General features: G+C 44.2%; 43 protein-coding genes and 1 tRNA gene (2 of these 44 running past the window's edge). 28 read left to right on the forward strand and 16 right to left on the reverse strand.

Annotated features, from left to right (window positions below):
* Together RJ41_RS02310 and pyk are read left to right on the forward strand one after the other, a co-directional pair.
* Positions 1–294 carry the end of a MurR/RpiR family transcriptional regulator gene (locus tag RJ41_RS02310; protein WP_015067467.1) on the forward strand. Its footprint begins 558 nt before the window's first position, so the window shows 294 of its 852 coding nt (coding positions 559–852); its start codon lies beyond the left edge, outside the window; its stop codon occupies positions 292–294.
* A gap of 238 nt (positions 295–532) precedes the next feature.
* A complete protein-coding gene (pyk, locus tag RJ41_RS02315; protein ID WP_039216566.1) occupies positions 533–1969 on the forward strand; it encodes a pyruvate kinase in 1437 nt (478 codons plus the stop codon).
* A 131-nt stretch (positions 1970–2100) separates the two neighbouring features.
* Here pyk and RJ41_RS02320 read toward each other — a convergent pair whose 3' ends face one another.
* Together RJ41_RS02320 and RJ41_RS02325 are read right to left on the reverse strand one after the other, a co-directional pair.
* Entirely contained in the window at positions 2101–2478 is a 378-nt protein-coding gene (locus tag RJ41_RS02320; protein ID WP_039216567.1) for a hypothetical protein, read from the reverse strand.
* Between the two features lie 611 nt (positions 2479–3089).
* Positions 3090–3698 (reverse strand): BON domain-containing protein, encoded by a 609-nt coding sequence (locus RJ41_RS02325; RefSeq protein ID WP_039216568.1) that lies wholly within the window; start codon positions 3696–3698, stop codon positions 3090–3092.
* A gap of 396 nt (positions 3699–4094) precedes the next feature.
* Between RJ41_RS02325 and RJ41_RS02330 the strand changes: the two genes are divergently transcribed.
* Positions 4095–5078 carry an endonuclease/exonuclease/phosphatase family protein gene (locus RJ41_RS02330; protein WP_039216569.1) on the forward strand — a complete coding sequence of 328 codons (984 nt, stop codon included), beginning with the start codon at positions 4095–4097 and terminating at the stop codon, positions 5076–5078.
* Between the two features lie 17 nt (positions 5079–5095).
* Here RJ41_RS02330 and RJ41_RS02335 read toward each other — a convergent pair whose 3' ends face one another.
* Positions 5096–5644 carry a hypothetical protein gene (locus tag RJ41_RS02335; RefSeq protein WP_039216570.1) on the reverse strand — a complete coding sequence of 183 codons (549 nt, stop codon included), beginning with the start codon at positions 5642–5644 and terminating at the stop codon, positions 5096–5098.
* A gap of 556 nt (positions 5645–6200) precedes the next feature.
* Between RJ41_RS02335 and RJ41_RS02340 the strand changes: the two genes are divergently transcribed.
* Positions 6201–7184 carry a glycosyltransferase family 2 protein gene (locus tag RJ41_RS02340; protein WP_039216571.1) on the forward strand — a complete coding sequence of 328 codons (984 nt, stop codon included), beginning with the start codon at positions 6201–6203 and terminating at the stop codon, positions 7182–7184.
* Between the two features lie 117 nt (positions 7185–7301).
* On the opposite strand, the gene RJ41_RS02345 is transcribed toward RJ41_RS02340, so the two are convergent.
* The 3 genes from RJ41_RS02345 to RJ41_RS02355 form a co-directional block, all read right to left on the reverse strand.
* Complete coding sequence (locus RJ41_RS02345; RefSeq protein ID WP_039216572.1) at positions 7302–9050, reverse strand: hypothetical protein; 1749 nt, start codon at positions 9048–9050, stop codon at positions 7302–7304.
* Between the two features lie 65 nt (positions 9051–9115).
* Positions 9116–10954: an alkaline phosphatase PhoX gene (locus RJ41_RS02350; protein WP_039216573.1), complete on the reverse strand. Its 1839-nt coding sequence runs from the start codon at positions 10952–10954 to the stop codon at positions 9116–9118.
* A gap of 451 nt (positions 10955–11405) precedes the next feature.
* On the reverse strand, positions 11406–12635 hold the full coding sequence (locus RJ41_RS02355) for a DUF4861 family protein (protein ID WP_039216574.1): 1230 nt from the start codon (positions 12633–12635) through the stop codon (positions 11406–11408).
* 178 nt (positions 12636–12813) lie between these two features.
* On the opposite strand from RJ41_RS02355, the gene kduD reads away from it, so the two are divergent.
* The 11 genes from kduD (at position 12814) to RJ41_RS02410 (ending at position 24712) form a co-directional block, all read left to right on the forward strand.
* Complete coding sequence (gene kduD, locus RJ41_RS02360) at positions 12814–13572, forward strand: 2-dehydro-3-deoxy-D-gluconate 5-dehydrogenase KduD (RefSeq protein ID WP_014998734.1); 759 nt, start codon at positions 12814–12816, stop codon at positions 13570–13572.
* Positions 13573–13630: 58 nt separating this feature from the next.
* Positions 13631–14476 (forward strand): 5-dehydro-4-deoxy-D-glucuronate isomerase, encoded by an 846-nt coding sequence (gene kduI / locus RJ41_RS02365; protein WP_039216656.1) that lies wholly within the window; start codon positions 13631–13633, stop codon positions 14474–14476.
* A gap of 30 nt (positions 14477–14506) precedes the next feature.
* Positions 14507–15490 carry a TRAP transporter substrate-binding protein gene (locus RJ41_RS02370; RefSeq protein WP_039216576.1) on the forward strand — a complete coding sequence of 328 codons (984 nt, stop codon included), beginning with the start codon at positions 14507–14509 and terminating at the stop codon, positions 15488–15490.
* A gap of 2 nt (positions 15491–15492) precedes the next feature.
* The gene (locus tag RJ41_RS02375; RefSeq protein WP_014998737.1) at positions 15493–15978 is read left to right on the forward strand and encodes a TRAP transporter small permease; all 486 of its coding nucleotides are present in this window, start codon (positions 15493–15495) and stop codon (positions 15976–15978) included.
* Positions 15978–17273: a TRAP transporter large permease gene (locus RJ41_RS02380; protein ID WP_039216578.1), complete on the forward strand. Its 1296-nt coding sequence runs from the start codon at positions 15978–15980 to the stop codon at positions 17271–17273. Before RJ41_RS02375 ends, RJ41_RS02380 begins: the two co-directional genes overlap by 1 nt.
* A gap of 146 nt (positions 17274–17419) precedes the next feature.
* A complete protein-coding gene (locus tag RJ41_RS02385) occupies positions 17420–18436 on the forward strand; it encodes a LacI family DNA-binding transcriptional regulator (RefSeq protein ID WP_039216579.1) in 1017 nt (338 codons plus the stop codon).
* A gap of 208 nt (positions 18437–18644) precedes the next feature.
* Entirely contained in the window at positions 18645–20135 is a 1491-nt protein-coding gene (locus RJ41_RS02390; RefSeq protein WP_039216580.1) for a UxaA family hydrolase, read from the forward strand.
* A gap of 11 nt (positions 20136–20146) precedes the next feature.
* Positions 20147–21562, forward strand: a complete 1416-nt coding sequence (uxaC, locus tag RJ41_RS02395; RefSeq protein ID WP_039216581.1) for a glucuronate isomerase — start codon at positions 20147–20149, stop codon at positions 21560–21562.
* A 2-nt stretch (positions 21563–21564) separates the two neighbouring features.
* Complete coding sequence (locus tag RJ41_RS02400) at positions 21565–23106, forward strand: mannitol dehydrogenase family protein (protein WP_039216583.1); 1542 nt, start codon at positions 21565–21567, stop codon at positions 23104–23106.
* Positions 23106–23744, forward strand: coding sequence for a bifunctional 4-hydroxy-2-oxoglutarate aldolase/2-dehydro-3-deoxy-phosphogluconate aldolase (gene eda / locus RJ41_RS02405; protein WP_039216584.1), 639 nt, complete (start codon positions 23106–23108; stop codon positions 23742–23744). Before RJ41_RS02400 ends, eda begins: the two co-directional genes overlap by 1 nt.
* A complete protein-coding gene (locus RJ41_RS02410; RefSeq protein ID WP_039216585.1) occupies positions 23741–24712 on the forward strand; it encodes a sugar kinase in 972 nt (323 codons plus the stop codon). Before eda ends, RJ41_RS02410 begins: the two co-directional genes overlap by 4 nt.
* Positions 24713–24857: 145 nt before the next feature.
* Here RJ41_RS02410 and RJ41_RS02415 read toward each other — a convergent pair whose 3' ends face one another.
* Complete coding sequence (locus RJ41_RS02415; protein ID WP_039216590.1) at positions 24858–25793, reverse strand: rhamnogalacturonan acetylesterase; 936 nt, start codon at positions 25791–25793, stop codon at positions 24858–24860.
* Positions 25794–25995: 202 nt separating this feature from the next.
* Positions 25996–28695, reverse strand: a complete 2700-nt coding sequence (locus RJ41_RS02420; protein WP_039216591.1) for a TonB-dependent receptor — start codon at positions 28693–28695, stop codon at positions 25996–25998.
* A gap of 680 nt (positions 28696–29375) precedes the next feature.
* Between RJ41_RS02420 and RJ41_RS02425 the strand changes: the two genes are divergently transcribed.
* From RJ41_RS02425 to RJ41_RS02440, 4 genes are all read left to right on the forward strand, one after another.
* Positions 29376–30581, forward strand: coding sequence for a glycoside hydrolase family 88/105 protein (locus RJ41_RS02425; protein ID WP_014976840.1), 1206 nt, complete (start codon positions 29376–29378; stop codon positions 30579–30581).
* A gap of 33 nt (positions 30582–30614) precedes the next feature.
* The gene (locus RJ41_RS02430) at positions 30615–32081 is read left to right on the forward strand and encodes a glycoside hydrolase family 28 protein (RefSeq protein WP_039216593.1); all 1467 of its coding nucleotides are present in this window, start codon (positions 30615–30617) and stop codon (positions 32079–32081) included.
* 13 nt (positions 32082–32094) lie between these two features.
* A complete protein-coding gene (locus RJ41_RS02435; RefSeq protein WP_039216594.1) occupies positions 32095–33297 on the forward strand; it encodes a pectinesterase family protein in 1203 nt (400 codons plus the stop codon).
* A gap of 89 nt (positions 33298–33386) precedes the next feature.
* Entirely contained in the window at positions 33387–35510 is a 2124-nt protein-coding gene (locus tag RJ41_RS02440; protein WP_039216595.1) for a response regulator, read from the forward strand.
* A 64-nt stretch (positions 35511–35574) separates the two neighbouring features.
* On the opposite strand, the gene RJ41_RS02445 is transcribed toward RJ41_RS02440, so the two are convergent.
* The 5 genes from RJ41_RS02445 to RJ41_RS19295 all read right to left on the reverse strand — a co-directional run bounded on the left by RJ41_RS02445 (position 35575) and on the right by RJ41_RS19295 (position 44048).
* A complete protein-coding gene (locus RJ41_RS02445) occupies positions 35575–36462 on the reverse strand; it encodes a WYL domain-containing protein (RefSeq protein WP_039216596.1) in 888 nt (295 codons plus the stop codon).
* Between the two features lie 116 nt (positions 36463–36578).
* Entirely contained in the window at positions 36579–37196 is a 618-nt protein-coding gene (locus tag RJ41_RS02450; protein ID WP_039216597.1) for a PEP-CTERM sorting domain-containing protein, read from the reverse strand.
* Between the two features lie 16 nt (positions 37197–37212).
* Positions 37213–41217, reverse strand: a complete 4005-nt coding sequence (locus RJ41_RS02455) for an ExeM/NucH family extracellular endonuclease (RefSeq protein WP_039216599.1) — start codon at positions 41215–41217, stop codon at positions 37213–37215.
* Positions 41218–41636: 419 nt separating this feature from the next.
* Positions 41637–43556 carry a methyl-accepting chemotaxis protein gene (locus tag RJ41_RS02460; RefSeq protein WP_039216600.1) on the reverse strand — a complete coding sequence of 640 codons (1920 nt, stop codon included), beginning with the start codon at positions 43554–43556 and terminating at the stop codon, positions 41637–41639.
* Between the two features lie 240 nt (positions 43557–43796).
* Positions 43797–44048, reverse strand: coding sequence for a hypothetical protein (locus RJ41_RS19295; RefSeq protein ID WP_039216602.1), 252 nt, complete (start codon positions 44046–44048; stop codon positions 43797–43799).
* A gap of 172 nt (positions 44049–44220) precedes the next feature.
* Here RJ41_RS19295 and RJ41_RS02470 point away from each other — a divergent pair, with 172 nt between their 5' ends.
* Complete coding sequence (locus RJ41_RS02470) at positions 44221–44625, forward strand: type 2 periplasmic-binding domain-containing protein (RefSeq protein ID WP_039216605.1); 405 nt, start codon at positions 44221–44223, stop codon at positions 44623–44625.
* Positions 44626–44698: 73 nt separating this feature from the next.
* On the opposite strand, the gene RJ41_RS02475 is transcribed toward RJ41_RS02470, so the two are convergent.
* Positions 44699–45607 (reverse strand): LysR family transcriptional regulator, encoded by a 909-nt coding sequence (locus RJ41_RS02475; RefSeq protein ID WP_039216606.1) that lies wholly within the window; start codon positions 45605–45607, stop codon positions 44699–44701.
* A 109-nt stretch (positions 45608–45716) separates the two neighbouring features.
* Here RJ41_RS02475 and RJ41_RS02480 point away from each other — a divergent pair, with 109 nt between their 5' ends.
* The 4 genes from RJ41_RS02480 to RJ41_RS02495 all read left to right on the forward strand — a co-directional run bounded on the left by RJ41_RS02480 (position 45717) and on the right by RJ41_RS02495 (position 51001).
* Entirely contained in the window at positions 45717–46583 is an 867-nt protein-coding gene (locus RJ41_RS02480) for a type 1 glutamine amidotransferase domain-containing protein (RefSeq protein ID WP_039216608.1), read from the forward strand.
* A gap of 14 nt (positions 46584–46597) precedes the next feature.
* Positions 46598–47752 carry an iron-containing alcohol dehydrogenase gene (locus tag RJ41_RS02485; RefSeq protein WP_039216609.1) on the forward strand — a complete coding sequence of 385 codons (1155 nt, stop codon included), beginning with the start codon at positions 46598–46600 and terminating at the stop codon, positions 47750–47752.
* A 99-nt stretch (positions 47753–47851) separates the two neighbouring features.
* Positions 47852–48958 (forward strand): NADH:flavin oxidoreductase/NADH oxidase, encoded by a 1107-nt coding sequence (locus RJ41_RS02490; RefSeq protein WP_039216613.1) that lies wholly within the window; start codon positions 47852–47854, stop codon positions 48956–48958.
* 246 nt (positions 48959–49204) lie between these two features.
* Positions 49205–51001 carry a putative bifunctional diguanylate cyclase/phosphodiesterase gene (locus RJ41_RS02495; protein WP_240485711.1) on the forward strand — a complete coding sequence of 599 codons (1797 nt, stop codon included), beginning with the start codon at positions 49205–49207 and terminating at the stop codon, positions 50999–51001.
* A 106-nt stretch (positions 51002–51107) separates the two neighbouring features.
* Here the strand turns inward: RJ41_RS02495 and RJ41_RS02500 are convergent, their stop codons facing one another.
* Positions 51108–51779, reverse strand: coding sequence for a nitroreductase (locus RJ41_RS02500; RefSeq protein WP_039216617.1), 672 nt, complete (start codon positions 51777–51779; stop codon positions 51108–51110).
* 234 nt (positions 51780–52013) lie between these two features.
* Here RJ41_RS02500 and RJ41_RS02505 point away from each other — a divergent pair, with 234 nt between their 5' ends.
* From RJ41_RS02505 to RJ41_RS02520, 4 genes are all read left to right on the forward strand, one after another.
* Positions 52014–53516: a catalase gene (locus RJ41_RS02505; RefSeq protein ID WP_039216659.1), complete on the forward strand. Its 1503-nt coding sequence runs from the start codon at positions 52014–52016 to the stop codon at positions 53514–53516.
* 242 nt (positions 53517–53758) lie between these two features.
* Positions 53759–55288: a DUF3369 domain-containing protein gene (locus RJ41_RS02510; protein WP_039216619.1), complete on the forward strand. Its 1530-nt coding sequence runs from the start codon at positions 53759–53761 to the stop codon at positions 55286–55288.
* Entirely contained in the window at positions 55285–56637 is a 1353-nt protein-coding gene (locus RJ41_RS02515) for a sensor histidine kinase (protein WP_039216620.1), read from the forward strand. Before RJ41_RS02510 ends, RJ41_RS02515 begins: the two co-directional genes overlap by 4 nt.
* A gap of 140 nt (positions 56638–56777) precedes the next feature.
* Positions 56778–57632, forward strand: a complete 855-nt coding sequence (locus RJ41_RS02520; RefSeq protein WP_039216622.1) for an alpha/beta fold hydrolase — start codon at positions 56778–56780, stop codon at positions 57630–57632.
* Positions 57633–57662: 30 nt separating this feature from the next.
* Here the strand turns inward: RJ41_RS02520 and RJ41_RS02525 are convergent.
* Positions 57663–57671, reverse strand: a tRNA-Pro gene (locus tag RJ41_RS02525) (it continues 68 nt past the right edge of the window).

Raw genomic sequence — 57671 nt, forward strand, 5'->3', positions numbered from 1 at the left:
CGTACAAAGAGTCTTGTTGAGATAGCGCAGATCGCCCGAATGAACGATGCCACAGTTGTTGGTATTACGTCGGCGGACAGCCCACTGGCTCAAGAGTGCAGCTACGTATTGTCGTTGGAAGTACCAGAAGATACTGATATGTATATGCCTATGGCGTCTCGCATTGCGCAGCTTACCCTCATTGACGTGCTTGCTACTGGATTCACGTTGCGCCGTGGTAATAAGTTCAGAGAAAACCTTAAGCGTGTTAAAGACACACTCCGGGGTTCACGATACGAAAAGCGCGGCGATTAAATCGCCATTACATTGATCATAGTCGCATTTATTGCCGTAGCAATGAACGGCTAATGAAGCCAGAATAACGCCTAACTGGTCGAGCCAGTTGGGCGTTTTTGTTTATTTCATTCACATTATTGTCAAATTCAACTATTATTCTGTAATAAAATTACGTAAAGCGATTACAGGTATTATCCCATTGTGGAATACCTAACACTTTTTGTCTTTTCTAACATAGAAACAGCGACGGAATCACATGACCAGAAGAACGAAAATTCTTGCCACCCTAGGACCTGCAACCGACTCTCTTGAAAAAATCCAGGCGCTCATAGCGGCAGGCGCGAATACAGTGCGTATGAACTTTTCTCATGGGCAGGCTGAAGATCATATTGAGCGTGCCAAGCGCGTTCGTCAGGCTGCAAAGAACTTAGGTAAATACGTAGCTATCTTAGGCGATCTTCAAGGTCCTAAAATTCGTGTCGCTCGTTTTTCAGAAGGTGCTGTTCACCTGGACGTAGGCGCTAAGTTTATCCTAGACGCAGAGCTTGGCCGCGATGAAGGCAATGTTAACCAAGTAGGTATTGATTACAAAGCGCTTCCTGATGATGTATCTGCAGGCGACATCCTTCTTCTTGATGACGGCCGTATTCAGCTTCGCGTAACGGGCGTTGAAGGTCGCAAGGTGCTTACTGAGGTCACCGTAGGTGGTAAACTTTCAAACAATAAAGGCATAAACCGTCAAGGCGGTGGGCTTTCCGCTGACGCGCTTACCGATAAAGATAAAGAAGACATCAAAACCGCGGCAAAGATTGGTGTTGATTACCTTGCGGTCTCATTTCCTCGAAGCGGTGCAGACCTGAATTATGCACGAGAACTTGCTGAAGCAGCAGGTTGCTACGCAAAAATTTGTGCGAAGGTTGAACGTGCTGAAACGGTAGCTTCTGATGAAGCCATGGACGACATCATTACAGCATCAGACGCCGTTATGGTAGCCCGTGGTGATTTAGGTGTTGAAATTGGAGACGCAGAACTTGTTGGCGTTCAGAAAAAGCTTATCGCCCGCTCTCGTCAACTGAATAAAGTGGTTATTACTGCGACTCAAATGATGGAGTCGATGATTGATAGCCCCATGCCAACGCGTGCAGAAGTAATGGACGTTGCGAACGCCGTACTTGATGGAACTGACGCGGTTATGCTTTCTGCTGAAACTGCCGCGGGTAACTTCCCTATCGAAACGGTTGCTGCTATGGCCCGAGTGTGTGAAGGTGCAGAAACCCATCCAAGCGTTAAAATCTCTAAGCACCGCATGGACCAGCAGTTTTCATCTACTAGCGAATCAATTGCCCTCTCTGCTGTATACGCTGCAAACCACTTGCCAAGCGTTAAAGCGATTGTAGGTTTAACTGAAAGCGGAACTACGCCAACATTGATGTCACGCATCACTACAGCTCTGCCAATTATTGCGATGTCTCGTCACGAATCAACGCTAAATACAATGGCACTTTGCCGTGGCGTTAAGCCGGTTTTCTTCGACTCATCTAACAGTGAACCTGGCAAATTGAAGTACGATGTCATTGCATCACTTAAAGAAAAAGGCTTAGTGAAAAGCGGAGACAGTATCATTCTGACTTATGGCGATGAAATGGAAAAAGTAGGCGCAACTAATACCCTTAAAATCGTAGAAGTCGAATAGCAACGAAAACAACATTAAAGCGAAGCTTAAAGCTTCGTTTTTTTTTGCCTGAAATTTGTGTGGATATGAAAGTCAAAAATGCCCCTTACGTTCTCAAAATGTAAAGGGCGTTTTCAATAATGATGTTTGGGCTAAATTGCCTGTGCGGTATAGCTCTCTGTCTCTTGAGCGATATCGTTCGCATATTGAGAAAGATGGTGGCTAAGGATGTTCTCAGCGCGCTCAACAAACTCGTCACGTTTAAATTTCCAGCCTCTTAAATCAGCTTGTTTTGCCTGCTTAACATAAAAATCTAAGCGTGTTTTTCTAAGCAGATGCGCCTTTTTGGATAGATCAAACTCTACAAGTGATAATGTCTGTTCAACTTTGACGATATCTGCGTGAACTGTGCGTTCAGCGTCATCAGCTGTTGCTTGGCTAATTGAAAGCTTACCCTGCCCGAACAAACCAATTAATGCTATTACAACTGAAACAACTATAGCTGAATAAACCCACTTTAAAACGTTCATGCCTCACTCCTTGACCAATTGTGAACTGCTCTTATTCTGAAGAACAACTTATTTGGTAAATGATCTTGGCGCTGAAAAGTTAGTGTATGCCAGTCAGCGCGCTAATTTTAATTACTATGTATAATTTGAATTTGCAGCTTCTATACCACAATATATTTCTTTGTATTTCAGTAAGATATAAAACAAGACTGCTACTACGAAATGTATTGAAAGAATTTTCTACACACTTTAAGAGAAATTTTCCGTGTCTTTGCTTTAGGCGTAATCAAAGCCCTTCCGTACAAAAGTTAGCGAAACGGCCTCAAGTAAACAGCAGATAAAGAATAAAGTGTTTAGTGCCTCTTCGGTGTTACCAAAAAGTTCATTTATTGCGCTAAATATTGCCGTGTGCATAGTCATCAGTATAAGTAGCATTGCTAAGCGATTGTCTATGAAGAAGTTTAAATGTCTAAAATAAAAATAATGCCTTTTGCCTTCTCGTTATTTGACGTTTCCGTTACACCATGGACTACGCCGGCACTATGTCGATGTAATGACCGGCCTACCTTGCTTATGTTAGGCAAGAAAAAAGGGGCGAATGCCCCTTTTCATTAAGTCGAGTAAAGAAACCATTAGTTCATTGCGGTTTCAGTAACTACGCGAAGGTTGCTTTCAACATCCTTGACATCAGAAGCATTCTTAGCAATTTCTACAGCTAGGTCGCGCTCAGCATCAGAATCAACGTCGCCAGTCAGTGTTACTACACCGTTTTCTACGTCAACATCGATGTCGAAACCTGAAATATCGGTATCCATAAGAAGACGGGTTTTGATTACTGTGGCGATTTTGGCGTCAGTTAATTCGCTTGTACCTTCGTCAACAGTATCTTCCATGTCATCTGACATGTCGCCTTCCATATCTTTGTCAGAGACAACCGTAAGCTTATTGTCTACAGACGTTACACCGTCAATATTCGCTACTAGCTCTTCCGCTAGCTTTTTATCAACAGAGTTCTCAACCTTACCAGTAAGAACGACATTACCGTTTTTAACGTCAGTATTAATGTCGAATGAATCAAGGTTACCATTGAACAACAGCGTTGCTTCTGCTTTGCCATCAATCCATGCGTCTTTGGCACCTTTCTCCCATTTATTACTTGTGCTGTCTGTGCCCATGTCACCTGCATATGCAGCTGTAGTCAAAGTTGTAGCAACAATCATAGAAATAAGTGAACGTTTCATAACATTTCTCCTTTGTCGAAACTCGTAGATAGTCATGCCATTTCCTTGCCAACAAAATAAAATATTGTTTTATATGATAAATATTCAGTTCCAGGGCTAGTTAAGTATGTTTTGTTTTGCAAACTTTGCCTTTGTTTGAGAACTTTTTACTTAACTCTGTTAATGCCCAAAACTCGTCAACGTCACTTAAGAAAGCACCTCTTAATTGTACTAGGAAATAACTCTTCGCCGTTGCCCGCCACCTTGTTGCAGTGATGCCTAGGTTAAACTTATTTCACAAAGCAGCCGTAGTTATAACGATTCGTATCGCTTCACTAGCTGCCATTAATTTAATCTTGCAGACAGAAGCAACAGGTGGAGTATTTTTCGTTAATTAAACTCAAGGACCAACTAGACATGGATACTGCACTTACTGCTGTTTCAGTCTTATTTATAGCCGTAAGCTGGGCCCCTTTGCTTCCTTCTTCTCATTGGTTAGTAAGAGTGTGGGAATTTCCGCGACTACAAATAGCAGCTATCATTTCTTTGCTAATTGCTGGGCATATTTTTGAATCAACCTATTACGCACAGATAGATAGCCTAGCAGTAATTATTGTCGCTGGATTAACAGTTAGCCTTATTTATCAGGTTATCTGGATCATTCCTTATACCCCTCTGTATAAAAGAGAAGTTAGGCACGTCGAGGTTGAGAGTGCGAGCCAAAAGCTAAGTGTTTTATCAAGCAATGTGTATATGCCTAATGACGATTTTCGCAAGCTCATTGAACACGTACGTAATAAGCAACCTGATTTTCTCGTAACGTTGGAATCTAATGAGAAGTGGCAGAAAGGCATCAGTGAAATTGAATCTGAATACCCGTATCGTAAATTTTGCCCACTCGAAAACCTCTACGGTATGCATCTTTATAGTAAGCTTCCCTTTGAAGAGGTCTCATTGCGATTTCTAATAGAAGAAGATGTGCCGTCTATGAAAGTTAAAATCAATCACCACGGACAAGATGTCACGCTATATTTTCTTCATCCAAAACCACCAAGCCCAACAGAAAACACGTATGCAAAGCCCAGAGACGTAGAACTTAATGTTGTGGGGGAAGAAATAGCTGAAACAGAGGGCCCTATTGTCGTCGCTGGCGATCTTAACGATGTAGCTTGGTCACCTACTACCAGAAAGTTCAAGAAAATAAGCGGACTTTTAGACCCACGAGAGGGGCGCGGTTTTTTCAATACATTTCACGCGAAATATCCTTTAGTGAAATGGCCGTTAGACCACGTATTTCACTCGGAACACTTTGCATTGGTCAATATAGAGAAGCTTGAAAGCATAGGCTCAGACCACTACCCGCTTTATACTGAACTAGCGCTAATCACGGACAAAGATTAATATTCAAGACTTTAACTTTAATGAAAGCTACGGTGTTTGACACACCACATGAGGCTATCACACGCCTCCTCACGCTTTTTAAAGTGGGCCAGCCCTATTAGCTTGTTATCCCGAGGCCAAACCGCTTGGTTAAGCACCTCATGATCTTCTGCCGATAGTTGTTCGCTATCTAACACAATCTCAACCGCTTTTTTATTGGGTTTTATTAATGTGGGGTTAGCTTCTTTGACCAGAGCAGAGTTCACACAAATATACTCTCTCTTAACAGGATCTCTCACCACGCCGATGTAGTTGTTGTCACAAATTATAGCTGGCCAGCCTTCCGTTATTCTGCTCTGTCCAAACATTACGAGTGTAAAAGCAACAAGAACGAAAAGCGTTAAACCGATAAATTGAGCGCTCAAATCTGGTGCTACACTTACAATAACGCCGACAACAGCAGCGAAAAATATCCAGCCGCCGAATACTCTGCGCATAGCATTTGGTGAGATACCAGATATAACATCAACCACCTTTAATGATTGTTTGTCATAGTGTCGAATGAATACAGACGATTGTGATTCCACAGCCTTTGTCCACCAGAAAAAATACGAAATACAGAAATTAATACGTTACAAGTAAGGCTGAAGATTTACCTACTCTCTGAGTGAGTAAAAACCAATAATATGAGATTAGTTCTACTCGAAAGAAAACGTGTTAAGCAATATTTGTAGGAATATTTAAACTATTGAATTGTAATGTTTAACCTACTAACCAACCATATCAAAATATGTGGGAACGGCAAAGCAATTACGCGCTAGATGCACAGTAAAACAAGACTTATGAAAAGAAGCGTCATGTTAAACTGCAAATAAGAACAAACCACCAAAAATTAATATAAAAAACTGCTGTTGGCCTCTATACATTCGTTTGTAAATTTTTCTCTCCCTTTGCACCTCTTGCTTGCCTTGGCGCTCAACCATTGCTAAAAATTTTCAAAAACATAACTTGATAACAATTCTTTTATTTAACAATCAATAATTTACAAAAAAAGGAACACTCTTTGCCTGTACGAAAGTATAACGTTCAACATTTCATGTCGTCGTTATTACAGGTTCAACAAATTAGAAAGGGAGGAAGAGTATGCGTTCACCGATAAGTGCAGTAACTATTGTTAAGAGCAGAACTGAGAAGCTGACCAATTTGATAACTCAGTTAGAGCAATGCTCTCCAACGCCAGATGAGCTAGTCATTGTTTGGATGGCACCTCCTTCTGATTTGTCACTCGTACGCAGTGACAAATTCGACATTGTTCACAAGTTTGTGACTCAAGATGCGCTTCCGATAGCGAAAGCGCGCAACAAGGGTATGTCAGCGGCCAAGCACGCGAATTTAGTTTACCTAAACGTAGACGCAGTTATTGCCCCATCGCTTTTTAGAGATGGCTTGCTTGCGCTTCGTGACAACACCGTAGTGATCACATCAGTGGTGTTTTTACCCAATGAGCGCTGTTGCAAACCCTACCGACAAATTTCAAAAGATGAAAAAGAAATCGGTTATTTAGCAAGTAATGACGACACGTTACCCGAAGACGACAATAACGAAATACCTTCAAGAGATCAGGAAATTAATCATGGAAAGTTTAGTGACGATAGTATTTGTTCTACAGTGTTTTTTATTCGTAAGGCAGACTTTCATAAAACCGGCGGCTTCGATGAAGGCTACGCGGGTTTCGGACTAAACGACGAAGATTTTTTCACTAACTGTAGAGCATTAGGGTTTTCGTTAGAGCAATTGCCCACGCGCACATTTGCACCACACCGCCCTAATTATCAATGCCCGATAAATCACCTTTTAGACTTTGTTCATAATGCACAGCGTTTTCACTCGAAATGGGGATTTTACCCATGTGTCAATGTATTGAACGCGTATGCAGACCAAGGTTTTATTAATGCTGACTTCAAGCAAAACGGCATTAAGATCAAGCACCTCCCCCAGCAGGTAGAGGAAGACACACCAGGAGCTCCGGCCGAGAAGCCAATGGTAACGAACGCTCAGAACAATATCGCGTTCACATCTTTTCATTCCCCAGAGAAAGAATCTGGTCTTCTGAGCACTTCAGCTTAAGCGATATTGCATTATGGCGGGAAAGCACTCGGATTAGATGCTCGCGAGCAATAGAAAGCTCGCGAGCGCAGTAATTGTTAGATGTCAAAGTTTACGCCTGAAGGCATCTACTACTGGTTACTGTTGACGCGCTTCTGCAATGGCGCTTGGCTTTTCTTGTTGCCAGTTAAGTCGCATATCCCACTTGAAACGATGTTCAGGCTTAAGCGGTGGCTGCTCGGCATCAATAGTGCTTAACACATTAGTCGCCTTAGTCAGCGTTGCGTCGCGACCGAACAAATAGCTTTGCTCATTCACTATGGTCAAATACGCTTTGTTCAACGCATACGCGCGCTCTGGTGAAGGAGTAATGATGTCGTACACTGACTTGGCACGCTGCACTTCTTCCACCTTGACCATGCCTTTTTCATCAAACCATTTGGCCAGCATTTCTCCGTTTTGACGGAACTCATCGCCACCGCCCACGCGCTCCATATAAGTAAGGAACTCGCCTTTTTCCTCGTTGATATTTGGCACATCTTCAATTTCACGCAGGTCTATATAGCCCCACCCCATTTGTCCGGGAACTTTCCGTGCAAATGAAAATGTTTGGTCAAAGGTTGACCCTACTGTTTTGTGACAGCCGTTACAAAACGCAAGCTCTTGATCGTGCTGTGCACGAAGTTCGCCCTGCTCATTTTCAATGAAGCCATTAATTGTCCAGCCAAAGCCGTTGTCTATTCCTTTTTCACCTAAGTAGCGGGTTTGAGGCAGCTTTTCAAAATGCTTATCTTTTGCTTCCGCATAATAGGCAGACGCTAAACTTTCTCTGCTTCTGAACATATGCTTTTTCATGTAGCGCACTTCCTTCATACGCGGCGCGTTATAAATATTCCCGTTTTCATCCACGCCAATGTAGCGCACGGTATGTAAGAATTCTGTACCTTCGGGGTAAAGCATGTGCGCTAGCGGAACATCGCTTGCGTCGCCAACATAATGCGACAAACGAGCGATTTCAGTCACTGAATTGGAAAGTTTTCCGTCTTGGTTTACGTCAAGGTTCAACGCTAATTCGTTGACCGGCGCCGCAGTTAACTTATCCAGATCTTTAAGTGCCATTTCAACCAAGCTTAGGTTCAATGTATAGATAGCCTTGTTATACTTGCCTTTTAGCCTTTGAAAGCTTTCAGGAAGCCTTATCATAGCATCGCCAGTTGACCCGTTAGTCGGCCAAAAAGTACTTGGGAAGGGCTTGTAATTGTACGAGACCCATCCACTGCCATCTTTAGCAAAACCGTCGCCATCAAATGCCTTGTCAGCAGCGCTCAAGTTTTCAATACGCATGTAGTCTGGCATGGCGTCATTGTTAAGCGAAGCGGTATAGTTGTCTTGCGCTATATATTTTTTAATCGTGGCATCATCAATGCCCGCAATTAGTGATGTACGGTCAATAAACAGGTTTTTCCAGCTGTTTGTTAACCCTACGTCAGAAAATTCGTAGTTGCCCTGTAACGTGCCATCGCCCATTTGATTAGGACGCTTTTCCATTGAATCGTAACTTTGGTGGCATGCATAACATGGGTTGTTAACACCTTCTGTTTTGGTGTAACACTGGGGAGGAATAACCGATTCAGGGTTATACACTTCATCGTGTTCAATATATGCCAGAGCGGGAATAGCATCGCCTTCTTGATAAGGATAAGCGTGTGTGCTGTCGGCCTTTTCGTGAGTAGAAGGAGGCAGTTGCGTGTCAACTGTAAAGCTTGTTGAGTTTTGCTCATAGTTTGACTGATTGTTCACGTCAGTACCCGTGTTATCAGTGCATCCTGCACTGATAAGTAGTGAAAGTAGAATGCCTACACCTGAAGTTATTTTTAACATTTTCATAATCGTCACAACAGAAAAATCCGGGCACATAAGTGCCCGGAGTATTTTTAAATTAAAAAGAAAACTTACTTATCTGCTGGCTCATACATCCAAAGCGTATTGTTTTCTTGGAAACCGTCTTCTCCGATAAGAATACGGCCGTCGTTCATCACCACTACGTTATCTGGTTGAGAAAGCTGTTCAACGTCACAACGCTCGGCGCCAGTTAGGCTTGAACGGTATGTGCCGCCCATCACCACAGGTTCAATACGAGAGATGTTATAGCCTTCTTCAAGCTTGGCACGATAAACGCCACCACAGTCTTTAACGCGGGCTGAAAGCTGCATATCGCCTTCACCGTCAATCATTGTGTTGTCGATATCAGCGATGCCGATGTAAAGGTATGCATTCTGTACCACTTCACCTTCGATAGTATCTGCACCTTCAACCGCTTCCTTTGCGCGTTTCTGGTTGATTGAGATACCTTCCAGTTTTCTCCACTCTGCGGTAGCCCCTTTGAGACGGGCCGCCGCACGACTCTCTAAGAACGCTACGCGGTTATCCATTGGCTGTCCTGCTGTTACGCTAGAGCCCCCTTCCTCTACCGTTGGATAGGTCGCATCGCCATCAGCCCACGCTTGAACGTCGGCCATAGTAATGTAAGAGCTTTGTCCATCTACGTAGTCGTCGGTACCAATACCATTGTATTCATCAATCCACGCGCGAATAGTCAGGTTATCACCGCTAGCTAATTCCACCCATTCAACCGCAAAACCAGTAGTCGCAGGGTCGTTCTGACCTGCATCCTGAGTGAGCTTAGCGCCGTAAAGTGTACCTGCCGACAAGTCTTCAGCTGTGTCTGCGACAAACTTAAACAGTACGCCTCCCGTATCATCTTGAGAAAGGTAAACCGTTTTGCCGTCAGGCATGACCGTTGAGTTTTCGTGCTCATAACGGCCCATGGCAAAATGCTTAACAATAACCGGCTCATCAGCCAACGGCTCTGTTACTTCCGCAATATAGCCATAGTTGTACGGGTTTGGCGCATCTGGTGCCGTCATTTGCCACATACGACCTAAGCGCGCATCTGTAGAAACGGCCTCTGGGTTATTCCAGCTTGGTGATGTTGTCGTATCCACCGCCGAATCAACCACCCACTCTTCTGAAGTAAGCGGTGTACCCCAAGGTGACATTGAACCAAAGCAGTTTGCCGCCGTTCCCCATACTGGCGAGAAATCCAGCATCATAGCTTCAGTTACTTCCCACATACCAAACTCGTCTTTCTCCACTTTCATGCGGCTCATACCGCCAGGAAGTTCTTCCCAGTTCGAGAAAAGGTAACCTTCGCCTTCGGCGGTTGAGATGAAGCCGTTAAAGTCAGGCATGTCATTTTCAAGAACCAACTCTTCGCCATCCAACGTGTAGATGTGACCTAAGCCTTCTGGTAGGTCAGTACCGAAAGTGTCGCCCGTTTGTCCAAGTACTTGATATTGACCAATGGCAGAAACCACCAGCTCTTTTTCTTCATCTGAGCTTGGTACAGGTGAATTTGGTAATGTTACTGGCAGATTGTTGAAGTTAGCACCTGCAAGCACGCCCACTGTACCGGTGTTAATAGGCATTGCATTTACACTGGTTGTCGCCGCATTAGTGCCAGACGGGTGCTGAACGTTAAAAAATAAATCGCCTTCGTCTGTTAAGAATATACCGGTCACTTCTGCACCAAGTGGAACCGTAGCAATACGTGTTAGCGTACCTGCACTATCACCTTGAGGACCTTGGTCGCCCACCGGGCCTTGCTCACCTACAGGGCCTTGTACACCGTCTTCGCCATCGTCACCTTCCAGTGAACAGGCAGTCATCCCTAGTGTTACAGCCAGTGCTATCGCTGAATACTTAATTCCACGAATTGTTTCGCTTTTCATTATAGTTCCTTGCTTATACTTGTTTTCGATGTTGAGTGGAGGTAAGCAGAAGACTCACCTCAGTAAACGGTCTTAGCGGGCGAAAGTCTGGAGGACATTTGTGACATTCCGGTGACAGTGAATTGACACCCAAATGAAGCTTTATTGACACAAGGGTCTGAAAAAACGAATAAAACAAATGCGAAGATTTACGAAGGCGCTGTAATCATTGGGATTATTGAATGTTCAATCAAGAAAACCTAAACCACTCAGTCAGTTTATGAATTATTTATTTCACAATACTGGTCAGAGCTTTGTGCCCGTGAACAAAACAGGACATAACTGCTTAAAAGTTGGATGGGGTAAAATTGTAAGAGAGGGTAGTTGGAGAAGGCAATTAGAGGAAGACATAATATAAGCTAACGGGCTACGCATTTCGCTACGGCCCGCTAGCCCGGTCGCTAAGTAATACTTAGTTTAAGACGGTAAGAGGGTGATTATACGTCTTTAATTTATTAACCAGATAATCTTCGAACTGCTTTGCAGTTTGTACATCGCTGCTGCGCTTAGGCCAAACCGCGAGAATTTTATAGTCTAAAGTGGTTAAAGGTTTGAACAATACAAGGTGGTCATGTTCACCCTCGAATACCTTTTCGACCTGATCTAACCGATAAACAACGGCCAACCCTAAGTTGTCATTATCTGCCAAGATACTTTGCGTTCCCCAAGTCGCTACAACGCCCCACTCACCACGCTCGGCTTTAATCACCTGCATTCCATCATGCGCCACTAGACCTGCGACAATATTATCCGATGGCTCTGATACAGAAACGCTGATGTGGGTTGTGGGGTCAAACGCATCAATTCGATAGTGCGTGGTAACGTCGATGCTGTCCGCTTTCGCATCAGACGATGACCACCCTTCGTAGCCAACCTCGAACTCAGCCCGCAACTGAGAGTTCGATACCAATTGGTATTGCGTATTCTCTACATGCTGAAAATGCATAACTGTCTGCGTTGAGGAGTCTTGGGTTTCTTGTTCTGTTAATCGACCTAGCGCACCCACGCCCAACGATTTACCAACTTTAAGCGCGTCTCCACCCCACGAAGATAAATTATGATAGCTATCGTAGCCGTCTTGCCCCACCTCAGGTAATACTACACTGTCGTTCGCTTTAACAAAGACATCAATAGCGTTACGCCAATCAAGATAAAGGCGATAGCCCATTTGATCAGACTCCCAGCCTGGTCCTTCGTAACGCAAAAAGTAAGAATGATCGGTCAATTGCGGAGGCGATGTGAATGAGGTAACTTCTTCAAAAGAAAAACCCTCAGCGCTATATACTGCGTCTTGCCACTCTCCTCCTGTTCTTACGGAAAGTTCAGCGTGCGCCCGATCGTGGAGGTTAACATTCGTAGCTTGCTCAGGTGGCATAAGTTCTAATGACGCACTACTTCCTGGCGCAATGGATGCTGCACCTAGTAACACCGCTTGCCCTTCGCTATTCTCAATCCATTCTGACGGATATTGCTTTAACTTCCACCCCGAATATTGCGGGGGCAGAGATACTTCAAAAATTTGATCGCCGCTACCACCGTCTGCCGAATTTTTCACCTTAACAGACAAAGCCGAATTTATATCCCCTTGTGAGCAACTTGCCAGAAATGGCACTAAAACCAGGCCTATCTTACTAAATTTCATCACTTTTATGCTCTCCATCGGTTGGTAAAGTGTTTAACTAATTTACGATATTTATAAACAATATATTGACAAATGCCACCGGTGGCAATTATTTTAAATTTTGTTAACGAGATTTTTCAATTTAGTATGTCGATAAAATTCGGCACGCCAATGAACCATTTAGTGAAAGGTAAATTACATGGTCAACTTTAGCCTTGAAGGTAAAACTGCATTAGTGACCGGAGCAAGTCGGGGTATAGGACAAGCGCTTGCTTTAGCGCTCGCTACTTCTGGTGCCTTTGTTATCTGTGCCAGTTCTAGACCAGGTGGCTGTGATGAGACGCTACGTAAAATTCAAAGTGAAGGTGGACAAGCTATGGCGTTGGACGCCGACCTCGCCGAGCCTCACGCTGTACTTAAACTTGCCGAAGATGCATTAAGCATTAAAGGTCACATCGACATATTGCTGAATAACGGCGGAACTATTTTTCGAGCGCCAGCTACCGACTTCCCTTTCGAGGAGTGGCGGAATGTGCTTGCTGTCAACATCGATTCAGCTTTCCTACTTAGCCAAACTATTGGTAAGACAATGGTAGAACGTGGTCAAGGTAAGATCATCAACATTGCATCAATGTTGAGTTACACAGGTGGCATTACTGTTCCTGCTTACACTGCAAGTAAACATGCCATTGCGGGTCTTACCAAAGCGCTTGCAAACGAATGGGGCCAATACAATGTGCAGGTGAACGCGATTGCGCCCGGTTACATCAAAACTGATAACACCCAAGCACTACAAGATGATGAAAAGCGCAGTGCTGAAATTTGTGCCCGCATTCCAGCTAATCGCTGGGGGGAAAGTGATGATTTAGCAGGTGCGGCGGTATTTCTTGCGAGCGCAGCCAGCAATTACGTTAACGGCCATATCCTTGCCGTCGACGGCGGCTTTCTGGCACGTTAATTAACGAACGGGGGATACAGCCATGAGCGACAAAAAAAGCATGAGCGATAGAAAAGACATGAGCAAGAAAATAGACACCCGATATGCTATCGGTCGTAAAGAGGCCAATGCTTACAACACGCAAGAATTGCGTGACGCGTTTTTAGTCGACACCCTAATGACACAAGGTGAAGTCGTATGGATATACACCCACTACGAACGCTTTATGCTTGGAAGTGCCGTACCGACAACGTCAGCGCTAACGCTAGAAACCATTGAAGATCAGCTAAAGATGCCATTTTTTACCGCTCGCCGTGAGGTAGGTGTGATTAATATCGGCGGACCTGGCACCATTACAGTTTCAGGCACTCGTTACCATTTAGATAACGAAGAAGCCTTATACATCGGCCAAGGCAATGAAGAAGTCATTTTTGAGTCGGACAATGCGTCCAATCCTGCCAAATATTACTTAAACTCGGCGCCGGCTCACCACGCCTATCCCTGCAAAAAAATAGGCAGCACAGATGCAAACATCCTTCACTTAGGCAGTCAGGAAACCTCCAACAAGCGTGATATCAAACAGTTACTTATCAATACTGTTGTCGATACATGTCAGCTTCAAATGGGATTAACGCGTCTACATACGGGTTCCGTCTGGAACACCATGCCAGCTCATCAGCATGACCGACGCAATGAAGTGTACTTTTACTTTGATATGGACAGCGAAAGCCGCGTATGTCACTTCATGGGCGAACCGCATGAAACTCGTCACATTTTCGTAGCGAATGAAGAAGCCGTAGTATCGCCACCTTGGTCAATTCACTGTGGTGTGGGTACTGGAAGCTATGCATTTATCTGGGGAATGGCAGGTGAAAACCTTGATTACGATGATATGGACAAGTTTCCACCTTCACAGTTGCGCTAAGCAGCCCTGCTTTCAATAGGTGTAATGATTATGTTGCGGTATATAAAACTCACACTGTCTGCCACAGCGCTGTTGCTAACATCGGCGTGTTCTCAAAATGAATTGCAAGGTGAAGTCACCGTGTTGCGCTTGGGGCATACCTTAGACACTCAGCACTCTGTACACAAGGCAATGGAATATCTAGGAGAGCGTCTAGATTACTATTCTGACGGCACAATGAGTGTGGTGATTTATCCAAGTAGCCAGCTGGGAACTGAGCGAGAAATGGTAGAACTGTTGCAGATTGGTTCACTCGCTATGACTAAAGTATCGGCAAGCCCTCTGGAAGGGTTTGCACCGGAAATGAAGATATTTAGTATTCCCTATATTTTTCGCGATAACGAACACTTCTGGCGAGTATTAAACAGCGATCTGGGCAATGATTTGCTTTCTGGTGTTGAGGATTTCCGTCTTAAAGGCCTGGGCTATTACGATGCAGGTAGCCGCAGCTTTTACACTAACGATAAACCAATAAAAACGCCGAGCGATCTAAACGGGCTAAAAATTCGCGTGTTAAATAGTCCTACTGCGGTTGCAACAGTTCGTGCACTTGGAGGCGCAGCGACTCCCGTTGCCTGGGGAGAGCTTTACACAGCGCTTCAGCAAGGCGTGGTAGACGGCGCTGAGAATAACCCGCCAAGCTACTACCTTTCACGTCACTATGAAATTGCCCGCTACTATAGCCTTGATGAGCATACCAGTGTGCCAGATGTCATGCTCGCATCCCTCCCAGTTTGGGAAAGCTTGAATGAGCAGCAGAAAATCTGGTTAACCAAAGCTATGGAAGACTCCGTTGAATACCAACGTGAACTTTGGAAAACATCCACACAAGCCTCGTTAGAAAAGGTAAAAGCCGAAGGCGTGACAGTTATTACGCCTGATAAAGCGCCTTTCGTTGAAGCGGTTAAGCCTTTTCATAAGAGCTTCGAAGGTACGCCGATTGGCGACTTAATAACGCAAATAAAAGCGATGTAACAATGACAATAATACGCCTCATCGACAAAGCCTTAGCCGGCACCCTTATTGCAGCCATGGTGAGTATTTTACTTACAGTAATTTGGCAAGTGGTCTCGCGTTATGTACTTAAAGACCCAGCATCAATCACTGAAGAATTATCTAGATTCATACTAATTTGGATTGGCATATTAGGTGCTGCCTATGCGTATCGACAAAATGCGCATTTAGGCTTCAACTTAATTGTTGAGCGCCAGTCGCGTAAAGTAAAAAGATTATTACTCACCTGCGTTGAGATTATCGTCATCATTTTCTGTGTATTAGTGATGGTGTACGGTGGTTCCGAGCTTGTGTCTCTCACCCTAGAATTAGAACAAATCTCGGCGGCTCTGGGTGTAAAAATGGGCCTTATTTATAGCGTGCTGCCCCTGTCTGGTGGCCTTATCATTGCCTATGCACTGGTAAACATTACTACGCTGTGGCGAAACAACAATAAGGAGTCAGCGTAATGGAACTGACCGGTATTATCTTAGTCGTTGCCTTTTTCGTATTACTCCTATTAAACGTTCCTATTTCAATTAGCATAGGGGTAGCAACGTTACTCGCTATGGTAATGAGCATGGACATTGCACCCGCTACCATTACTATTGCCCAGCGTATGGCAGGTGGACTCAATAGTTTTGCGCTACTGGCCATCCCGTTTTTTGTTTTATCTGGCCTTATCATGGGACGCGGCGGGATAGCCAAGCGATTAATTGAATGTGCAATGGCGCTTATTGGTGCGCTTCCCGGTGGTTTAGCCTTGGTGAACGTCGTTTCCTGCATGCTTTTTGGTGCAATTTCAGGGTCTGCGGTAGCGACTACGTCTGCTATTGGCAGCTTCATGTTGCCCGAAATGAAAAAAGCTGGCTACGAGCCGAATTTTAGCGCAGCGGTCACTGCCGCTGCATCAACTACGGGAATGTTAATTCCACCAAGTAATATCTTAATTGTATACGCAATCGCTAGCGGTGGCGTATCCATCGCCGCCCTCTTTATGGCTGGCTATATTCCAGGCATTATGGTGGGTCTAGCGCTCATGCTGGTGTGCTTTATCTACGCAAAAATGAAGGGATACCCCCTATCGCCGCGACTTCCTATTAAAGTAGTTGTCGAAAAAACTATCGCAGCACTCCCTTCCCTATTCCTCATATTCTTAGTGATTGGCGGCATTGTGGGCGGCGTTTTTACCGCTACCGAAGCTGGTGCCATTGCGGTGGTTTACTCATTGCTGTTAGCTGTGGTGTTTTATAAAGAAGTGGATGCGAAAGCCCTACCTGATATTTTCTTGAAGGCGGCAGAAACGACGGCAATTGTAATGCTGCTTATCGCGGCCTCAACAGCGATGTCTTGGCTATTGTCGTTTGAGAACATTCCGCAAACCTTAAGTAACGCAATGTTGTCGATAAGCGATAACCCATTACTTATTCTTCTCTTAATCAACCTATTGCTTATCGTAGTTGGTGCATTCTTGGATATGACACCTGCCGTACTTATTTTTACGCCCATATTTTTGCCGGTGGCCTTAGAACTTGGAATGAGCGAACTGCAATTCGGCATCATGCTCGTACTCAACCTGTCTATTGGATTGTGCTCACCGCCCGTCGGCGCCGTACTTTTCATTACCTGTGCCATTGCCAAAACCAAACTTGAGAACATCATTCGACCGCTAATACCTTTATATGTGGCTATGTTTGTCGTTCTTATGCTAGTTACGTATGTCGCATGGTTCAGCGAAGCGCTACCACGTGCACTAGGATTTTAGTAAGGTAGAATCATCAAAACTGAAAGGTGTGGTCAGGCGTAGTTTGATCAAACGAACTTTCACTTTTGAGTAACAAAAACATATTGCCCGTATTTGTGTGGTAATATCGGAAGTAACGACATAATAGCGCGGAAAAACAGAGAATTATGAACAAGCGCCCGACTATCAATGATGTTGCAGCCCTAGCAGGTGTATCAAAGCGTACCGTGTCACGCGTCATTAACGGTGCGACCAATGTGGGAAAAGCAACACGTGAGCGCATTGAAGCGGTCATTCAAGAAACGGGGTTTGCCCCTGACAAGCAAGCGCGTGGTTTAAGTACTAGCCGCTCTTACTTGATAGGCTTGATTTATGATAACCCCGATGCCTTGTATATCGACCAAGTACAAAGAGGCGTGTTAAGCATATGTTCTCAAAAGGGTTATGAGTTAGTTGTGCACCCTTGTAGTTATAATGCCGACGGTTTTGTAGAAGACTGTATTAACTTTGTACGTCGTTCAAACATAGACGGTGTCATCATATTGCCACCGGTATCCGAATCGAAGTTATTAGCCGACGCACTGCAGCAAAAGAGCATTAACTATGTGCGAATGGCGTCAGTAGATTTAGATGACCATCAAAATATCGTAGTGAGTGACGACAGAGCTGCTTTAAGTGATTTAGCGCGCTATATGGTTTCACTAGGTCATAAAGACATCGGTATCATCAGCGGTCCGCAACAGTATTATTCCTCAAAAGAGCGTTTGGAAGGCTTTGTTGAAACCCTTAACGGCCTGGGTGTCGATGTACCTAAAAACAGGGTAATTGAGGGTAAAAACAGCTTCGAAAGCGGTATAGAATGCGCGCGTCAATTGCTTATTCAGTCACCACGAGTCAAAGCTATTTTTGCAAACAACGACGAAATGGCGGCAGGTGTGTTAAAAGTAGCCCACGAAATGGGAATTACCGTGCCAGACGAACTTTCCGTTGCTGGGTTCGATGACAACTTACTTGCCGCTCGCGTCATCCCTGCCCTTACCACTGTTCAACGTCCCGTTGGGGATATGGCAGCAATCGCAGCGCGTAAAATCATCGCGCACATCGAAGGCAGTGAAGTTAGTGAAACCGAAACGTATCTGGTCAAACCTCACCTAATTATTCGCGATTCCATCAAAAAAGTGTGATTTTTTACAATGAAGTGTTGCTTACACTTCTTTTTCGACCTATTATGCCACCGGTGGCACTACAATAAACAAGAATGTTAAAAATAAACAATTTGTAAACAGAGCGTAAAAGACAACGCTTTTTATCGTTTCACTCTTTTGGTTATTCAGCGCTTCGCTTAATCAGTCATTGAAATTAAGTAAGCCTAAAGATAAAGCAGGAATTGTAATGGACGTTAAAACACAATTAGTAAAGGTGCATAATAACGATAACGTTGCGGTTGCAACCTGCCCTATCGTGGCGGGCACCTACATAGCTGAATATGACATTACAGTCAGCCAAGACATTCCTGCCGGCCATAAAGTTGCCTTAACTACCATAGATAATGGTGGTGATGTCGTAAAATATGGCTTCAGTATTGGCGCAGCAATAAGCCAAATTAACCCCGGCGAACATGTTCACAGCCATAATGCAAAGACCAAGTTACAAGGCACTGAACAATACGTTTACTCGCCGTCGAATACCCCATCGAAGCAAACACATGCTAGCTCTGGGCTACAGTTTATGGGCTACAGAAGAGAGAATGGAAAAGTAGGTATTCGAAATGAAGTGTGGATAATTAATACCGTAGGCTGCGTAAACCGAACTGCAGATCGTATTGCCAACGAATGTAATCGTCGTTTCGCCAGCGAGTGCGATGGGTTCCGCGCGTTTACCCACCCTTTTGGCTGTTCTCAGCTGGGCGACGATTTAGATGACACGCGCACAATCTTAGCATCACTTGCATCTCATCCCAATGCTGGCGCAGTGTTGATTGTTGGTTTGGGATGTGAAAACAATCAACTGAAGAACTTACTGCCTCATGTTGATAAACCGGCAAATCGGGTTCGCTTCTACAACGCACAAGAAGTGGTAGATGAATTAGAAGAAGGCGTCAATGCGGTTTATGACTTGTTAAAAGTAATGGCTAATGACAAACGTGAGCCTATCGACGCTAGCGAATTAACCTTAGGCATGAAGTGTGGTGGTAGCGACGCTTTTAGCGGTATTACTGCCAACCCAACAGTAGGGCGTGTTACCGATTTAATGTGTAATCTAGGTGGCTCGGTCATTTTAACCGAAACGCCAGAAATGTTTGGTGCCGAGCAGCTCTTAATGAATCGCGCTAAAAACAAAGACGTATTCGAGGCGTTTAACTCGCTGATTGATGAGTTTAAGAACTACTTTATCGCCCACAACCAACCTATTTACGAAAACCCGTCTCCAGGCAATAAGGCAGGCGGTTTAACCACGCTAGAGGAAAAGTCTCTCGGCGCGGTTCAAAAAGGTGGAACGTCTACTATTCAGTCCATCTTGCAGTATGGCGAGCCCAAGCAAGATAAAGGCTTAAGTTTATTACAAGCACCTGGTAACGATGCCGTTAGTTCAACGGCGTTGGCAGCATCGGGGGCACATATCGTTTTATTCACCACAGGCCGAGGCACGCCCCTTGGTTTTCCTGTACCCACAGTCAAGATATCGTCAAATTCAGATATCGCTAATAAGAAGCCACATTGGATAGATTTTAACGCTGGACAAGTTCTGGAAGGCGTCTCTATCGATAAGTGTGCCGAAGCGCTACTCCAACATTGCTTGGCAGTGGCATCTGGTCAACAAACCTGCAACGAGAAGAATGGCAGCCATGAGATTGCTATTTGGAAACGTGGCGTCACCCTCTAAAAGAGAGCGTTATGGAATCGATATTATTACATGAAGATAGACTTTTTCCTGCCGATGAAGCAACCCGAAGTGTTGCAAAGGCGCTGTATAAGGAAATTCGAGATCTCCCTATCATAAGTCCACATGGCCATACTGACCCACGTTGGTTTGCACAAAACAATAATTTCACCAATGCAACCGAGTTGTTTATCACCCCTGATCACTATGTGTTCAGAATGCTGTATAGCCAAGGTATTAAATTAACCGATATTGGTGTGCCACGTTGGGACGGCGGCGAAACGGAAAAGGATCCACGTAAAATCTGGAAACTTCTGGCTGATAACTATCATCTATTTGCTGCCACACCATCGCGTTTGTGGTTAGACACTGTATTTCACGATGTATTTGGTTTGCGAGAGATGTTGTGTAGCGACAACGCAACGCATTATTACGACCACATCACTGCGCAGCTTCAAGGGGATGACTTTAAACCCCGTGCACTGATGGACCGCTTTAATATTGAAGTGATTGCTACCACTGAAGGCGCGCTTGATTCCCTTCCCCATCACGCAGCGATTAAAGATACACCGTGGGCAAAGCGGGTTATCACCACCTTTAGACCAGATGATGTAGTCGATGCTTCACGCGAAGATATTGTTTCAAACATTGAGAAACTTGGTGAGCTCACCGGTGAAGACACTGCAACCTGGCAGGGCTACCTGAACGCAATTCGTGCACGACGTGCCGTCTTTAGAGAGCACGGTGCAACAGCAACGGATCACGGACACCCAACGGCGAACACAGCTGATTTAAGTGAAGCTGAGTGTATTGCTTTATTCGATAAAGTAAGAAGTGGAAACAGTAACGCTGAAGAGCAAGAGCTATTTAGAGCGCAAATGCTTACCGAATTAGCGGGAATGAGTGTAGAAGACGGCATGGTGATGCAAATTCACCCTGGTTCGTTTAGAAACCACAACAGTCAGCTCTTTACACAGTTTGGTCGCGATAAAGGCCACGACATTCCAATGCAAACAGATTTTGTTAAAGCGCTTCGCCCGTTACTCGGTAAATACGGTAACGAGCCTAACCTCGACATTATTCTATTTACATTAGATGAAACCACGTACAGCCGTGAATTAGCACCACTCGCAGGCCACTACCCTTGCCTGAAACTTGGTCCGTCTTGGTGGTTCCACGATAGCCCTGAAGGCATGTTGCGTTTTAGACATCAAGTGACAGAAACCGCAGGTTTCTTCAATACTGTTGGTTTTAATGACGATACGCGCGCGTTCTTGTCTATTCCTGCACGTCATGATGTTGCCAGACGCATTGATTGTCGCTTCCTTGCACAGCTAGTTGTGGAGCACCGCATCAGTGAAACAGAAGCGGCCAGCATTGCAAGAAAACTCACTTATGATTTTGCTAAACAAGCGTACAAACTGGGGTAATCATGACAAAGCCGTTATCAATTTCAACACTACCTCTTTTAAGTGACAGCGTAAGTAAACCAAATTACGATCTGGAAGCAACCGGTTGTGGCATTGTGCATATTGGTCCAGGCGCCTTTCACCGTGCGCACCAAGCGTATTATACCGAAAAGGCGCTGGTTTATGGCGGTGACTGGCGCATTCACGGTGTGTCAATGCGCAGCGCATCTCTTAAAGAAGCGTTGAGTACACAAGACAATCTCTATGCGTTGTGTATTGTTGATAACGAGCCTGAAACCCACATTATCGGCGCAATTAAAACCCTTTCTACATTAGCACATGATCGTGAAGATATTGTTGCTGCACTGGTAAACAAGCAAACTAAAATTGTAACGCTTACCGTGACAGAAAAGGGCTATTGCCTTAATGCGCAAGGTCATCTAGATACTGATCATCCGGATATTAAAGCTGATTTAGTCACGCCAGAAACACCGGTAAGTGCAGTTGGCCTAATTGTGCAAGCGCTAGCACAACGTAAGCAGGCAGGCTATGCAGATATTACCATTATCAGCTGTGACAACGTGTCAGACAACGGTAAAAAACTGCAAAAAGCGGTGACCGAGTTCGCCAATAAAACGGACGAATCACTCGGCCAGTGGATAACCGAGAATATCGCTTTCCCCTGCACTATGGTTGACAGTATTACGCCAGCAACTGAAGACAGCTTTAAAGCCAACGTTGCCGCTGAGCTGGGTTTAACTGATAACTGGCCTATTCAGCGAGAGGCATTTACTCAATGGGTGGTTGAAGATAATTTTTCTGGCCCACGACCTGCTTGGGATAAAGTTGGCGTTACTTTTACTCATGATGTGAGCTTCTTTGAAAAAGCTAAGCTTCGCATTCTAAACGGCACACATTCAACACTGGCCTACATAGGGTTATTGCTTGGCAAGGAAACCGTATTCGACGCAATGCGTACCCCAGCCATAAAGCAGCTGATTCAAACCATGTTGAAAGAAGAAATTGTTCCGTCTCTATGCAGTGATAACGAGCATGCCGATAGCGGAACACAAGACTTCGATCTGAACGCTTACGCACAAGACATTGTAAAGCGCTATGAGAATAAGCACATTCGCCACCTTTTGTCGCAAATTGCTTGGGATGGGTCACAGAAAATCCCATTTCGAATTCTCGACACAGTACGCGATAACCTAAAAGCAAAACGAAATATTGATTTGCTCTGCAGTGCCGTTGCGGCCTGGTGCCTATTTGTAAACAACAAGGCACGTTTAAACGAAACTATCACCGACCCGCTAGATAGTATGTTAAGGGCCACAGCAAAATCGGTAGACTTTCAGGCAATAGAACTTGCTAAAAAATTGCTATCTCTTGAAACCATGTTCGCTGAACTGTCGGTAAACACTACGTTCAAAGAAAAAGTGCTCGAAAAAGTTAATCAGCTGCTTAGCATTTTATCGCACGAAAACAGCAACGAAGGTCAGCAAGGTTCTGCTCCCACTACGTTAACAGAAAGTTCGCTAGATTCACTAAAAGGAACCGCGTGATGAAAAGTACCTTTTCCATGCTTAAAGGCGCCCCATTACTCCCTATTATTCAGCCTAAATCTGTTGACGAGGGGCTTCACCTAGCAGAAGCAATTGCAAATAGCGGCCTGTGCAACATAGAAGTAGTGAAACGCAGCGACGCAGCATTTGAAGCCCTGTCAGCGATTAGAAAACAGTTTCCTGAACTCGTTGTGGGCATGGGCACATTGTTAAATCGCAACCACGTATTTGAAGCGTTGGATGCAGGCGCGCAATTTTTGATAACGCCCACAAGCTCAGAGACATTGCTCGATACACTGATTGCGTCTAATGCACCCTTTTTGCCAGGTGTCGCTACGCCTGCCGATATTCTTTTGGCGCACCAAAAAGGCATTCGCGAAATGAAGTTCTTTCCTGCGAGTCTTAGCGGCGGAACACCTTTTCTTAAAGCTATTTCAAGCGTATTTAGCGATGTTTCCTTCTGCCCTACCGGCGGCATTAATGGCGACAACGCGAATGAGTATCTCTCGCTTGGCAATGTTCGAGCAGTAGGCGGTACATGGATGATGCCCAAGGCAGCCATTGAAGCACAAAATTGGCAAGCGATTACTTTGGCATGCCAACAAAGCCTAACATTATTTGATGAGGCCGCGGCATGAGCATAGTTGATACCAAACAAAGAATGGTTATTTTTGGCGAGTGCATGGTAGAGCTTCGAAGCACTCAGCGTGAGTCATCAGTTAGTACGCGCGATGAAAACACAGATAATAATCTGATGGCGAAAAGCTTTGCTGGCGACACGTACAACACTGCGGTTTATTTAAAACGCTGCTTGCCTTCATCTTCCATTAGCTACTTAACAGCGATAGGCGCTGACTTTTTAAGCGATGAGCTGCTGTTTAAAATGGGTGAGCACGAAATTAACACTGATTTAGTGTTTCGCTCGTCGTCGCGCAATCTTGGTCTGTATATGATCCGCAACGACAACGAAGGTGAAAGAACCTTTGCATATTGGCGCAACCAGTCTGCGGCAACACAGACGCTCAACATCATGAAGGGCACCGAGTTTGCGTGTGACTGGTTTTATTTGAGCGGTATCTCTATTGCCATTTTAGACGACGAACAGCGTGCTACACTATTCGAACTGATTTCGTCCCTCAAGGCCAAAGGCAGTAAGATTGCCTTCGATCCCAACTATCGAGCACGCCTTTGGTCGTCTCAAGAGGATGCTAAATACTGGACGGGTAAGGCTTATGCTGAAGCAGACTTAGCGTTCCCTGGCGCAGACGACCATTTAATGCTGTTTGGCCACACCAATGCTGATGAAATATTTAGCTATTTAGCCGACAAACAGATTGAAGAAATCGTAATGAAAAACGGGGCAGTTGGCGTTCATATACTCCGCCAACAAGAGCAATGTATTGTGCCTGTTGAGCGTGTTGAACAGGTGGTTGATACAACGGCTGCTGGCGATGCATTTAATGGCGGTTATATGGCCGCTCGACTTGCAGGTAGAAAGCCTGTCGAGAGCGCGAGCTATGGGGCAAAAGTGGCAGCGACTGTGATTACCTACCCCGGTGCCATTATATCAGGTGATGCCTTCACTAATCACATACCGTCGCTATAGTCGGTATGTGACATTCCTCTTTCTTTTCTCTTCTATTTCCTGCCATTGTGACCATAAGCAAGCACGCTAATTAAAATAAAGGCGATCCCCCAATAAAAAAACGCGGCACGCCCGCAATAACGCGCCACTTCATTTTTATGTGAGCTTACAACGTGTCTCGATATAAGTATTTTGCCAGTGGGTGCGCTGTCGCTTTTAGCTGTCGCACGAATATTTGCGCCATTTTCGCCGCGCCTACTACGTTCAAGTGAGTGTCGTCCGTTTTTCCTTCAGGGTAGCGCGCATATAGGTCGGCGGGCACCTTAATGAAGTAATGGTTGCTGTTAGGCTCGCCTACCTGTGCAAGAAAATCGCAAGTTAAAGCGTTCATAGGAATAAATGGCACGTTATTTTGTGCTGCCACTTTCTTCGCTGCATCGGCATACGCCAGCAACGTCCGTTTTAATACACCTTCCTCAGTGAAATGACGCCTGCAAATACTACTTGCGATAATCACTGATGCCCCTTTTGCTTCAACATCCTGAACAAACTGATTCAAGTAAGCTGGATAAGCATTTTCCGGGTCGGCATAGCGAGCGGGATCCGACTGTTTTTGATCGTTATGACCAAACTGAATAGCCACAAAATCACCTTCAGACAGATCGGATAACAGAAGCTGCCAGCGTCCCTCATCTACAAATCGCTTTGTGCTTCTGCCGTTAGCCGCGTGGTTTTTAATATTAAGATTGGGCAGCATGAATTCAGGAAGCAATTGCCCCCACCCACGTTCTGGATATGACAACATAGGCTTGTCTGACATGGTTGAGTCGCCGACCAGATGTAGGGTAACTGGCTTGTTGTAGGGTGGAGCTTTTACAGCCTCTTCACTGCCTTTATCAGTAGCGCTTTGGATTGAAGCACTTTGGGAACCCGAACTGGTAAGTGCATAAGCACTAGATTGCGCCGCGTAACTAATGTGAAGCGTACTAGTGCCTTGCTGGTCTGCCACTGCAAAAGTACTCGATACAACAAAAACGCCTGCAAGACTGTAGCGCAGCGCGGTGAATATTTTCCCTGTGGTGGGTTTACTTGAATTTTTCACACCTTTTCTCCTTTTCAATATTTCTATTGTTGCGATGCAAATTGCTCAAAAAGTAAGGTAGAGGCGTGCTGAACTCCTCCCGGCCTACACTTTTGCACATAAAAAAGGCCATCATTACGATGGCCAAACACACCCGTCTTCACGGAACACAACATTTAATTATTATCTCAGGCCGGCCAACATAATTGGCCGGCCTGTTTTTTTACATAGTATAACGAGCGCCCAAGAAGAACTGACGGCCCGTGTGGTTATACTCACGTACCAAGTTCAAAGAGCCATCACCCGTGGTAAACAAGCGCTCGTACTCATCGGTAAGGTTAATGACTTCAAAGGTCAACGTTAGCTCGTCGTTTACGTTATAAAATGACGAGAAATCTACCTGCGTAGGTCCTGTCGTACCGTGCGCAACGTTACCATTGCTGCCAGTAAAGTCTGTCAGGTAATCGTCGCGTTTGTTAACTGACACACGCGCACCGTATTGGTCTGTTTCGTAATACACCGTAAAGTTGTACGATGTTTCACTCATACCTTCGATGTCGTCAGCATTAACGTGCGTATAGTTCGACACGATACCCATGTTTTCGAACAGTCCTGGTAAGAAACTTAGCGGCTGCTGATAAATTAACTCATAACCGCTTACACTTCTGTCTTCAGCGTTAATTGGACTGCTATGCTCGTATGGAATAGTGCGTGGGTCTAGCGCAATTACAGGGTCAAACTGTGCATCGTTGTCGATAAAGTCGTAGTAAGCACTGTCGACTAAACGCTCTTCTGATGCGCGAACAATCCAGTTATCAATGTCTTTGTAGAACACTGTTGCTGCTAGTAGCGCTTCGTCATCGAAGTACCATTCAACACCAAAGTCAACGTTGTTCGACGTAAACGGATCAAGGAATGGGTTCCCCACGCTCACCGAGCCGTTAATATAATCAAAGCTTGGGTTACCAGGGTTTAATGAGTTCAGGCTTGGGCGAGTCATAGACTGTGTTAAGCCAAGGCGAACAACTACGTCATCAGTTGCTTCAAGTGCTAAGTTAACTGCTGGTAAAAAGTTATTGTACTCGTTTTCGATTTGTACCGTTTCGCCTTGAATAAAGCCTTCAGAGGTTGTGGTTGTTTTCACATAACGCACACCGTAATTAGCGCGAAGTAACATGTCGGCAATCTCATAGCTCGTATCAAGCTCAAGGTACACAGCTGATGTTTCTTCGCCTACTTGCCAGCTTTGTGCAGAACGCGGTGTCCAAACCACATTTAACAATTGGCTATTAATAGCGTCAAAGTCGGCAACAAGGAACGGGTCAAGAGGGCCGTCAAAACCACTTCCGAAATCGTCTACCGGCATAATTTCAGCAAAACCTACTGCCGAGTCTTGATCTGGGAAGCCATTTATTTGCTCTTCACTGTAGGTTACAACACGGTCATTGTAGGCAAAGCCAGCCTTAATAGTGACTTCATCACCTAAGTATGTCGCATCAAATTTGACCGTGTCGTTTTCACGCAATACATCAGTAGCACGTAATCGGCCATCGCTTAGATTATAGTTGCTTGCATCGTTAACATCGTAACCGTAAGTCACTTCTGGCGCGTTGCTGTTATTGCTAAAGTCAAAGCCGTAGCTGGTTTCTTCCAGCAGCGTCATATTGTAACGATATTGCTCTGAACGAGCGTCAGACTCTGCAGTACCGGCCATCATATCAAGTTTAAGGTTTTCACCAATAAACCACTCGCCAGAAATTACAAATTGGCTAAAGTCAGTGGTTGATTCCTGTAAACGGCTTTCAATACGCGATTTGATACCGTCGTACGTACCAGCCAGCACCTGTTGACCATTAGGATGAACAGTAATGGAGGTAGGTGTAATTTCTTCGAATGTACTTCTGAACATGTGGAAGAAGTTATACATGGTACGGGTGTTATCAAGCTTGGACACTAAACCGTCTAACGTTAGTGTGAAATTATCTGTTGCAGCCCACTGAATTGAACCGGTGAAGCCTACACGCTCTTGATCATTACCAAAGTAGTCAGGTCTAGGTAAACGAGGAGTCCATAAACAATTAATCGGGTCTACCGACTCACCTTCATACTGGCAATCATCTACGTCAGGTGTGCCGTTAACAACCGTGTTTGATGTATCGCCAAAGATGCCACCACCATCGCGAACTGGAGTAGTCCAACGAACTGTACCAAAACCTTCCTGTCTTACTGTACGCTCTGAGAACGCTGCCGAGAAAAGCACACCGACTTTGTCGTCAGCGAAACGGTTGCTGATCATGAAAGCGGCGCGAGGATCGGTCTCTTCTGTAATGCTGTTATAGCCGCCTTGAAGAGATGAAACGAATTTAAAACCGTCGTAATCAAACGGCTTTGCCGAGTACAGATCAACCGTACCTGCAATGCCGCCTTCTTCCATAGAGGCGGTAGGAGATTTTTGAATATCTACGCGGTTGAACAATTCAGAAGCGAAAATGTTAAAGTCAAAGCCACGTCCACCGTTTACACCGCCACCTGAGTCAGTGCCATCTGTACTTGCTGGCACTTCCATGCCATTAAGTGTTGTGCGGGTAAATGAAGGGCTCAAACCACGCAAAGTAATTTGGCGCCCTTCTCCACCTTCACGAGAAATGGCTACGCCGGGTACACGTTGAATTGACTCAGCAATATTTAAGTCCGGGAATTTACCAATGTCTTGCGCAACAATTGATTCTTTACTGTTAACTGATGTTCGCTTTTCCATCAGTGATTTATTAAGTGATCCACGAAAGCCTGATACTTCAATGACTTCCATATTTTGCGCTTCGGTTTCACTGGCTTGTTCGTCTGTGGCTTCTTGCGCATGAAGATGTGCGCCTGACAACGCTAGCGTAACAAGAACAGCGAGTTGCTTTTTCTTTGGTAACATTGTTGTTTCTCCGGTTTTTATATTTATAAGAGACGCGCATACTGACAAAAGGTGAAGATGCTTTTGAAACGTGTGTGAACTATTCAAATTTACACAAATTCAACATTTATCGTATTTAACCATTTCACTCCCCTTTATGCCACCGGATAACATTTTGGTGATTAATATCGCCAATGCTTTACTTTTTCCGATAGCACGTCTTGGCTGTTAAGGAAGCGAAAACGCGTCAATTCTAATTCATTCTCTATAGTGGTCTCGTAAACCACCAAAACCTTGAATGAGAAGAGTTGCAGGGTACAGCTATGTTTTCTAATTAACGCAAAACTTCTCTTCGGCAATAATGTAAACCTCGAAAACAACACTCAAGCTTTACATTTGATTTACATCCTAAACAGTTATGCTACCGGTGGCAACAATTTTGTTGAAAAAATTTACAATAAGTAGAAATTTGATATGCGATGATGAAAGAAGAAGAGACTATAGAAACTTACCAAAGCAGGATGAGAGCCTTAATTAAAACATTTAAATACAGTTATTTACGCCATACTGAACGCTTTTTAAACGCGTAAAATAAAAGTTAAAAAATGTAAATAATTCCGTTGACATATGAGCAAATAAAAACCATTATGCTACCGGTAGCACAGAGTGTATTTACAATGTTATAAAAATAAGGGTTTGTTATGCTAAAAGGTATTCTACGCGCAGCTTCCGTTGTAGCTTGCACGGCGTTTGTTTCTTCCGCTGCTAATGCAAATGATTGGGTACAAATGCCTCTCGACAACACACAATCGTGGTCTATGAGAATGATAGAGTCTGAGATGGTGCGTTTCCCAGAAGCTTGGCAAATCGATTGGGATGAGAAGCCACAATGGGATTACGTTCACGGTCTCAACCTCCTTGCCATAACAGAAGTCTATCAAGATACTAAAGATCCCCGTCTCCTGTCTTATGTAAAAGGTTACTACGACATGTTGGTTCAACAAGACGGAAGTATCAAAACCTATGATATCAATAAGTTTAATATTGATATGGTTAACCCTGGTAAAGTGCTGTTTTTCCTCTATGAAGAAACCGGCAACCCTAAATACAAAAAAGCCGCTGACCTACTTAGAACGCAGCTTACTACTCACCCACGTACCGAGCAAGGTGGCTTTTGGCATAAGAAACGCTATCCAGACCAAATGTGGCTTGATGGCCTATACATGGGGGCCCCCTTCTACGCTGAATACATTGTTAAGTACGGCGATATGAAAGAGCTAGACGACGTATTTTTGCAATTTGAACTCATTGAAGAGCACCTTTACGACGAAAAAACAGGCCTCCCCTTGCATGGCTGGGACGCATCTAAAAAGCAAAAGTGGGCTGATAAAGAAACAGGTCTTTCTCAACATCACTGGTCACGTTCGCTAGGTTGGTATGCTATGGCAATGGTGGATGTGCTAGAAGTTGTTCCTGCCGAACACCCAAAAACACCGTGGCTACAAGGGCGCTTTAAAGCGTTTATCGACGCTACGCTTACCTATCAACATAATTCAGGCACCTGGTATCAGGTTACTGACTTGGGAAGCCGTGAAGGAAACTACCTTGAAGCATCAGGTACAGCAATGTTGACCTATGCTATGGCTAAAGGTGCAAGCCTTAAGTTTCTTCCTGAGGAATACAAAGCTCATGCAGAAAAAGGGTTTGCTGGACTTCTTGATCAAATGATTTCGGTTAATCCAGAAACTAACGTTATCAGCCTTGAGCAAGTTTGCGCTGTTGCTGGTCTTGGTGGAAATCCATATAGAGATGGTTCATTCGACTACTACATGAGTGAGCCAATCAGAGCAAACGACGCGAAAGGTGTAGGCCCATTCATTCTGGCTGCACATTATTTGAATAAGTAAAAACCGCTAAATTGTAAATAAAAGGGGTATATGATGGTCCGACCTAACTCACCGAATGCCAGACGTCACTTCTTAAAGTCTGGTCTCGCCACCACTGTTGCAGCTTCTGGGATGGCTGTAGGTGTTCCTACATTCCTATCCGGATGTGCAAATGTGACCGAAACGGGAAGGACTCAACGCCAGTGGGACGCCGAAGCAAACCTTATTAAAGGGATGATAAAGCGTCCCACCTTTGCAAAGCGCGAAGCTAATGTTACCGACTTTTTAAATGAAAATGGCAGTGACTTTAAGCAAGCGTTACATGCAGCTATCGACCAAGTCGCACGCCAAGGTGGTGGCAAAGTGGTTGTGCCAAAAGGCGACTGGCTATGCAGCGGCCCAATTCACTTACAGTCGAATATAAACTTGCATATTGAGGCAGGCGCAACAATTCGATTTTCTACCAATCCTGATGATTACAAACCATATGTTTTTACTCGCTGGGAAGGTATGGAGTTAATGGGTTACTCCCCTCTTATTTATGCTTTTGAGCAAAGTAATATCGCAATCACCGGCAAAGGTACGCTTGACGGTAGCGCGGCGAAAGACAACTGGTGGCCATGGAAAGGTAAGTGGAAGGCTTCAACATGGGGTGACGATCCGGTTGAGAACCAAAAATATACCAGAGACACTCTGCAAGAAATGGTAGAAAACGGGACACCCGTTAGTGACCGCGTTTTTGAAAATAATTACCTGCGCCCTCCGTTTATACAACCTTACCGCTGTAAAAATGTACTTATCGAGGGTGTTACCATCCTGCGCTCTCCATTTTGGTTAATTAACCCTGTGCTTTGCAAGAACGTCACCGTTAACGACGTGTACTGTAAAAGTTTCGGCCCAAATTCGGACGGGTGCGACCCTGAAAGCTGCACGAACGTTCTTATCTCTAACTGTACATTTGATACAGGGGACGATTGCATTGCCATTAAATCTGGACGCAATGCAGACGGCAGAAGGGTCAATGTTCCCTGCAGTAATATCGTCATAGAACATTGCGAGATGAAGGCTGGCCATGGCGGTGTTGTAATCGGCAGTGAAATATCCGGCGGTGTAGAGAATCTCTATGCTCAGCATTGCACCATGAGTAGCCCTGATTTAGACCGCGGCATTAGAATTAAAACCAACAGTATTCGGGGTGGTCACCTAAAAAATCTAAACTATCGCAATATCGATATTGGGACGGTGAAAGACGCTGTTGTCGTGAATTTCTTCTACGAAGAAGGTGATGCCGGTAACTTCCCTCCACTACTGGAAGATATCACTATAGAGAACTTGAACGTTGCGTCAGCTAACCGGGCCTTTGTGCTTCGCGGGTATGACCATACGCCTATTTCTGGATTGACGTTGAATAACATAACGATAAAACGTGCGCTTAAAGATGCCGTTATCGAAAACGTAGCGCATCTTTCAATAAACAATGTGTTTATTAATAGCCAACCATTTAACAAGCACGGGCTGTAGAAGAATAAATACTATGGAATTTAATAAAGCACGTGTCAGTCTTAGTTTAGCCTTTGTGTTGCTGGCGGGTATATTTTTCAGTGGATTAAGCGCGGCAATGCCAGCAACGACGGATGTAGTGGTAGCTAAATCACATGACAGTGACGATGACAGTGGCGCAAGTAAGGACGCTTTACCTCATTTTAACTCTGTGTCCCAAGCTGTTGCTTATATCGCGTCTCACAAGCCACAAAAAGATAAAGTATGGACCGTCTTTATTAATGAAGGCATTTATCGAGAGCGTGTCGTCATAAACGTTGATAATGTTCACTTTGTGGGCAAGTCGCAAGAAACAACGACTATCGTTTTCAATCGATATGCAGGTCAACAAGTCGCAGAGAATTCTCAAGAAAAATGGGGAACTCGTCGCACTGCCACTGTGGAGATTTTAGGTGATAATATCACTTTGGAAAATATCACTATCACCAATGATTTTGATTATCCCGGTAACGAGGTCAAAGCAAAAGACGACCCTACTCGATTATCAGGTACGCAGGCAGTAGCGCTTAAAACCGATGTGAACTCAGATCGCACTTACCTTAAAAATGTCGCACTCTGGGGTTACCAAGATACCCTCTATTTAAAAGGTGACCGCGCTCTGATTGAAGGCGGAACAATAGCAGGACATATTGACTTTATTTTTGGTGAGGGCACCGCGTTTTTTGAAAGCGTTTCTATTGTTTCCCGTACACGTTATTCTGGCGGTGATAGCGAAGGACTAACAGGCTACATTACCGCCCCAAGCACTCATTTACAGCGTCCTTATGGGTTAACGTTCAATAACTGTAGGCTTGAAAGAGAACACGGCGTTCCAAATGAAAGCGTGGCACTGGGAAGGCCTTGGCATCCTACAACCACCTTTTCAGATGGCCGATATGCAAACCCTTACGCTGTAGGTAAAACCACGTTTATCAACACCTATATGGCAGGTCATATCATCCAAAAGCGCTGGACTACTATGGGTGGAACTACGCCATCAGGTACAAAGAGACCATTTAATCCCCACACAGAAGCAAGATTTTCCGAGTACCAATCTCATGGAGAAGGTGCACCTAAAGCAGTCTCCTCACCAGCAATAAACTCTCATTTTCTGAATGATAAAAACGCGGCTTTTTACACTAAAGAGGCGGTATTGCGAGGCTGGGTGCCAAACCATTTTCCAAACGATGATAGATAGAGTGACTTAAAAAAGTAATTTGCTCAGCACATTGCGTAACCACTTGGTATCTATTATCTTTTAGTTATCACTGTGCATCTCTATACCTTATGTCCATACGTTTTCGATATATCGTTGCTTTAGCGCTAACAGCATCGCTAATTACTTTGTCTTTTCTAATTCTTTCAGGATTAATTAAAGAACAAAAGCAAGATGGAGAAATTATTAATATTGCAGGCCAGCAGCGTATGCTATCGCAACGCATAGCGATGCTAGCTGCTTCATCGACATTGTGTAAAGACAACCAAGAATTAGGCTACTTAAAACAAGATCTTGCTAAATTCAAACAAAATCATGAGTATCTTGTTTCGTTGGAACATCTGCCTACGCAAACGTTTAACACTTATTTCCAACAAGGACAGCTTGATTCAAAAGTCAAAAACTTTGTCGATATAGCTGAGGGTTTGTTAACGAATGCACGTTGTGAAACATCTCCCCTTATTCCAGTTCAAGACCTTACCTCGCTTCTACAGCAGCTAGACAATGTTGTCAGCCAATTTGAACAAGAGGCAATTTCACGTGTAGATACGGTTCTTACTATTGAAATGTACCTGTGGCTTGCAGCACTTGTTCTGCTGAGTATAGAAGCCGCACTTATTTTCTTTCCTATGGAACGTCAGGTTAAACGTTCTATTAACGCGCTAGAGCACTCGAAAGAATTGGCACAAGATGCGGCAGAAAAAGCAGAGAAAGCCAGTAAAGCAAAATCAGAATTTCTATCAAGTATGAGCCATGAGTTGCGTACGCCAATGAACGGTTTATTTGGCATGATAGAACTGGCAATAGATAACCCCGAAAAAAGTAACTTGTACTTAAAAAAGGCAAAAACAGCCGGCCGACAGCTGTTAGTTTTGATCAACGACATATTAGATATATCGAAGATTGAAGCCGGCAAAATCAAAATAGAACAGGCCCCTGTTGATTTGTTACAAGTAATAGACGATGTAGTTTCATTGCAACGGGTTTATTGCCAGCGTAAAGGGCTCGAATTTCACTACTTGAAAGACGCTGATCTTCCCCATGTAATCGAAGGTGATATAACGCGAATAACGCAAATCTTACACAATCTGCTGAGCAACGCTATTAAGTTTACGGCCGAAGGCTCGGTAACGCTTAAAGTGACACACGCTAAACATGAAAATGGCAATCGCCTTAACTTTGATGTTATCGATACAGGCATTGGCATACCTTCTTCTAAACTAGAGAGCATTTTCAAAAAGTTTGAACAAGCTGACCAATCTACAACACGAGAGTTTGGCGGCACAGGGCTGGGGTTAAGCATCGCAAAGCAGCTAGCTAACCTAATGGATGGCGACATTAATGTGGTCTCATTATCAGGCAAAGGCAGCACCTTTACCTTTACAATGCAGGCAAGAGAAGCACAGCTCCCAGATATCAATATTGTGCCAAGTGTTAACTTGCGTTGTGCAATCATTGACGACCTTCAAACCAGTCGCGATTACTTTGAGCACATCGTTGCGTCTATGTCGATTGAGCCCTGTAGTTATGAAAGTGCTAACGCATTTTTAAACGACAAACCGTTTAGTTTTGATGTCATAATTCTTGATCTCTCTATGCCAGAAATGAGCGGCGTAGATTTACTTCATCAGCTTAAAGGCTTAAAACCGCCTAAATTTCCTAAAGTAATACTAATTTCGGCTGAGCTAGAAAGACTGGAAGACGAACAAGAAATACTTGATAGTATTTGGAAGACTCATGCTAAGCCAATCAACAGACGTGAACTAGAAAATGATTTAAGTAAGCTGATTGAAGCAAAGCCTGTTAGCCGCCAAGAGATTCAAGAACTCAACAAAAAGAAACGAGTACTATTGGCCGAAGATAACGAAATTAACGCAGAGATTGTCAAAGCTATATTGCAAACTGAAGGGTACAAATATTTGCATGTTAAGGACGGCCAAGATGCCGTTGAAGTATGCAAACGGCACAAGTTCAACCTGATACTTATGGACTGTAACATGCCTATTATGGGTGGTATCGAAGCTTCCACTATTTTGAGAAAAACTTTGGAATCGAACACTCCCATCATAGCACTAACCGCTAACGCATTTGCCGAGGACAAAGGAGAATGCTTGGCCGCAGGCATGAATGACTTTCTAGCAAAACCGTTAGATAAAGACACCCTGTTAATTACAATTAAGAAATATATTGGATAAGGTGCCCACCAATACTGCGGGCCAGCTTTATTTGCCCGATAAATTTAACTCAGCCAAGGAGTTGCTACACGGTGTAGGCCTCTTGCTCCCCTATATACCCTGGAGCAATAGCAAGGTTGTCAGTGTCTGCCAAACTTTGTTGGTTTCTAAGCCAAAGTTGATACTCACCAGTGCGTAAGCTTGCATGTTTTGTGCAGTCAACATTCCAGCGGCGGAGTAAATACCCTGCCATAGCCGCGCGTACCTCTAATTTGAGTACGCCTCCTTCCATGGCGTAATCGAGCTCTATTGCCGTTGAATATTTGATATTCTTGGGATGAGGCACTATTTCGAGTGAGATAAGTCTTCCCCACTCTTCATCGTGTTCAATGCATTCGTGGATTTCAGGCTCAGTTTTAACTGTAACCTTACTGATTCTTGTCAGAACGAAGTCGCGAAAACTTTGTGATTTTCTATCGAAGGCGCGCACATGCCAGCGCTGACCATTATCAACAATACTATGCGGCACAAGTTCTCGTGCGCCACTTCCACTAGACAGCGACGTGTAAATAACGCTCATCGCCTTTTTGTTGACTATGGCTTGTACTACTTTCGCGACCACAAAAATATCAGGCACGTTCAGGGAAGATGCACTTTCTACCGGAAAGTGTACATCGCCAATGGCATCAAAACCGTCCGATATGTCGTTAGCAAGCTTTACGAGCGTGCGTTTAGCATCGTGCTCGAAAACTGGGCTAAAGCTTTCTGTTTGAAAATAACGCTTTTCCCTTGGATCATAGATTAAGTTTTCAGGCGCTAACTCTTTATATAGCGTAAAGTCACGAGAGCCTGCCGATAGCCCTACCTCAAAACGATTTATTAAATCTTGGCGATGAATAGCCCCTTTAAACAAAAGGCAGAAATCGATATACGCCAGTCGTTGGCGTTGAGAAAAAGAAATGGTTTCTAACATGGTGCGCACTTATTGTATTTTTATTCAGTGTGGTTCATTTAAAGCCGCATGTAAATAGCAAAAGGCACAAAAAAGCCCAGCACTTTGGCTGGGCTTAAACTTTTAGCATTTAAGGTTTATGATTTCGCACGCTTACGAGCGAAAACCATGCCACCTAAGGCCAGAAGCGATAGCGCAAAGGTACCTGGTGCGGGTACTTGGGCGATGGTGAAGCTTGCGGTTGCTGGCGTAGCCGTTTTGGGTGAGAGTGGACCTACTGCAGCGTCAACAAATTGATTTTGCAAAAATGTAAATGGCGATATATCAATCCCGAAAGAAGTAGCCAAAAACTGCGCGCGATAAAGGCTAACTCCACTTTGCCCTTGCTGTGGTGCTGTCGAACCGAGCGCCCCAGCTGATTCAGCAAAAATAGCTGTACCTTCAACCCTTCCCGAAAAAAGCTCAGGCGGAAAAGTAGGCCCTCCTGGGAACGTCGGAATTGCTTGAGTACCAAACGGCATGAGGCTTTCAATACTATTATCAATGAATTGCAACACTCTATTATCAAAGCTAAATGCTGTAGAATAGGCAGACATGAGAGTCTGTACGCTATTATTGAATAAGCCGGAAATACTTACTGTAACTGTCACTGTATCACCAACATTATAAATCGCCTTATCTGTCGCCAAACTAATTAGCGCTGCATTTGCATTGAATGTAGTAACAGCCATTAATAGTAAAAAGAATTTTTTCATTGTTATTTTCCTAAAATTAAATTGCACAGTTAGCGCGTGTACACATCGCCATTAATGCCTGAATATCGAAGAAGCTAATTTGGCCGTCGCCGTTGAAATCGTAGTTTTCACCCGTCGCTTGCCCTTGTAAAAATAGTTGATAGAAGGCCATGATGTCGTTGTAATCCACATCGTTATCATCATCAAAATCTCCAACTGTTACTTCTTCTGGGAAGTTAAGCACTACCAGTACTGGGTCGTGATCTGACGAGCGATACGCATCAGCGCCGTAGTAACTAGAAAGCTGGGCTTCAGTTTTATAATTTACGTTATAATCGAATACGCGAGGTTCATCCGCATTGATGTGCCAAACCGTTGCGTCTACCACATATTCGGTTAACGATGGGCTAGATAAAGCGTGATCTAGATAACCTACTTCTCCGCCGAAGCTATAGGAATAAGCGCTGTCTCCATCAAAGAAGTTAACCAAGTTACTGTAGCCAGCCTCTTCGAGCGCAAGGATAGGGTCTTCTTTCGCGTAGGCATTTAAATCACCCATTACGATAACGCGGTCAGACAAGACGTCACTGTTTTGCTCAACAAGGGAAATCAGGCCTTGTGCAGCTTGGGTACGCTTTTCATTCCAACACCCCTGGCCGTCACCAGAGTCTGCGTCGTTGCCTGTAGCACCACCACAACTTTTTGACTTGAAGTGATTTATCGCTAAGGTAAAGTCTTCGCCATTACTGTTTACACTGAAGCTTTGTAGTAAAGGTTGGCGATTACCATAGTCAAATGGTGCATCGGATGACGTTACAGGGTTTCCCTGTAGCGAGACTACTGCTGGTTTATAGATAATACCTACAGCAATTTCGTCACCGCCTAGCTGAGACTCTAATGCAACATAGCTGTACTCATCGCTGCCCAATTCTGCGTTAACGCTATCAACTAGTGTCGCAATCGCAGAATCGTTTCCATATCCATCGTTTTCAATCTCTACTAGACCAAGCACATCGGCGTCCATAGCCACAATAGCAGATACTGTTTTCGCTTGCTGGCGAGCAAATTCAACTTCTGAATCTGCGCCGCGAGAGGTTGGAAAGTCTGGACCGTTAAAGTAGTTAAGCACATTAAAGCTAGCCACTTTTACATCACCGATAGCATTTAGCTGTGGTGCAGCAATTCGTGGATTAGTGCGCACGGTTTGAATATCACCAACAGGGATGAGGTTGTAAGCACCAAAGGCATAATGTAATACGCCTTCAAGAGCCTCTACACTGTCTCCCAAGCGCAGTGGATTGTTGTGCGATAAACCACCTGCTGGGAAAGGAATACCATCCAAATTCTGTGATGTAGCTCCGTCCTCAACCAATAAGGTGTTTCGTGCATTGATTTCAGAGAGCGCCAACGCTTCTTCTGAACCCGCTACAAACTGATTAGTAGGAATGAATAAGCGTTCTGACGACACGTTAAACTGACCATAACGCCCAAGATTATAGATATCAGATACTTTAAGGGTTTGTTCAAAACTAATGTGCATGCCCTCTAGTGCCTCTAAATCAGTATCAAGGCTAAATGGCATAGCAACAGGTGTGTAAAGCACATTACTACCTACACCCGTAACCTCGGGTTCTGCAGACAGAGTTAATTGGGTTACACCAAAGCGCTCGCCTACTGTACCTTGCAAACGCACCGCATCACCTGCTTCTGGTAGACCAAATGAACCTGCGTAAACAAACACACCTTCAGATGTTGCCGTATTACCATCTGAATCACTCGCTTCTTCCTGAACGAAGAAACCACTCATAGCAGGCACAACTTTGGTTACAACCGCCTCGACAGTCACGTCGGTACCGACCATTGCTGACTCATCGCCGTCACCTTGAATCGCGCTGATTAGCGTTGCTTCAGCGATAGGGTCGGTCGGGTCATTGGGATCTGTCGGGTCAGTTGGGTCGGTAGGATCCGTTGGTTCGCTTACTGAACCATTATGACCGCCAAAATTACTCAGTGTATCTTTTGGAAAGCTGTCCCATTCATCAGTGGTAAACGCTGGGTTGCGGTTAGGGTTTCCGCCTGTCACAGAACTCTTGCGTACTAACGTGACGTCTTTGCCCCAATTAGTCTTAACGCCAAAAGTACCTAATGCATCTACAACTTCACCGTTGTAGACAAGTTCAAGGTAATCGTCTCCATTGAAGTTCATTACTAAATTGCTGATTTTTGAACCAGCTTTAAGCGAAGCATCCGCACTCCCGTGAGCGAATGTCGCCACGCCGCCTGCAGGAATCTCGCCTTCAAGCACTAGCACTTTGCGGTCTGCATCGGCAGTATCGCCGTTTGAAAGTAAAACTAACTCGTAGCCAGACAAGCTCACAGGTTGAGTCGAGCTATTGAAAAGCTCTATCGCTTTGTTATAGCTACCGCCCTCAATATACTCTGAGATGTAAACACTATTGGTTGACGGTCCTGTGTCACCACCTGTATCACCGCCTGTGTCTCCTCCTGTGTTTCCTCCGGTATCACTACCAGTGTCTCCGCCCGAGCTATCACAGCTTTCATTAAAGATAAGTGAAGCAAGTTCAGGCTTATCAATAAACGGGTTACGGTTCCCTTGCAATTCAAACACACGCTCGTTACGGCGACGCTCAAATTCATCAACTGGATCGCTTTCATGCCACTGAAGCAGCACACAAAGCTTGCCAAATGCTGCTTCGTCGGTAGACGTTAAGCGGTTTAACAATACTAAATCTTCTTCGGTATCACCTGCAGTGTTACCGTCGTAGCGCACATCCATATAAAGCATAGAGCGAGCTACGTCGCCTTTCACTGCATCGCGCGGCTCAAAAGAGTCATTATCAACACGGTTTGTTGGTGCCTCTGCAAGTGCGCTATCGCTAAAGTCAAAATCAAGATTACCGCGCGAACTGTTAACAGAGATGTCTGTGGGGCGCAGGTGAAGAATATCGGTGTATGCCGTTAAGCTTGAGCTTGAAAAGCCATGACTTTTTGCCCAAACATGTTCACGGTTCCAATTGTCTGAGTTAGAGCTTTGGCTACCACTTCCGTTGGTAAACTTCCCTTGCGATATCCCTTTGTAAAATAGGATAACATTGTCAGTATTTGAAGGATCTTCATCGGTATAGGTTAGCGCCGTCCAAACCTCAGAGTATGATAGCGTGCGATGACCATTTTCAATGATGTTGTGTGTTGTTTCTTTCAGTGTTTGTGCGCTATCGCCATTAGCAATAGCTGCATCTAGAGCGGCGTAGTAGTTCGATGCTACAAAATCACTCGCTAAATTAATTGCTTCTAAATCTGGGCAATTAAAGCAACTACCGCTTAAGAAAAGAAGTTCGTTTGAAGGCTCGCCCCCGTTATCAGGATTATCACTGCCGTTGTCTCCTCCATCAGTCGCACCGCTACCGGTCACCGAAATACTGTCTAAATTTAAGTATTCTGTGCCAGCATTATTAGCCATAGCGACTTTCAATACTAACGTGCTTCCGCTTCCAATTGTTTCATTTATCGTGGCACTACCGAAATCATCTTGTACGGTATTGGATGCCCCTTCGGTAGGCGCTATAAGCTCAAAAGCGCCGCCATCTATTGAGTAAAATACATCAATGTAATCAGTCGATTCAAAATCGCCACTTTCCGAGAGCACTGCATTGATGGTGACATCACCGGCGTCAGTGATATCAATTGATTCACTTAACCAAACCACTTCGCCATCGACATCACGGGCTTGCATGGCGCCATTTTCTACCCGGAACCAATCTGTATCTGCAGTTAAAGCGCCAGCTGAAACATCAATTGACCAACGCTCATCGCCTTCAAGATTTGAAATGGCTCCGTCAGGATTCGAGCCAGTTGCGCCTTTGTTTTGAAGCTCAGCAGCTTCAAAATCTTCTTGCCAAACCGTTTCGGCTGAAGCATTAACCGATACTACGCCTAATGACAAGGCGCCAGCCAACAACGCGTTGACTACCTTAGCTGAATGCTTCAGCTTATACTTTTGTGTGTTACCCTCATTAATCATTCTGCTTTCCGCTTTATTTGTATAAGGAAGGTATAAATTCTTATACATACGTATACACAGCAAGCACTTAATTAAAATAATAATAAAACAGTCACACTGCATACATATCAACAACTTACAACTTTAAAATAAGTTTATTTATTCATTAACTCGACTGAATCTTGGTACAGGAAAATCTAATTTGTAACATTACAAAGTTGTTTCAGTTTTGAAACATTTTCATGGTGCTATCTTGAGTTTGTTACATTTTAAATGCACAAAAAAAGAGCGCCTGTTAAGCACTCTTTAGTTCTGTGGGGGACACTAGTAACACTGACTTTACATTGACTAATGATGCCTCTTTGTCGCTTACCAGCTTGCAGGAAAGCAGTTTTGACAGCGTTATCTATGAATAACGGCTTTTCCCATCGAAATGAAATTTAGAACCGATAGCGGCGCAATTGCATTTGCATGGTCTTTATTTGCTTAACTAACGCTTCGCAATTTTCGACAACCTCTTTAGCATAGTTGGTATTGGCTTGCCCTACCTGCTGGATACTGCTCACCCCTCGGTTTACATCGGCAGCAACGGAAGTTTGCCCTTCTGCCAAACTAGCGGCGTCTTCATTTAGCGCAGTGATTCTAGCGACAGCCTCTAACGCTTGGTTTAACGACTCACCTGCGTGTTTAGTGGTTTCCACCGTCTTAAACGCCGTTTCCTTGTTCAGCTGCATTTTTTCAGAAGCGATACGGCTTCCTTGCTGAAGCCTTTCTATCATAATGCGGATCTCTTCCGTTGAAGCCTGCGTACGACTAGCCAGTGAACGTACTTCGTCTGCCACCACGGCAAAACCACGCCCCTGCTCACCTGCTCTTGCCGCTTCAATTGCTGCATTAAGCGCGAGTAAGTTTGTTTGCTCTGCAATGTTTCTAATTACTTCCATGACGCCGCTAATTTCCTCGCTGGCCTGTGCTAGTTCATTGATTACTTCCACTGATGCGTCGACGTCATTCGCTTGCGATTGGATATCTTTGATAGTTTCAGACAATACGCTTACGCTATTTCTTGTATCTGTATCAGCAGCACTAGCTGCGTCACTTGAGCTTCTTATCGTAGTAGAGACGCTTTGTGCGTTTTGCTGCATCATCGTAATCGCGTTGTCGATGGATTCGGTCTCTTGACTAAGCTTCGAAACGCTTTCCTTAGAACTCATTGCGGTAGTATTAAGTGCTTCTGATTTTGCTAACATATTATCGGTGGCTTCATCCACGCTTTGCAGTGTTTGCTGTAGTTGAACAAGTAAACCGTTAAAAGCTTTAGCCATGGTGCCAAACTCGTCACTGCGGTTTGCCTCGAAGCGAAAAGTAAGATCGCCTTCACCCGTTGAAAGGTTGTTAACTACACCAATAAACTCATCCAGTGGGTTTCCAACGATATACTTCACCAACAACCAAACAGTGAGTAATATACCCGCGCTAGCTAACACTATTTTAAACACTAGGGTTATCACTGAACTGCTCACCATCGATGCTTTCTCTGAGGCTGACGCGGCTAATATAATGTCATAACCCCATTTTGAAAAAGGCACTACTTCCACAATCCAATCTTCGTTTTTATTCAACGCTTCGGTGACTTGCGCATCGTTAACATGCGATGAATGCATGCGAATGTTGCCCTTACCATCTCTTAGCGCTACAAATCCATTCTCTAAAACATGACTTTGTTTTATCGCTTGCTCTAGAACGTTAAGGTCTGCTGAATATCCCACATACCATATACCCACTACTTGTCCGCTAGCATCAAACATGGGCTCATAACCTGTCAGATAGGGACTACCTAGAATATCTACTGCGCCATAGTAAGCTTGCTGTTGGTTTATTTTCTGAATCGCTTTTCCCGACGGCGCTAATTTAGTGCCAATTGCTCGCTCGCCATTTTTAATGACGTTTGTGCTCACTCGAATGTAGTCATCACCGGTTTTACTGAAAAGCGTTGCTGTACCTCCCATAACACTGGTTAGTTCGTCAACTAATTCAAAATCGTTTGCTTGCGGAACATTCCCCAGCCTTAACTCTAGTGCCTGTGTTGCTTTTACAGTGATATAGTCGCCTTGATTTGGAACCCCCAAGGCTTCTCCTCGTTGCTTCAGAAGCGCCATACTGCTTTTCACTCGCTCAAGCATAATGGCGTCGGTCACGGTTAGAATGTTGACTAAGCGGTCGGCAGTGTTTTTCTTCTGCTCTTTAACAAGCTCAGAAATAGACGACGACGTAGTGACCACAGTGATAATTGCTACAATCAGTGCGAACAACGCAATGACTGCAGACACCGAGAACAGAAATTTTCTTTGAATGGACATGCAACTTCTCAGGTTAACAGTTAGGTAATCACTCACTCCTTTGACTTTTGATCCATACCATACACGCTAGCCTATTCGTTCTAGCGGGCTCACGCGCTACTTTATAAATTTAGGCAATTTTTGTGGCAGTGCAAATTGCCCAAACGATTAATATTTCAAAAATTTCCGAAAAAGCAAAAATAGTGACTTTACTTGTACATTACGACACCTTTCTTGAAACGTTGTCTAGATCTCAAAATGTCACTTCATATGCACTTTACCGCCTACTATTTTAAGCGCGGGAACTCCCCGAATCATTGCACTCCTGGCAAACTGAGCATTACAGGAGGGACAAACCCCTTCTTCAATAGTGTAGTCTTCAACAATGCGTTCTTTGAAGCACTTCACCAGCGCGCCCTTTCCTCCTTTTCGATACTTAAAAAGTTGGAACTTACATTTAACGCAAAAAATCTGCACGGTTCTAATCGGTCCTTTTGCACTGGGTTTCGCCATGAATATTTATGTTCTCCATATTAAAAATTCATCTTTTGTTGAAGTGCGACAAATGGTAAATCTTAGTTATACTTCACAAAGGGTGATGTGCCCTATGGTAACCATAATTCTGCATTGAAGTATAAATACACAGGTAACTCACTATGCAGAGTAACTCTCGAAGGTAATATCAATGAAGATAATTGCAGCTCTGTTTTTTATTCTATCGGCACCACTTTATGCGGGTACCGCCGTAATTGTTAATGCTAGCAACAACTCAGGTATAGATATCGACACGGTAAAAAAAATATACCTTGGGAAAGTAAAAGCATTTCCAGATGGCAGCCGCGCAATCCCACTCACCTTTGAGCAAGGCAATGCTGCTAGAGACGCTTTTAACAACAATGTGCTAGGAAAATCAGAATCTCAATATTCTGCATTTTGGTCGAAGCTTGTATTTACCGGCCGTGGCACTCCACCGGAAATGATTGCATCGGAAGACGAAATGCTAAAGTTAGTTGCGACTAACCCGAACACAATTGGCTTCATTGACGAGAGCAAAGTCGACGGCCAAGTTAAAGTTGTTGGTACATTTTAATTTCATCATCTCAATAAGCGTATTTGGGGTTCAGTGCGACATGCTTGCTAATGTGGCGCACTGAGCCAAGCTGCTAGTCAGGATAACTGGCAAGATAGTTAATGTTTGCAAAAGCCATTATTACATCTTTTGCAAAGTCGACCCTAGGGTGTCGTAACGCGCCTTTTTTCCATACCAGATAGATTTCGTTTTCAGGCCCACTCTTTCCAAGTGAGACGAGTTCACCTTTAGCAATCGCTTCTTTGCAAAGGTAATCAGGTAATACTGAATAGCCTATCCCAGCTTTGATAATGCTGCTTATCGCGCGAATATCTGGACATATTGCTGCTACAGGTGACTCGCATGGTGCATTGAACACTTCTGAAAAATACCGGCGAATAAGCGGTAGTTGTTCGTCATAGCTCACCACTTTGTGCTGATTCAATAACGACGCCGTTATCTCTTTATCAGCAAGTAATTTACCTTGAACCCGGTTCATCACCAATATCAAACGCTCTTTATCTAACATCTGATATTCATACATAGCGTCTGTTGGCTCAGATGCGGTGATAGCAAGTTCAGCGATATCATCTTCCAACAATTGATAGGTGTTATTTTTATTTCCCGTATGAATAACCAAATTTACTTTGTCAGCTTGCAGTAAGTTTGCGAGCGCAGGGCCCGCAACAAAACTCAAATATTCCGCAGGCCCTGCTAAGTGTAAGGTGCCGTGATCCGTTGACGCTCGGCTTCGAATAGACGCAACTTTTTGTTCCAATATATCTATGTGGCTGGCTACTTGTAGCGCTAAATCATCAGCGATCGCCGTTGGCTCTACGCCTCTCGCTTTTCGCACAAACAATTCTTTACCGACAATATGTTCCATTGCCTGAATATGCGAGGTTACTGCTGGCTGAGACATATGGAGCCGCGCTGCGGCACGTGTGATGTTGCCGCTTCGATAAACTTCTACAAAGGTTTTTAGCTGTGTTAGGTAAGACATAATTCTCCACCCATCAGATTTTTGATGACTCATCATAATTTATCTGACTTCTGCTTTTAAACCAACAACTCTAAGATGCACGCACTTTCAAATGCGACAGGAAAAGCACATGAGAAAATCATCATCAATTCTATCACTTGCCATCATCGCTGGGTTATCACAGTCGGCGTATGCAGCCGACGCTCAGTCATCAAAAGCCAGTAAAGGCGAAGTGCTTGTTCTACTTTCAAGCGAGAATGTAATGCAGCTGGCAGAGGGCAAAACAGAGCCAACAGGTTACTACCTCAACGAGTTTGGAGTACCGGCTAAAGCATTGGTAGATGCGGGCTACAAGCTCGTATTAGCCACACCCAAAGGCAATGCGCCATCAGTAGATAAAAAGTCCGTGATTCCACATTACTTTGACGGCGGCGAATCACAAATGCGAGATATTCAAACGTTTGTTGCGTCGATAGATGGCATTAATGACACACTGTCGCTAAACGAAGTTATTGCTCAAGGGCTTGATGAGTTTGAGGGTGTATTTATCCCAGGTGGGCATGCGCCGCTTATCGATTTAGCCAACAACCCTCAGGTAGGCGAGATCTTGTCTCACTTTCATAGTGAAGGAAAGCCCACTGCTGCAATCTGTCATGGTCCAATCGCCTTACTTTCTGGGCAATCTAACCCAAAGGCATTTGAACTGGCATTGAAATCAGGTGAGCAAGCCACACCTGATAATTGGATTTATGATGGCTACAAAATGACAATCTTCTCTACCCCGGAAGAAGAGTATTTCGAAAGCACTTTGGATGATGCAACTTTACAGTACTATCCAGCAGATGCCATGGCGCAAGCGGGTGGAAGTATGGAATACAAAGAAATGTGGGCGCCAAATGTAGTAGTAGACCGTGAACTCATCACTGGCCAAAACCCATTTTCTGACGAACTGTTAGCTGAGAAGCTTTTACAACAGCTAAATTCACAAACTAATTAAAGACAGGCAACACAATGCTTAATTTTACATTTAAAAATCAAACCGAAATTTTATTCGGCAAAGGTCAACTAAGTGAAGTGTCTTCACGTTTGCCAAAACAAGCAAAAGTTCTCTTCCTATATGGCGGCGGCTCAATCAAAAAGAATGGTATTTACGATAAAGTAAATGCCGCACTCGAAGGCGCCGACATTATTGAATTTCAGGGCGTTGAACCAAACCCTGAGTTTGAAACATTGATGAAGGCGGTGAGTGTAGCTCGCGAAAACAATGTGAACTTCATTCTAGCTGTGGGCGGTGGAAGTGTTATTGACGGCGCGAAGTTTGTTGCTGCAGCCGTTAACTTTGAAGGCGATCCATGGGATATTTTAGTTAAAGGCGCCGCGTTTGAAAACCCGTTACCTATCGGCGCAGTGCTTACACTGCCAGCAACAGGCTCTGAGAGTAACGGCAACTCGGTAGTAAATAGAAAAGAAACGTCACAGAAGCGCGCGTTTTCATCGGAAACGGTACAGCCAGTATTTGCTGTGCTTGATCCTGAGTTCACCTATTCACTACCCCCTCGTCAGGTTTCTAATGGTGTGGTAGATGCATTCGTACATGTCATTGAGCAGTACTTGACTTACCCAGTAAATGCACCGCTTCAAGATCGCTTTGCAGAAGGTATTTTACAAACCTTAGTTCAAGAAGGCCCTAAAGCCTTAGCGACACCCGAAGATTATGATGTGCGCGCGAACGTTATGTGGTCAGCAACCATGGCGCTTAACGGACTAATCGGCAAAGGTGTTCCACAAGACTGGGGCACACACATGATTGGCCACGAACTCACCGCACTACATGGTTTAGACCACGCTGTAACCCTAGCTATCGTATTGCCATCACTAATGTTTGTGCAGCGCGACAAGAAGCAAGAAAAAATTCTACAGCTTGGCGAGCGTGTATTTGGTATTCAAGAAGATGACAAAGAAAAGGCCATCGATTTGACCATTAAAGCTGTACAAGACTTTTTCGAAACCATGCAGGTAAAAACCCGCCTATCAGACTATGACATACAAAAGTCTGCAATTGATGGGCTTATCGACAACTTAGAGCGCAACGGATTAACAGCGCTTGGTGAGCATGGCGATATCGACTTGGCAAAAGCGCGCGAAATTTTAACCCTCGCAGCATAAGCCTAGTTGCATATGACGCAACGCGCATATGCTTTTTCAACATTTAAGTGCCCAGCATAGACTGGGTACTTTTAATTCTTATCTTCATTGGAGAACAATATGACTGCACTATTTGAACAGTTTTCGTTAAAAGACGTAACGCTTCGCAATCGAATTGCCGTGCCTCCTATGTGCCAATATTCGGCAGAAGACGGCTTTACCAACCAGTGGCATGAAGCAAACTATCAGTCGTTCGCTCGTGGTGGCGCAGGGCTTGTAATTGTTGAAGCAACAGCGGTTTCTCCGGAAGGTCGCATTACGCCAAATTGCTTAGGCATTTGGAAAAACGAACACGTCAGTGGCCTTAAGAACATCGCAGAGCGCATTAAAAGCCAGGGCGCGGTTGCCGGAATTCAAATTGCTCACGCTGGGCGAAAAGCCAGCGCTAACCGCCCTTGGGAAGGCGACGACCACATTCAGCCAAGTGAAGAAAACGGTTGGCAGCCCATTGGCCCTTCTGCAAAAGCGTTCGGTGCGCACCTTCCGGTAACACCTACCGAAATGACCAAGGCCGACATTGAACGTGTTAAGGCTGACTTTGTTAAAGGGGCAGAACGTGCGCTTGAAGCTGGGTATGAGTGGCTTGAACTTCACTTTGCTCACGGTTACCTAGCCCAAAGCTTTTTTTCGAAACACGCGAACAAGCGTACAGATGAATACGGCGGTGATGCACAAGGTCGTGGACGCTTCTTGCTTGAAACACTAAGCGCTGTACGTGAAGTCTGGCCAGAAAACCTGCCGCTAACCGTGCGCTTTGGCGTTATTGAATACGACGGTGAAGACGAGCAAACGCTAAGCGAATCTATCGAACTAATTAAACAGTTTAAAGAAATTGGTGCTGATTTTGTAAGTGTTAGCGTGGGCTTCAATACCCCTGAGGCCAATATTCCGTGGGGCCCAGCTTTCCTAGCACCTGTTGCAAAACGCGTACGAGACGAAGCTGATATCCCTGTTGCAACGGCTTGGGGTGTAGACACACCAGAACTTGCTAACGAGACTATCGAAAACCAACAGCTTGATGTTGTTATGGTAGGCAGAATGCACCTTACTAACCCGCATTGGACGTACTATGCGGCAAAACAGTTAGGCGTTGAGAAACCATCTTGGGTAATGCCTGCGCCTTACGCTCATTGGCTGGAGCGTTACGCGCCGTCTGACGAGAGATAGCCTTTAATTCAGACAGTAAAACAATAGCGTTTTACTGTCTGTCTTTAACTCTATACATTCTTCAATCAAACTTAAGGCGCAATACATAGACTTATATACGCTTGCTTTTTATAAGGTTAAGTTTAAAGTTGATATTCACTTACTTCAAAAACTTAGCGAATGAAAGCTGGCAAAATAGTTTCCCCATCTATAGACACTAATGATCTGATAACAATTAGAAGGCATCGCGTTGCTCAAATAAGCACAGTGACATGCCTTGGGTTGTTTGTCTCATTATTTGCAGCTAGAGATATCACCTTCGATATAATGCTTGTAGCGTTAGCAGCAATGTTCACTGCGGCAATACTTGCTTACAAACATTTTGTTGTCGCCAGCAGTTATCTACTTTTAGTCACATTGTCATCTATGCTATTTGCCCTATCCGCAACAGGTGCAGGCACTTTCGATATCGCTATGCTTGGCTATCCAGCCATTATTATTTTTGCGGCTCTACTCGGCGGCATTGGGCTATTCGGCACAGTGTTATCTCTCGTATTAGTTCAATGTATTACCCTTACATGGCTTGTTATGAAAGGCGTTATTACGCCCAACACGCCCACGTTAACCTGGTCTCATTTGACTTTTATTATGATCATTTTCGTGATCACAGGGTTCTGTGTATTTATCCTTGTGCAAGATATTCGTCGGCTCATGGCATCACTGCAACTTGAATACACTAAGGTTAAGAAAAATAGAGAACATATTCAGTATTTAGCACACCATGATCCACTGACAAACTTACCGAATAGACTTTTGGGAGAGCGCTTATTTAAAGAGAAACTAGCTCAAAGCGAAGGTAATGGACTGCAATTAGCGTTGGCTTTTATCGACTTAGATAATTTTAAACCTGTAAATGACGCGCTGGGCCACTCTGCTGGAGATCGTTTTTTACAGCATATTTCTCAGTCAATAAATGAGAAACTTTCTAACGATGAATGTCTAATTCGATTCGGAGGTGACGAGTTTATTGTACTTGCCGCAAACATCACTGACCGCAAGCACATAGAAACCTTGTGTGAGCGTCTAATTAAATGGTGCTCTTCTGAGTTTGAAGTATTTCAAACTAACATAGTAGTTTCAGCGTCAATTGGCGTAGCAATAGCACCGTATGACGGGGCCAAGTTCAAACAGCTATGTAGAAAAGCAGATGTGGCCATGTATGAAGCAAAACGAAATGGTAGAAACCGCTTTGAATTTTATGATGTAAAGTTTGACGAAGAAAGCGACGAAAAGTTTTCGCTGATTCAGCGGCTACGACCTGCTGTATTAGCCAACCAATTTGAAGTGTATTATCAGCCCCTGATTGATTTGAAATCTGGTCAGATATGCTCTATTGAAGCATTGGTGCGCTGGCCTCAAAATGATGGGTCACTAGTGTTTCCCGATAAGTTTATTCCATTGGCAGAAAGTAGCGGACTCATTAACCCATTAGGTGAATGGGTACTAACTCAGGCTTGTCTTTTCTGCGCTAAACTTCATCGCAATGGCTACAGTGAAATATCAGTTGCCGTTAACTTATCATTCGCGCAGTTTAAAGACGGAACTCTGCCCAGTATTTTAAAGCGCGCTCTAGATTTGACACAACTTAATCCCAGATTTTTAGAACTTGAGCTTACCGAATCAATTCTCGCTGACGAAAATGGAAACATTCCTGAGCAACTTGAACAAATGAAAGGACTCGGTGTTCAATTTGCCATCGATGACTTTGGCACTGGTTACTCCAATTTAAATTTCCTTCGTAAATTCAATGCGCATAAGCTTAAAATAGACCGAATTTTTATTAACACATTAGGTCTTGACGAAAACGATGTTCCCTTGGTTTCAGCAATCATCAATATTGCAGAAAGTTTGGGAATGGTGACTGTAGCAGAAGGCATTGAACATGAATCTGCGCTCAGAAAGCTAAAAGAAATGGGATGTGATATTGGACAAGGATTCTATTGGAGTAAACCTGTTCCAGAAAAACAGATTGAAGCACTTATCGCATCGCAATCTTACGCTTAATAAGGCTTTGACACATCTTGCTTCAATCACTACTCCTAGCGCTGTAGCGCCTTACGTTAAACATAAAAAACGCTTTAAACACCCTCTAATTAGGATAATTTATTGTTTAGAACCCGTGATAAGTCACAAATTCTTCGTTATCAGCGCGAGTTGAACGAACATCGTTTGCTGGAAAATCAGGGTCTGGGTAGCCTAGTGCGATACAAATCATAATGGCCTCATCATCGGGGATATTAGCGTATTTATGTACTATGTCTGACTGCATTATACCCTGCCCATTTATTACGCAACCAAGCCCTAAATCCCACGCTGCGAGAACAATACCGTAGGCTAACGACCCCAAGCCGAACTGTGTTATGCCCGCGGGCTCTAATGCCTTATCGTACGTCAGCACCAAAGAAACCGGTGCATCAAACTGACGGAAACCGCGCATCATCCAATCCATACGCTTTTCTTTGTCTTCACGGGCTATGCCCATTACATCGAATAATTGTATAGCCACATCAATTTGACGCTGACGATGAATACCTTCGTAGTCCTCTTTGTAGGGAAAGTCTCGAACGTAGGGTTTCCCTTCTAGTGTATTTTTGGTGTTTCCTTCGCGAATTTTATCGAGCACCTCACCGGTTACAGCGTGTATTTTCCATGTTTGCGTATTATATGAAGACGGTGCCCATTTGGCCGCATTAATTATTTTATCTACCGTTTCTTGGGTAACTGGTTGCTTTGTAAACCCGCGAACACTTTTTCTAGATGCTGCAAACTCTGCAAAATTCATGAACTTCCCTAAGACGCTGAATAGCTATCGATATGTAAAAATAGAGTAAACAGGAGAAGTAATTGCTTCAATAGCCTTATTTACAAATTCAGATTGTTTGTTTTTATAGTTATATATAGAAGTTAGTAAACCCTTTCATAAAGCGCGCCGTAGCAAAAACAAATCATGAGTCAGGCACACATGATGTTTATGGAAGTTTGGCTTTTAAAAGAAGCATGTGAAAGGAGTTTTAAAATGACTAAGAAACCACAATTAACGACGTCGGCAGGCGCGCCCGTTGTAAGCAATGAAACCACTAAAACCGCTGGAGAGCGTGGCCCCGCACTCTTACAAGATTATCAGCTCATTGAAAAGTTAGCCCACCAGAATCGTGAACGAATTCCAGAGCGCGTGGTACACGCCAAAGGCTGGGGAGCACAAGGCACGTTTACGGTCACTCATGACATCACCGATTATACTTGCGCCGATTTATTTTCAGAAGTTGGAAAGCAAACTGAAGTGCTTAGCCGCTGGTCAACAGTAGCGGGCGAGTCTGGCGCAGCTGATACCGAACGTGATGTACGCGGCTTTAGCCTGAAGTTTTACACTCAGCAAGGCAACTGGGACATGGTAGGTAACAACACCCCTATCTTCTTCATTCGCGACGGATACAAATTCCCTGATTTTATCCGCACGCAAAAACGTCACCCGAAAACAAATCTACGCTCGCCGGAAGCTATGTTCGACTTTTGGGCCGCCCAGCCAGAAAGCGTTCACCAAGTCACTATTTTAATGTCTGATCGCGGCATTCCAGTGTCGCCAATGCATATGAATGGCTATGGCAGCCACACCTTTAGCATGTGGAATAAGGAAGGCAAGCGTCATTGGGTGAAGTTCCATTTCAAAACTCAACAAGGCATTAAAAACTACACCAATGAAACGTCTGAAAAGATCATTGGAAGCACTCGAGAAAAGTATCAAGAAGAGCTGTATAACGCCATTGAAGAAGGCAATTTCCCAAAATGGACAATGTATATTCAAGCCATGCCTGAAGAAGAGGCAGGCCAACAAAGCTATAACCCTTTTGACCTAACCAAGGTTTGGCCGCACGACGATTATCCGCTGATAGAAGTCGGCGAGTTAGAAATGAACAAAAATCCAGAAAACTATTTTCAAATGATTGAAAACGCGGCATTCAGCCCGTCGAATGTTGTTCCAGGCATTGGCTTTAGCCCCGACAAAATGCTTCAAGCGCGTATCTTTTCCTATGCCGACGCTCACCGCTACCGCTTGGGCACGCACTATGAAGCACTACCTGCGAATGCGCCAAAAAATAGCAAAGTAAACCACTATCATAAAGACGGCGCTATGCGCTTCTTTACCAATGATTTCGGTAACCCAGATGCTTATTATGAGCCAAATCAATATGAAGGCCCAGTTGCTGACTTTTCAGTGAAAGAGCCGCCGCTTCGCATCGACGGAGATGCCGACAGATATCATCAAGATGAAGTTGATGTCGATTACGTTCAGCCACGCAAGCTGTACGAAATGTTTTCTGATGAGCAAAAAGAACGGCTATACAAAAATTATGCTGCAGCTATGGGCCCATGCTCTGACAGTGTTAAAGAGCGCTGGTACGCCGTGTTGGAAAAGGTTCATCCAGACTATGCAGCAGGTGTAAAAAATGCAGTAGACAGCTTGGACACTGATGTAAATACGGTACCTATTACCGAAAATACACCTATTGAAGACAATTAAACCTGCTTCTAGTGAATTAAACTCTATTTCCAAGTTGGTATCCTTAGCGGGTATCAACTTGGTTCACAGCCGGGCAATGGAAACAAACCTTTATTGGCTCAATCAAATCTCATTAATCCAACAATAGACTTTTGTTAGCAAATCAACACCATTCAACTTTAGAACAAATCTTATCTCGCAAGTTTGCGAGATTGCGTTTTGTGGCTTACGTTTAATTCATATAATTGTTTTTAGCGCTGTGTATGTCGTTATTTAAAAAGTCAAAAATTGAACAAAACACCCCTCGTTTAGCCCCATGGAAAATAGCCATTATCGATGATGAAGAAGGCGTTCACGAGGTTACCAAATTAACTCTACGCAAGTTTAGCTTTGAAAAGCGTGGCGTAGAGTTTTTATCAGCTCATAGTGGAGAAGAAGGATTAGCGCTTTTGAAAGCTAATCCGGATATCGCGCTTGCGTTTGTTGATGTAGTAATGGAAACCGACGATGCCGGCTTAAAGCTAGTAGATGCTATTCGCAACGACCTTAAAAATCACGTCACTCGATTAATATTGCGAACAGGCCAGCCAGGGCAAGCTCCTGAAGAGGATGTTATCAGACGTTATGACATCAATGACTATAAAGCCAAAACAGAACTTTCCTCACTAAAGTTAAAATCATGCGTTTATACGGCGATTCGCTCTTATCGCGATATACAAACGATCGAAAAAGGCAAACGAGGTATGGAGGATGTACTGAAATCATCATCCTCTGTTTTAGCAAGTCAGTCACTAGCGCAATTTGGTACCGCTGTACTGAAACAAACGCTTACCCTTCTCAATTTAAACAACTCAGTGCTTTACCTCTCGACACAACACACCGATTTATATGGTGACACCAGTATGACAGTTTTGGGTGCAAGCGGAGACCTTATTGGACTGTGTGAGCCGGGTATTTCCACCCGTATTCCCGAATCGATTGAAGAAGAAGTTAAAAGCGTTCTGGCCAATAAAGCACACTTCCAAAGTGATAACGTGTTTATCGGTTATTACCCCACTGGTGAAGACAGCCATAATATTTTGTACATTAAACTCGACCAGCCTTTAGATGATATGCAACGAAAGACATTAGAAATGTTTGCATCTAACGTGGCGGTAATTTTCCAAAATCTCACACAAAAAGAAGATATACAAAAAACGCAGAAAGAACTGATTATGGTACTGAGCGATGCCATTGAAATGCGCAGTAAAGAAACCGGGGGGCACGTAAGACGCGTTATTTTAATGACAGAGTTTCTCGCTGAAAAGCTGCACATGAGCAAAGAGTTTATTGAAACTATCCGCTACTCTGCAGCCCTTCATGATGTGGGCAAAATCAGCATACCCGAAACCATACTGCATAAACCGGGGAAACTCGACCCCGATGAGTGGGAAATTATGAAAACCCACGCTCAAAAAGGTTATGAGCTACTTGCAGATTCTGACCGGATTGTTGCCAAGATGGGCGCAATTATTGCCAAAACGCACCACGAACGTTGGGACGGTAAAGGCTACCCTGATGGGCTGGCTGGCGACAATATACCAGTGGAAGGGCGCATTATGGCGATTGTTGACGTTGTCGACGCCCTTCTATCCAAACGTTGCTACAAACCTGCATGGAGCGTTGATGAGGTTAAAGCTTATCTTAAAGAGAATGCAGGTAAACAATTCGACCCGCTAATTACCCATGTAATGCTAGAGCACTTCGACAGAATATTAGAAATCCGTGCAACAGAACCGGACGAAGATGAATGAAAGAAAACTTAGAGTTAATTTTACTGCGCGTTAGCCAAAGACCAGACATTGATAAAGGCGAACTGGATGTTGCTTCAAGACTTATTATCAACTCAGTGTGCGAAGGCTTGGAAATTACTCGGGCAGGCATTTGGTTATATGACGAAAACCAAACACTAGTGCAATGCACACTACTTATAGACAAAGGAAACGACCTCGATAACGAAAGCTTAGTGCTAACTCGAAGAGATTTTCCCCATTATTTTGAAGCGCTCGACTCAGGTAGAACGATTGCCGCCCACGATGCGATAACCGATGTTGCAACTTTTGAGTTTGCTGAAGTGTATTTAACGCCTCTAGGTATAAGCTCTATGCTGGATGTGCCTATTCGCCACCGCGGAAAGATGATTGGGATAATATGTTGTGAGCACCAGGGCAAGGCTCGACAATGGCTTGACGATGAAATGGTTTTTGCTGCATCGCTCGCCGACCTCTACGGGCGTGCAATAAGTGCCAATGAACGTGCAGACTACGAGCAACAACTTCTCGAAGCCAACCGAACCCTCGAACAAAAAGTGAAAGACCGCACTAAGGAGTTAGAGGCAGCTCAAGAGAAACTTGTCGAGTCAGAGAAAATGGCAGCCTTGGGCAACCTGGTAGCGGGTATTGCTCACGAAGTTAATACGCCGCTCGGCATTGCACTTACCTCGGTAAGTAACTGCAAAGAAGAGCTCAAAGATATTTATCGAGATTTCGAGAATGGCGAGTTAACAGAAGAAGGTTTTAAAGACTTTGAGGCGATATGCTCTGAGGGTTTATCACTAGCGGAAACCAGTTTAATGCGGGCCGCAAACTTAGTACAAGATTTCAAGCGAACCTCTGCGGACCAGACCTCATTAGAAATTGAAGAAATCACGCTAGATGAATATATTCCTAGGGTTTGTAATCCATTGAAGCCTATGCTTCGCAAAGAGCAAATTGAGCTCAGCATCGATGTTCCCTCTGATTTAGTTATCACTACATGTCCGGGCATTATAGCTCAGCTATTAACGAATTTAATATCGAACGCTCAGCGACACGCCTTTGGCCCATCAGTAGATAATGAAGTGAATAAAGTTTCTGTAAGCTGCGGCAAAAGTGAAAAAGGTATTGTAATAAGCGTTCAAGACAACGGAAAAGGCATTCCTGCAGAACTTCACAAAAAAGTGTTTGAGCCTTTTTATACAACGGCCCGCGATAAAGGTGGCACGGGTTTAGGCCTAAATATTTTATATAATCTTGTTCGCCAGAAATTTAACGGAGAGATTGATTTGGTATCGTCGCCTGGTGAAGGAACCACGATTACGGTTTGTATCCCCGTCGAAAGCTAAAGCCGCTCTCCCTGTTTAAACCATTTATCTTCCCAAGATAAATTTAAAAGCGCGCCATGGTTTAAATGTCGCGCTTACGACGGTTCAAAAGCCTCACACAAGGCAAGCTAAGGATAAAATCATAATAAGGGCATGTCGTAATGCAACTTTCACAATGGCGTAGTTCAGGCCAATTCCTAAGCGTTAATAATCAGCAAATTTTCCACAAAACTCAAGGTAAAGGGCCTGTACTTTTGTTGATTCATGGATACCCCACTGCGAGTTTCGATTGGGTTAAGTTATGGCCTGCGCTAACTTCCCACTTTCGTTGTGTCACTCTTGATATGTTAGGATTCGGGTTTAGCTGTAAAGCGCCTAAGAAATATGAAATTAAGGAACAAGCGGCTGTTATTAACGAGCTAATGCAACACTTAAACATCGCAAGTGCCCACGTTTTATCTCACGATTACGGCGACACAGTTGCACAGGAGTTAATGGCCCGTCAGTTAGAAGGTAACCTCGCGTTTCGTATGGAATCGCTCCATTTGCTAAATGGCGGCCTTTTCCCTGAAACCCACCAAGCGTTGCTTATTCAGAAGCTATTGCTTTCCCCTATTGGCGTACTACTTATTCGTTTCTTAAACAAAAATGCAATTCGAAAAAGTATGCATAACATTTTTGGTCCCAATACGCCGCCTTCGGATCAAGACATTAATGATTCTTGGGCGCTTATTAGTGAAAACAATGGTCACAAATACATGCACTTACTTTTGGATTATATGAAACAGCGTAAGCAATACCGAGAGCGCTGGGTAAGTGCACTTCAAAATGCTGACGTTCCGGTTCGACTAACAGCTGGCATGGCAGACCCCATTTCTGGTGCGCACATGGTGGAAAGGTATAAGGAACTTATACCCAATGCAGATACAGTAGAACTTGCTCATATAGGGCATTACCCGCAGATCGAAAGTGCTGAATTGGTTTTAGAGTCTGTTCTAGAACTTATTGAGAATTAGATATGCGGGTGTCGCTTCAATAAGAGAAGTTGGTCGGTG

The sequence above is a fragment of the Alteromonas marina genome, from assembly GCF_000808575.1.
Classification (GTDB): Bacteria; Pseudomonadota; Gammaproteobacteria; order Enterobacterales; family Alteromonadaceae; genus Alteromonas; species Alteromonas marina_A.

Coding starts and splice junctions, on each gene's coding strand:
- pyk (WP_039216566.1), top strand. CDS start 533: ATGACCAGAAGAACGAAAATTCTTGCCACCCTAGGACCTGCAACCGAC.
- RJ41_RS02320 (WP_039216567.1), bottom strand. CDS start 2,478: ATGAACGTTTTAAAGTGGGTTTATTCAGCTATAGTTGTTTCAGTTGTA.
- RJ41_RS02325 (WP_039216568.1), bottom strand. CDS start 3,698: ATGAAACGTTCACTTATTTCTATGATTGTTGCTACAACTTTGACTACA.
- RJ41_RS02330 (WP_039216569.1), top strand. CDS start 4,095: ATGGATACTGCACTTACTGCTGTTTCAGTCTTATTTATAGCCGTAAGC.
- RJ41_RS02340 (WP_039216571.1), top strand. CDS start 6,201: ATGCGTTCACCGATAAGTGCAGTAACTATTGTTAAGAGCAGAACTGAG.
- RJ41_RS02345 (WP_039216572.1), bottom strand. CDS start 9,050: ATGAAAATGTTAAAAATAACTTCAGGTGTAGGCATTCTACTTTCACTA.
- RJ41_RS02350 (WP_039216573.1), bottom strand. CDS start 10,954: ATGAAAAGCGAAACAATTCGTGGAATTAAGTATTCAGCGATAGCACTG.
- RJ41_RS02355 (WP_039216574.1), bottom strand. CDS start 12,635: ATGAAATTTAGTAAGATAGGCCTGGTTTTAGTGCCATTTCTGGCAAGT.
- kduD (WP_014998734.1), top strand. CDS start 12,814: ATGGTCAACTTTAGCCTTGAAGGTAAAACTGCATTAGTGACCGGAGCA.
- kduI (WP_039216656.1), top strand. CDS start 13,631: ATGAGCAAGAAAATAGACACCCGATATGCTATCGGTCGTAAAGAGGCC.
- RJ41_RS02370 (WP_039216576.1), top strand. CDS start 14,507: ATGTTGCGGTATATAAAACTCACACTGTCTGCCACAGCGCTGTTGCTA.
- RJ41_RS02375 (WP_014998737.1), top strand. CDS start 15,493: ATGACAATAATACGCCTCATCGACAAAGCCTTAGCCGGCACCCTTATT.
- RJ41_RS02380 (WP_039216578.1), top strand. CDS start 15,978: ATGGAACTGACCGGTATTATCTTAGTCGTTGCCTTTTTCGTATTACTC.
- RJ41_RS02385 (WP_039216579.1), top strand. CDS start 17,420: ATGAACAAGCGCCCGACTATCAATGATGTTGCAGCCCTAGCAGGTGTA.
- RJ41_RS02390 (WP_039216580.1), top strand. CDS start 18,645: ATGGACGTTAAAACACAATTAGTAAAGGTGCATAATAACGATAACGTT.
- uxaC (WP_039216581.1), top strand. CDS start 20,147: ATGGAATCGATATTATTACATGAAGATAGACTTTTTCCTGCCGATGAA.
- RJ41_RS02400 (WP_039216583.1), top strand. CDS start 21,565: ATGACAAAGCCGTTATCAATTTCAACACTACCTCTTTTAAGTGACAGC.
- eda (WP_039216584.1), top strand. CDS start 23,106: ATGAAAAGTACCTTTTCCATGCTTAAAGGCGCCCCATTACTCCCTATT.
- RJ41_RS02410 (WP_039216585.1), top strand. CDS start 23,741: ATGAGCATAGTTGATACCAAACAAAGAATGGTTATTTTTGGCGAGTGC.
- RJ41_RS02420 (WP_039216591.1), bottom strand. CDS start 28,695: ATGTTACCAAAGAAAAAGCAACTCGCTGTTCTTGTTACGCTAGCGTTG.
- RJ41_RS02425 (WP_014976840.1), top strand. CDS start 29,376: ATGCTAAAAGGTATTCTACGCGCAGCTTCCGTTGTAGCTTGCACGGCG.
- RJ41_RS02430 (WP_039216593.1), top strand. CDS start 30,615: ATGGTCCGACCTAACTCACCGAATGCCAGACGTCACTTCTTAAAGTCT.
- RJ41_RS02435 (WP_039216594.1), top strand. CDS start 32,095: ATGGAATTTAATAAAGCACGTGTCAGTCTTAGTTTAGCCTTTGTGTTG.
- RJ41_RS02440 (WP_039216595.1), top strand. CDS start 33,387: ATGTCCATACGTTTTCGATATATCGTTGCTTTAGCGCTAACAGCATCG.
- RJ41_RS02445 (WP_039216596.1), bottom strand. CDS start 36,462: ATGTTAGAAACCATTTCTTTTTCTCAACGCCAACGACTGGCGTATATC.
- RJ41_RS02450 (WP_039216597.1), bottom strand. CDS start 37,196: ATGAAAAAATTCTTTTTACTATTAATGGCTGTTACTACATTCAATGCA.
- RJ41_RS02455 (WP_039216599.1), bottom strand. CDS start 41,217: ATGATTAATGAGGGTAACACACAAAAGTATAAGCTGAAGCATTCAGCT.
- RJ41_RS02460 (WP_039216600.1), bottom strand. CDS start 43,556: ATGTCCATTCAAAGAAAATTTCTGTTCTCGGTGTCTGCAGTCATTGCG.
- RJ41_RS19295 (WP_039216602.1), bottom strand. CDS start 44,048: ATGGCGAAACCCAGTGCAAAAGGACCGATTAGAACCGTGCAGATTTTT.
- RJ41_RS02470 (WP_039216605.1), top strand. CDS start 44,221: ATGAAGATAATTGCAGCTCTGTTTTTTATTCTATCGGCACCACTTTAT.
- RJ41_RS02475 (WP_039216606.1), bottom strand. CDS start 45,607: ATGTCTTACCTAACACAGCTAAAAACCTTTGTAGAAGTTTATCGAAGC.
- RJ41_RS02480 (WP_039216608.1), top strand. CDS start 45,717: ATGAGAAAATCATCATCAATTCTATCACTTGCCATCATCGCTGGGTTA.
- RJ41_RS02485 (WP_039216609.1), top strand. CDS start 46,598: ATGCTTAATTTTACATTTAAAAATCAAACCGAAATTTTATTCGGCAAA.
- RJ41_RS02490 (WP_039216613.1), top strand. CDS start 47,852: ATGACTGCACTATTTGAACAGTTTTCGTTAAAAGACGTAACGCTTCGC.
- RJ41_RS02500 (WP_039216617.1), bottom strand. CDS start 51,779: ATGAATTTTGCAGAGTTTGCAGCATCTAGAAAAAGTGTTCGCGGGTTT.
- RJ41_RS02505 (WP_039216659.1), top strand. CDS start 52,014: ATGACTAAGAAACCACAATTAACGACGTCGGCAGGCGCGCCCGTTGTA.
- RJ41_RS02510 (WP_039216619.1), top strand. CDS start 53,759: ATGTCGTTATTTAAAAAGTCAAAAATTGAACAAAACACCCCTCGTTTA.
- RJ41_RS02515 (WP_039216620.1), top strand. CDS start 55,285: ATGAAAGAAAACTTAGAGTTAATTTTACTGCGCGTTAGCCAAAGACCA.
- RJ41_RS02520 (WP_039216622.1), top strand. CDS start 56,778: ATGCAACTTTCACAATGGCGTAGTTCAGGCCAATTCCTAAGCGTTAAT.